General features: G+C 67.5%; 54 protein-coding genes and 1 tRNA gene (2 of these 55 cut by a window edge). 27 read left to right on the top strand and 28 right to left on the bottom strand.

Going from position 1 to position 55,434, the window contains the following annotated elements; all coding sequences use genetic code 11:
* The 6 genes from AC3A5Z_RS00815 to AC3A5Z_RS00790 form a co-directional block, all read right to left on the bottom strand.
* Positions 1–1,722 carry the 5' portion of a sensor histidine kinase gene (locus AC3A5Z_RS00815; RefSeq protein ID WP_487518605.1) on the bottom strand. Its footprint begins 450 nt before the window's first position, so 1,722 of the gene's 2,172 nt are visible here — the first part of the coding sequence; the start codon lies at positions 1,720–1,722; its stop codon lies beyond the left edge, outside the window.
* A gap of 79 nt (positions 1,723–1,801) precedes the next feature.
* On the bottom strand, positions 1,802–2,113 hold the full coding sequence (locus AC3A5Z_RS00810) for an Hpt domain-containing protein (protein WP_487517519.1): 312 nt from the start codon (positions 2,111–2,113) through the stop codon (positions 1,802–1,804).
* A complete protein-coding gene (locus AC3A5Z_RS00805) occupies positions 2,113–3,069 on the bottom strand; it encodes a response regulator (RefSeq protein ID WP_487517518.1) in 957 nt (318 codons plus the stop codon). The genes AC3A5Z_RS00810 and AC3A5Z_RS00805 overlap by 1 nt, the downstream gene beginning before the upstream one ends.
* A 116-nt stretch (positions 3,070–3,185) precedes the next feature.
* Positions 3,186–3,563 (bottom strand): response regulator, encoded by a 378-nt coding sequence (locus AC3A5Z_RS00800; protein WP_487517517.1) that lies wholly within the window; start codon positions 3,561–3,563, stop codon positions 3,186–3,188.
* A 33-nt stretch (positions 3,564–3,596) separates the two neighbouring features.
* Positions 3,597–7,151 (bottom strand): PAS domain S-box protein, encoded by a 3,555-nt coding sequence (locus tag AC3A5Z_RS00795; protein WP_487517516.1) that lies wholly within the window; start codon positions 7,149–7,151, stop codon positions 3,597–3,599.
* 160 nt (positions 7,152–7,311) lie between these two features.
* Complete coding sequence (locus tag AC3A5Z_RS00790) at positions 7,312–8,883, bottom strand: bifunctional metallophosphatase/5'-nucleotidase (protein ID WP_487517515.1); 1,572 nt, start codon at positions 8,881–8,883, stop codon at positions 7,312–7,314.
* Positions 8,884–9,037: 154 nt separating this feature from the next.
* Here AC3A5Z_RS00790 and AC3A5Z_RS00785 point away from each other — a divergent pair, with 154 nt between their 5' ends.
* Together AC3A5Z_RS00785 and AC3A5Z_RS00780 are read left to right on the top strand one after the other, a co-directional pair.
* Positions 9,038–9,376, top strand: a complete 339-nt coding sequence (locus tag AC3A5Z_RS00785) for a DUF952 domain-containing protein (RefSeq protein ID WP_487517514.1) — start codon at positions 9,038–9,040, stop codon at positions 9,374–9,376.
* Entirely contained in the window at positions 9,373–10,434 is a 1,062-nt protein-coding gene (locus tag AC3A5Z_RS00780) for a quinone-dependent dihydroorotate dehydrogenase (RefSeq protein ID WP_487517513.1), read from the top strand. The genes AC3A5Z_RS00785 and AC3A5Z_RS00780 overlap by 4 nt, the downstream gene beginning before the upstream one ends.
* A 3-nt stretch (positions 10,435–10,437) precedes the next feature.
* On the opposite strand, the gene AC3A5Z_RS00775 is transcribed toward AC3A5Z_RS00780, so the two are convergent.
* From AC3A5Z_RS00775 to AC3A5Z_RS00750, 6 genes are all read right to left on the bottom strand, one after another.
* Positions 10,438–10,674: an Lrp/AsnC ligand binding domain-containing protein gene (locus AC3A5Z_RS00775; protein ID WP_487517512.1), complete on the bottom strand. Its 237-nt coding sequence runs from the start codon at positions 10,672–10,674 to the stop codon at positions 10,438–10,440.
* 58 nt (positions 10,675–10,732) lie between these two features.
* Positions 10,733–12,283 carry an ATP-dependent DNA helicase gene (locus tag AC3A5Z_RS00770; RefSeq protein ID WP_487517511.1) on the bottom strand — a complete coding sequence of 517 codons (1,551 nt, stop codon included), beginning with the start codon at positions 12,281–12,283 and terminating at the stop codon, positions 10,733–10,735.
* A 50-nt stretch (positions 12,284–12,333) separates the two neighbouring features.
* Positions 12,334–12,513 carry a hypothetical protein gene (locus AC3A5Z_RS00765; protein ID WP_487517510.1) on the bottom strand — a complete coding sequence of 60 codons (180 nt, stop codon included), beginning with the start codon at positions 12,511–12,513 and terminating at the stop codon, positions 12,334–12,336.
* A 150-nt stretch (positions 12,514–12,663) separates the two neighbouring features.
* Positions 12,664–13,956 carry a crotonyl-CoA carboxylase/reductase gene (gene ccrA, locus AC3A5Z_RS00760; protein ID WP_487517509.1) on the bottom strand — a complete coding sequence of 431 codons (1,293 nt, stop codon included), beginning with the start codon at positions 13,954–13,956 and terminating at the stop codon, positions 12,664–12,666.
* Between the two features lie 113 nt (positions 13,957–14,069).
* Positions 14,070–15,461 carry a 1-acyl-sn-glycerol-3-phosphate acyltransferase gene (locus AC3A5Z_RS00755; protein WP_487517508.1) on the bottom strand — a complete coding sequence of 464 codons (1,392 nt, stop codon included), beginning with the start codon at positions 15,459–15,461 and terminating at the stop codon, positions 14,070–14,072.
* A 59-nt stretch (positions 15,462–15,520) separates the two neighbouring features.
* Positions 15,521–15,847, bottom strand: a complete 327-nt coding sequence (locus AC3A5Z_RS00750) for a hypothetical protein (RefSeq protein WP_487517507.1) — start codon at positions 15,845–15,847, stop codon at positions 15,521–15,523.
* Between the two features lie 203 nt (positions 15,848–16,050).
* On the opposite strand from AC3A5Z_RS00750, the gene AC3A5Z_RS00745 reads away from it, so the two are divergent.
* Positions 16,051–18,012, top strand: coding sequence for a methylmalonyl-CoA mutase family protein (locus tag AC3A5Z_RS00745; RefSeq protein ID WP_487517506.1), 1,962 nt, complete (start codon positions 16,051–16,053; stop codon positions 18,010–18,012).
* Positions 18,013–18,129: 117 nt separating this feature from the next.
* On the opposite strand, the gene lpdA is transcribed toward AC3A5Z_RS00745, so the two are convergent.
* The 8 genes from lpdA to mdh all read right to left on the bottom strand — a co-directional run bounded on the left by lpdA (position 18,130) and on the right by mdh (position 28,843).
* Positions 18,130–19,518, bottom strand: a complete 1,389-nt coding sequence (lpdA, locus tag AC3A5Z_RS00740; protein ID WP_487517505.1) for a dihydrolipoyl dehydrogenase — start codon at positions 19,516–19,518, stop codon at positions 18,130–18,132.
* Between the two features lie 112 nt (positions 19,519–19,630).
* Entirely contained in the window at positions 19,631–20,026 is a 396-nt protein-coding gene (locus AC3A5Z_RS00735; RefSeq protein WP_107664620.1) for an MAPEG family protein, read from the bottom strand.
* Positions 20,027–20,179: 153 nt separating this feature from the next.
* The gene (gene odhB / locus AC3A5Z_RS00730; RefSeq protein ID WP_487517504.1) at positions 20,180–21,700 is read right to left on the bottom strand and encodes a 2-oxoglutarate dehydrogenase complex dihydrolipoyllysine-residue succinyltransferase; all 1,521 of its coding nucleotides are present in this window, start codon (positions 21,698–21,700) and stop codon (positions 20,180–20,182) included.
* 3 nt (positions 21,701–21,703) lie between these two features.
* Entirely contained in the window at positions 21,704–24,667 is a 2,964-nt protein-coding gene (locus AC3A5Z_RS00725; RefSeq protein WP_487517503.1) for a 2-oxoglutarate dehydrogenase E1 component, read from the bottom strand.
* Positions 24,668–24,726: 59 nt separating this feature from the next.
* Entirely contained in the window at positions 24,727–25,611 is an 885-nt protein-coding gene (gene sucD / locus AC3A5Z_RS00720) for a succinate--CoA ligase subunit alpha (RefSeq protein WP_444667925.1), read from the bottom strand.
* A gap of 4 nt (positions 25,612–25,615) precedes the next feature.
* Complete coding sequence (gene sucC, locus AC3A5Z_RS00715; protein ID WP_487517502.1) at positions 25,616–26,809, bottom strand: ADP-forming succinate--CoA ligase subunit beta; 1,194 nt, start codon at positions 26,807–26,809, stop codon at positions 25,616–25,618.
* A gap of 182 nt (positions 26,810–26,991) precedes the next feature.
* Positions 26,992–27,879 carry a putative nucleotide-diphospho-sugar transferase gene (locus AC3A5Z_RS00710; RefSeq protein ID WP_487517501.1) on the bottom strand — a complete coding sequence of 296 codons (888 nt, stop codon included), beginning with the start codon at positions 27,877–27,879 and terminating at the stop codon, positions 26,992–26,994.
* Between the two features lies 1 nt (position 27,880).
* Positions 27,881–28,843 carry a malate dehydrogenase gene (gene mdh, locus AC3A5Z_RS00705; protein ID WP_136791064.1) on the bottom strand — a complete coding sequence of 321 codons (963 nt, stop codon included), beginning with the start codon at positions 28,841–28,843 and terminating at the stop codon, positions 27,881–27,883.
* 209 nt (positions 28,844–29,052) lie between these two features.
* On the opposite strand from mdh, the gene AC3A5Z_RS00700 reads away from it, so the two are divergent.
* The 13 genes from AC3A5Z_RS00700 (at position 29,053) to AC3A5Z_RS00640 (ending at position 38,556) form a co-directional block, all read left to right on the top strand.
* On the top strand, positions 29,053–29,802 hold the full coding sequence (locus AC3A5Z_RS00700; protein ID WP_487517500.1) for a sulfite exporter TauE/SafE family protein: 750 nt from the start codon (positions 29,053–29,055) through the stop codon (positions 29,800–29,802).
* 84 nt (positions 29,803–29,886) lie between these two features.
* Positions 29,887–30,744, top strand: a complete 858-nt coding sequence (locus tag AC3A5Z_RS00695) for a (3S)-malyl-CoA thioesterase (RefSeq protein ID WP_487517499.1) — start codon at positions 29,887–29,889, stop codon at positions 30,742–30,744.
* Positions 30,745–30,754: 10 nt separating this feature from the next.
* Entirely contained in the window at positions 30,755–31,309 is a 555-nt protein-coding gene (locus tag AC3A5Z_RS00690; protein WP_487517498.1) for an NnrU family protein, read from the top strand.
* On the top strand, positions 31,306–31,509 hold the full coding sequence (locus AC3A5Z_RS00685) for a DUF1737 domain-containing protein (protein ID WP_107664610.1): 204 nt from the start codon (positions 31,306–31,308) through the stop codon (positions 31,507–31,509). The genes AC3A5Z_RS00690 and AC3A5Z_RS00685 overlap by 4 nt, the downstream gene beginning before the upstream one ends.
* Positions 31,510–32,541, top strand: coding sequence for a MaoC family dehydratase (locus tag AC3A5Z_RS00680; RefSeq protein WP_487517497.1), 1,032 nt, complete (start codon positions 31,510–31,512; stop codon positions 32,539–32,541).
* A 215-nt stretch (positions 32,542–32,756) separates the two neighbouring features.
* Positions 32,757–33,137, top strand: coding sequence for a succinate dehydrogenase, cytochrome b556 subunit (gene sdhC / locus AC3A5Z_RS00675; protein ID WP_136791069.1), 381 nt, complete (start codon positions 32,757–32,759; stop codon positions 33,135–33,137).
* Between the two features lie 11 nt (positions 33,138–33,148).
* A complete protein-coding gene (locus AC3A5Z_RS00670; RefSeq protein ID WP_487517496.1) occupies positions 33,149–33,520 on the top strand; it encodes a succinate dehydrogenase, hydrophobic membrane anchor protein in 372 nt (123 codons plus the stop codon).
* Between the two features lie 10 nt (positions 33,521–33,530).
* Positions 33,531–35,333 carry a succinate dehydrogenase flavoprotein subunit gene (gene sdhA, locus AC3A5Z_RS00665; protein ID WP_487517495.1) on the top strand — a complete coding sequence of 601 codons (1,803 nt, stop codon included), beginning with the start codon at positions 33,531–33,533 and terminating at the stop codon, positions 35,331–35,333.
* Positions 35,333–35,647, top strand: coding sequence for a hypothetical protein (locus AC3A5Z_RS00660; protein ID WP_487517494.1), 315 nt, complete (start codon positions 35,333–35,335; stop codon positions 35,645–35,647). The genes sdhA and AC3A5Z_RS00660 overlap by 1 nt, the downstream gene beginning before the upstream one ends.
* Before the next feature lies 1 nt (position 35,648).
* Positions 35,649–35,942, top strand: coding sequence for a hypothetical protein (locus AC3A5Z_RS00655; RefSeq protein WP_487517493.1), 294 nt, complete (start codon positions 35,649–35,651; stop codon positions 35,940–35,942).
* Positions 35,943–35,945: 3 nt separating this feature from the next.
* Positions 35,946–36,722: a succinate dehydrogenase iron-sulfur subunit gene (locus tag AC3A5Z_RS00650; protein ID WP_487517491.1), complete on the top strand. Its 777-nt coding sequence runs from the start codon at positions 35,946–35,948 to the stop codon at positions 36,720–36,722.
* A gap of 123 nt (positions 36,723–36,845) precedes the next feature.
* Positions 36,846–37,754: a diacylglycerol/lipid kinase family protein gene (locus tag AC3A5Z_RS00645; RefSeq protein WP_487517490.1), complete on the top strand. Its 909-nt coding sequence runs from the start codon at positions 36,846–36,848 to the stop codon at positions 37,752–37,754.
* On the top strand, positions 37,747–38,556 hold the full coding sequence (locus AC3A5Z_RS00640) for an inositol monophosphatase family protein (RefSeq protein ID WP_487517489.1): 810 nt from the start codon (positions 37,747–37,749) through the stop codon (positions 38,554–38,556). Before AC3A5Z_RS00645 ends, AC3A5Z_RS00640 begins: the two co-directional genes overlap by 8 nt.
* A 3-nt stretch (positions 38,557–38,559) precedes the next feature.
* Here AC3A5Z_RS00640 and AC3A5Z_RS00635 read toward each other — a convergent pair whose 3' ends face one another.
* From AC3A5Z_RS00635 to AC3A5Z_RS00625, 3 genes are all read right to left on the bottom strand, one after another.
* A complete protein-coding gene (locus AC3A5Z_RS00635; RefSeq protein ID WP_487517488.1) occupies positions 38,560–38,922 on the bottom strand; it encodes a DUF1127 domain-containing protein in 363 nt (120 codons plus the stop codon).
* Between the two features lie 93 nt (positions 38,923–39,015).
* Entirely contained in the window at positions 39,016–39,666 is a 651-nt protein-coding gene (locus AC3A5Z_RS00630) for a GntR family transcriptional regulator (RefSeq protein ID WP_487518604.1), read from the bottom strand.
* A gap of 48 nt (positions 39,667–39,714) precedes the next feature.
* Positions 39,715–40,401 (bottom strand): M48 family metallopeptidase, encoded by a 687-nt coding sequence (locus AC3A5Z_RS00625; protein ID WP_487517487.1) that lies wholly within the window; start codon positions 40,399–40,401, stop codon positions 39,715–39,717.
* Positions 40,402–40,746: 345 nt separating this feature from the next.
* On the opposite strand from AC3A5Z_RS00625, the gene AC3A5Z_RS00620 reads away from it, so the two are divergent.
* From AC3A5Z_RS00620 to AC3A5Z_RS00610, 3 genes are all read left to right on the top strand, one after another.
* A complete protein-coding gene (locus tag AC3A5Z_RS00620; RefSeq protein ID WP_487517486.1) occupies positions 40,747–41,082 on the top strand; it encodes a TIGR02300 family protein in 336 nt (111 codons plus the stop codon).
* Positions 41,083–41,174: 92 nt separating this feature from the next.
* Positions 41,175–41,250 (top strand) — tRNA-Ala (locus AC3A5Z_RS00615).
* A gap of 160 nt (positions 41,251–41,410) precedes the next feature.
* Positions 41,411–41,665, top strand: a complete 255-nt coding sequence (locus AC3A5Z_RS00610; protein WP_487517485.1) for a YMGG-like glycine zipper-containing protein — start codon at positions 41,411–41,413, stop codon at positions 41,663–41,665.
* Positions 41,666–41,731: 66 nt separating this feature from the next.
* On the opposite strand, the gene ade is transcribed toward AC3A5Z_RS00610, so the two are convergent.
* Positions 41,732–43,429: an adenine deaminase gene (gene ade / locus AC3A5Z_RS00605; protein ID WP_487517484.1), complete on the bottom strand. Its 1,698-nt coding sequence runs from the start codon at positions 43,427–43,429 to the stop codon at positions 41,732–41,734.
* A gap of 133 nt (positions 43,430–43,562) precedes the next feature.
* Here ade and AC3A5Z_RS00600 point away from each other — a divergent pair, with 133 nt between their 5' ends.
* Positions 43,563–44,486, top strand: a complete 924-nt coding sequence (locus tag AC3A5Z_RS00600; protein WP_487517483.1) for a DMT family transporter — start codon at positions 43,563–43,565, stop codon at positions 44,484–44,486.
* On the opposite strand, the gene AC3A5Z_RS00595 is transcribed toward AC3A5Z_RS00600, so the two are convergent.
* The 4 genes from AC3A5Z_RS00595 to AC3A5Z_RS00580 form a co-directional block, all read right to left on the bottom strand.
* Positions 44,487–45,095, bottom strand: a complete 609-nt coding sequence (locus AC3A5Z_RS00595) for a nucleoside/nucleotide kinase family protein (protein WP_107663857.1) — start codon at positions 45,093–45,095, stop codon at positions 44,487–44,489.
* Positions 45,092–45,874, bottom strand: coding sequence for an ATP-binding cassette domain-containing protein (locus AC3A5Z_RS00590; RefSeq protein ID WP_136791083.1), 783 nt, complete (start codon positions 45,872–45,874; stop codon positions 45,092–45,094). Before AC3A5Z_RS00590 ends, AC3A5Z_RS00595 begins: the two co-directional genes overlap by 4 nt.
* Entirely contained in the window at positions 45,871–46,944 is a 1,074-nt protein-coding gene (locus AC3A5Z_RS00585; protein ID WP_444667911.1) for an ABC transporter permease, read from the bottom strand. Before AC3A5Z_RS00585 ends, AC3A5Z_RS00590 begins: the two co-directional genes overlap by 4 nt.
* A gap of 125 nt (positions 46,945–47,069) precedes the next feature.
* The gene (locus AC3A5Z_RS00580) at positions 47,070–48,083 is read right to left on the bottom strand and encodes a sugar ABC transporter substrate-binding protein (protein ID WP_444668554.1); all 1,014 of its coding nucleotides are present in this window, start codon (positions 48,081–48,083) and stop codon (positions 47,070–47,072) included.
* Between the two features lie 221 nt (positions 48,084–48,304).
* Between AC3A5Z_RS00580 and AC3A5Z_RS00575 the strand changes: the two genes are divergently transcribed.
* From AC3A5Z_RS00575 to AC3A5Z_RS00545, 7 genes are all read left to right on the top strand, one after another.
* The gene (locus tag AC3A5Z_RS00575) at positions 48,305–48,793 is read left to right on the top strand and encodes an RbsD/FucU family protein (RefSeq protein WP_487517482.1); all 489 of its coding nucleotides are present in this window, start codon (positions 48,305–48,307) and stop codon (positions 48,791–48,793) included.
* A gap of 32 nt (positions 48,794–48,825) precedes the next feature.
* Complete coding sequence (locus AC3A5Z_RS00570) at positions 48,826–50,052, top strand: ROK family transcriptional regulator (protein ID WP_487517481.1); 1,227 nt, start codon at positions 48,826–48,828, stop codon at positions 50,050–50,052.
* 167 nt (positions 50,053–50,219) lie between these two features.
* On the top strand, positions 50,220–53,060 hold the full coding sequence (locus AC3A5Z_RS00565; protein WP_487517480.1) for a monovalent cation/H+ antiporter subunit A: 2,841 nt from the start codon (positions 50,220–50,222) through the stop codon (positions 53,058–53,060).
* Positions 53,060–53,398 carry a Na+/H+ antiporter subunit C gene (locus AC3A5Z_RS00560; protein ID WP_487517479.1) on the top strand — a complete coding sequence of 113 codons (339 nt, stop codon included), beginning with the start codon at positions 53,060–53,062 and terminating at the stop codon, positions 53,396–53,398. Before AC3A5Z_RS00565 ends, AC3A5Z_RS00560 begins: the two co-directional genes overlap by 1 nt.
* The gene (locus AC3A5Z_RS00555; RefSeq protein WP_487517478.1) at positions 53,395–54,900 is read left to right on the top strand and encodes a monovalent cation/H+ antiporter subunit D; all 1,506 of its coding nucleotides are present in this window, start codon (positions 53,395–53,397) and stop codon (positions 54,898–54,900) included. Before AC3A5Z_RS00560 ends, AC3A5Z_RS00555 begins: the two co-directional genes overlap by 4 nt.
* A complete protein-coding gene (locus tag AC3A5Z_RS00550; protein ID WP_487517477.1) occupies positions 54,897–55,388 on the top strand; it encodes a Na+/H+ antiporter subunit E in 492 nt (163 codons plus the stop codon). The genes AC3A5Z_RS00555 and AC3A5Z_RS00550 overlap by 4 nt, the downstream gene beginning before the upstream one ends.
* Positions 55,385–55,434, top strand: the start of a protein-coding gene (locus tag AC3A5Z_RS00545) for a K+/H+ antiporter subunit F (RefSeq protein ID WP_487517476.1). It continues 220 nt past the right edge of the window; the window shows 50 of its 270 coding nt (coding positions 1–50); the start codon lies at positions 55,385–55,387; its stop codon lies off the right edge, out of view. The genes AC3A5Z_RS00550 and AC3A5Z_RS00545 overlap by 4 nt, the downstream gene beginning before the upstream one ends.

Here is a 55,434-nt window from a genome sequence, read left to right as displayed (position 1 = left end):
GTCGGGGCGGAAGTCGACATGCTCCAGCTCCATCTTGCCCGCCTCGATCTTCGACATGTCGAGCACGTCGTTCAGGATGGTCAGCAGCACCTCTCCCGAGCGGCGGATCGTGGTCACCATGCGCTTGTGCTCGGCGTCGGTCACCGCCCGGTCGAGCACCTCGGCCATGCCCAGTACCCCGTTCAGCGGCGTGCGGATCTCGTGGCTCATGTTGGCGAGGAACTGCGACTTGATCCGGCTGACCGCCTCGGCCCGTTCGGCGGCGCGGCGCAGCTCGCATTCGGCGGCGACCTGCTCGGTGATGTCGGCGACCGCCAGCACCACGACGGCGGCGCGGTTGGGATGGCTGATCGGCGCGGTGTTCACCGAGACCACCCGCACCGCCCCGTCCGCCCGCCGCAGGGCGAAGCGGCGGTTCCGCTCGGGCGCCGCCGACAGCGTCAAGTGCCGCAGCGCGGGAAAGGCATGCTCCACCGGGCTGTCCCCCTCGGCCGCGAATTGCGGATCGTCGTAGCAGAGCCGCCCGAGCGCGCTTTGCGGAACGCCGAAGATGCTCTCGGCCTCGCGGTTGGCATAGACGAAGCGCCCCGCGTCATCGAGGGCGACGATGCCCGAGATGCTGGTGTCCATCAGCTTGCTCAGATAGTCGCGCTCGGCCATCAGCTGATCGCTGAGAAAACGCCGCTCGGTGGCGTCGTTCATCACCAGAACCCAGCCCATCGCCGAGCGCGAGCGGTCCAGCGGCTTTTCGATCGGCAAGAGCCGCAGGTCGAAGTGGCGGCTGCCGATGCTGATCGACGCTGCCGCCTGTCGCGCGTGCCCGGCGATGACCTGCCGCACCACCTCGCCGATATGCGCCGCCGCCCTGAGATCGCCGCCGAGCCCCGGCAGCCTGCGGTGGAACAGCCGCTGCGCCTCGGGGTTCAGGCCCGCGAGACAGCCCTCGGTGTCGAAGACGATGATCGGATCGACTGTGTTGTAGAACAAGAGGTCATTGGCGACGGTGGTGATGTCCATCAGCCGGTTGTTGAAGATCATCCAGGTGAAGGTCAGCAGCACGAAGGAAAAAAGATAGGGGGTCGGGTCGAAGCCGAAGACGGTGACGCCGAAGGCCAGGTAGGCCACGTTGCCCAGCATCGGCACCGTCGTGATTGCCAGAAGCCCGAGGTAGAACGGGCGGTAGCGCGGATTGGCCCGCGCCACCCCCAGCACTGACACGAGGATGCCGCCGATGAGGAACAGGTAGAGATAGAGCGCCACCACCACGAACATCGGCCCGCGCTCGTAGACGATGGAGGGGCGCCCGTCGACGATCGCCAGCTCGGTCGCGGTGTAGAACAGGCGGTGCAGCGGGTTGGTCGCCAGCATCACCGCCACCACCACCGCCCCGCCGATCAGCAGCGTGATCTTCCACGAGGCATTCGACGAGCGCCGCACGAAGGAATAGTCGAGCAGGAAGAAGGCCCAGGCCGTCGGCAGCAGCATGATCGCCGGCCACATCACCTCGCCCCAGAACAGCTTGCAGCCCTCGGTGACCGAGACGAGCTCCATCGTCGCGGCGCCGAGCCAGCCCAGCATCGCCACATGGGCGATCATGAACCAGCACTTGCCGAAGAACTGCGCCTGCCGGTGCACCCAGTAGGTCTCGATGGCCAGCGCCGTCCAGATCAGCAACGCCAGCAGCGCCGCCATGTCCAGCGAGCCGGGCAGGACGCAGTGCATCAGCGCCACGACACGCACCGGATCGGCGCTGCGCCGGCGAGGGGGCAGCAGGACGGGAGGACGAAGGGCATGGGCCGGCTCACTTTACCCCGAGCGGGGCCACCGTGGCGCGCATCGCCAGCATCATCTGGCGCACCTGCGGCTCCACCGCGCGCCAGTCGCGCGAGCGTTGTCGGTGCAGCCGCGTGGCCACCTCGCTCGACACCCGGCCGAGCGCGGCATAGCCGAGCGTCGAGGCGACACCGGCGGTCATATGGGCGATCCGGCCGATCTCGCGCAGCGCCTCGGCATCGCGCGGGCCCTCGCAATGCGTCTCGACCAGCGCCAGACGCTCTGCCGTCACCTGACGGAAACGCAACCGCACGGGTTCGAGCGCATCTTCCGGCGCCATCACACCACCACTTCGCCGTGGCTCTGGCGCTGCGCGGCGTTGCGCAGCGCCTGACGCGCCCGGCCCAGAAGTTCGGTCGGTGCGGTGCGGCTGAAGAAGCCGATGGTCATCGGATCGCCGACCTGCAGGATCGGACGGGGCACGCCGAGCTGCATGTAGATCCGCGCCCGGTCCGCCAGCCGCACGGCGATGTCCTGCGCCAGCACATGCGCCTGCAACGGAGCATGGCGCGCCGTGATGCAGACGAACTCGCCGCGCCCGGCATGGGCGATCAGGAAATCCTGATCCTTGAGCAACCCGGTGATGATCGAGGCGACATGGGTCAGGACGTCGGAATAGCTGATCGCGTCGGATACGGCGAAGATGTCCTCGGCATTGCCGATGCGGAAGGCGATGGCAGCATGGCCGTGCAGCTTGGACCGGCCCAGCGCGGTCACGTAATTCTCCAACGCCTGATACTCCACCACCCCGGGCACGTCCTTCACCGCGAAGGGATCGCCGAAGCGGATCGGCTGTGCCGGCAGGCCGAGCTGCACGTTCACCCGCCCGGCAAGCACGTCGCGCCGACGCCGCTCGTCGACCAGCCGCGCGGTCATGCCGATGCGGGCGCGCAGCTCCAGATCGTCGAGCGGCTTGGTGAAATAGTCGCTCGCCCCGGCCGCGAAGGCCTGTTCGATGACCGAGGCGGCATGTGCGTTGCTGATCATCAGGATCGGCACGCTGGCATAATCCGGCATCTGCCGGATGCGGCGGCAGAGCTGCACGCCGTCCACCGTCGGAAGGTCGATGTCGAGCAGGATGCAGTCGAAGGCATCCTCGCCCTGCAGGACCTGCAGCGCCTCGGCCGCCGTGCCGGCGCCCTGCACGTCGTCATAGCCGATACGACCCAGAACATGCTGCAGAAGCATGAGAAACACCGGATCATCGTCGACTGCCAGAATCCGCATGACCGCCATCGAACCTCCAGTGTCCCGACCGTGACTGCACTCAACCTGAGGCTGAGAATGGCCCTTCGATGATGGCGAAACTTTGTCTCAAATTGACAATTATTGAAGCAGAGATGACAGCGGCCCTAGCGCGCGGTCAGCCGGTTGATCGCCTGCAACAGCGCGGTCGTGCCCAGCGGCTTCTCCATCGTCTCGTCGGCAAGACCGATGCCTGCGAGCACGTCGACAGAGGCGGTGATCAGCAGCATCGGTGTGTCGCTGTTCGGCGTGCGGCTGGCCTTCAGCGAGCGGATCACCCGCTCGCCGGTCAGATGCGGCATCTGCTGGTCGAGGATCAGCAGGTCGAACCGCTCGCTCACCGCCCGCTCCAGCGCCGAACGCCCGTCATTCACCACGACCAGATCGAGATCGGACCGAGCGGCGAGCATCGAGACGACGATCAGCCGGTTGATCTCGTCATCCTCGGCTAGGAGGATGCGAAACGGGCGCGGTGGGTTCGGCATCGCTGTCTCCTCTCGGACGCGGATGAGGCAGGGTCAGGCTCGGGCGAGCAGGGTCGAGATCGCATGCAACAGTTCCTGCCTGCGGAAGGGCTTGGCCAGATGCGTGTCGAAGCCGCCGACGATGTAATCGGCCACCTGATGCGCCATGGCATTCGCCGTCACCGCCACCGCCGGAACCGGCGCTGCGCCTTTCAGCGCCTCGCGCTCGCGGATCTGCTTCAGCGCGGTCAGCCCGTCCATCACCGGCATGGAGATATCGAGCAGCAGCAGGTCGAAGCCCCCCTCCTCCCAGGCGGTGACTGCCTGATGCCCGTCTTCGACCAGCGTGATGCGGGCGCCGGTATCGGCCAGCATCTCCTTCAGCACCAGCCGGTTGGTGGCGCTGTCATCGGCGATCAACAGGCGCCGACCGGCAAAGCTCGGCTCCGCCCCGGGTGGTGGCGCGAGGATGGCGGGGGAGCTGTGCAGCGCATCCGGCAGGGGCAGGCTGACCCGCACCGTCGTGCCCTGCCCCAGGGCGCTGCTCACCGAGATCTCGCCGCCCATCAGCGTCACCAGCTGCCGCACGATCGCCATGCCGAGCCCGGTGCCGCCGAAGCGCCGCGTCACGCTGCCATCGGCCTGATCGAAGCTGTCGAACACCCGCGCCGCCTGATCCTCGGTCATGCCGATGCCACTGTCCGAGACCTCGACCGCCAGGGGCTTTCCGGGGCGGCAGGTCAGGCGCATCGTCACCCGGCCCGCATCGGTGAACTTCACCGCATTGCTCATCAGGTTGTGCAGGATCTGCAGGATGCGGTGCGGGTCGCCCAGCCGCCCCGCCTCGCCGCCGAGCCCGATCAGCACCTCGAACTGCAGGCCCTTCTCCTCGGCCTTCATCGCATAGACCGCCTCGATCTGCCGGGCGAGATCCGCGGGGGTGAAGGGGACCTGCTCCAGATCGAACTTGCCGGCCTCGATCTTCGACATGTCCAGAATGTTGTTCAGGATGCTCAGCAGCGTCTCGCCGGAATTGCGGATGGTGTTGATCATCAGTTTCTGTCTCGGCTCGGTCAGACTGCCCTCGAGCAGCTCGGCCATGCCCAGCACGCCGTTCAGCGGGGTGCGGATCTCGTGGCTCATGTTGGCAAGGAACAGCGATTTCGACCGGCTCGCCTCTTCGGCGCGCGACAGCGCCTCGCGGATCTGCTCGAGGGTCGCCAGCTGGTCGGTGATGTCGGTGAAGGAGCAGAGCACCTGCCGCTCGTTGTCCTCGTGCATGGGCACGGCATTCACCGACAGGATGCGCGTCCGCCCGTCCGGCAGCGCGATCGCATGGCGGAACGAGCGCACCGGCTCGCCCGTCCGCATCGCCAGATAGAAGGGCGAGTTGTTCTCGGTCAGCGGCGTGCCGTCGAGATGGGTGGCCCGCCACTCCGGCGCCCCGTGGGCGCGGCCGATCAGCTCCGACCGGGGCAGCCCGAGGATGCGTTCAGCCTCGGAATTGGCGAAGACCAGATCGCCCCGCGCGTTCATCACCGTGATCGCGGCGATGCTGTTCTCCATCGCGTTGAAGAAGAAGTTGCGCGCGGCGATCACCCGCTGTTCCAGATCCTTGCGCTCGCTGATGTCGATATGCACCCCGGCGATGGCCTCGGCAGTCTGGTCATGGGCCCAGCGCGTCGTGCGACCCCGGCTCAGCACCCAGACCCAATGCCCGTCGCGATGACGGAACCGCGCCTCCGCCGTGGCCAGCCCGCCGCTTTCCAGCGCGATCCGCTTGGCCGTGCGCAGCGCGGGCAGGTCGTCGGGATGGACCAGATCCAGGAACTGCGCTTCGGTCATCACCTCCAGCGCCTCGCGGCGATGGCCGAGCATCTCGCACAGCCGACCGTCGATGGTGAAGCTGTCGCCCTGCGCCGACCATTCCCATGTCCCGACCTCGGCCCCCTCGACGATCCGCGCCAGCCGCTGCTGCGCCGCCTCCAGATCGGCAAGCGCCTGCTTCTGCTCGGTGATCACCGTCTCGACCGAGACATAGCCCAGCATCTGATCCTCGGAACCACGCAGCGGATGGATGTTGAGGTCGATCCAGTAGGGCCGCCCGACCTTGTCGCGGTTCAGGATCTGGGTCCGGCAGACCTCCCCGCGCGAGATCGTCTCGCTGATCATCGCCACTGTCGCGGCATCGGTCGCCTCGCTGCGGGTCAGATCGGCCAACGGCAGGCCACGGATCTCCTCAAGCCGGTAGCCGGTATGCGCCTCGAAGGCCGGGTTCACCCAGACCACGCATTGCCGGGTATCGACCACGGCGACGAGATTGGTCATCAGCTCGACGATCTTGCCCAGCAGCCGCAACTGCTCCTTCTGCTCCTCGTCCGCCGTCACGTCCCGCACGAGGAAGACGAAGCCCGGCCGGTCGCCAAGGGTCTCCGGCACCCGGCGGGCGCCGGACACCTCGTGCCAGGCCCCGCCCCAGCGATAGCGCAGCGTCTCGGCGCGGCCGGTCCGCTCGATCAGCTGCATCGCCTCGGCAAAGGTCGCGGCGATCTCGGGCGGCAGCGCCTCGTCGAAGGAGCGGCCGAGGCAATCGCTGTCGTGCAGCTCGGCGGCGGAGCCCGCGTCGGAATAGATGCGGGTGTAGCGGCCCTGATGATCGGCCTCGATCAGCAGGTCGGGCAGTGCGTTCAGCGTCGCCTCGAACCGGTTGGCGGTGGCGCGGGCCGTGCCTTCGCGCTGCAGCCGGTCGGTGATGTTGATCCCGACCCCGCGATAGCCGGCAAAGCGCCCCTCCTCGTCGAAGACCGGGCGGCCGCTGACGCTGATCACATGCTCAGTGCCGCGCCGGTCGCGCATCGAATGCACGAAACCCTCGACCGGTTCGCGCCCCTCCATCTTGCGGAACAGCCCCCGCCACTCGGCACTGTAGGGATCGCAGCCGAGATCGGTGGCGATGGCTTCCAGCGGCTTGCCACTGAAGGAGAAGCCGTCGAAGAGAATGCGGCCCACCGGCGAGGCCGCCACGGGCACGTCGCGCAGATCGGCGTCCAGCTCCCAAAGCCACTCGTCACTGACCGCGGAGAAATCCTCCAGCCGGCGCTGGGCGGCGTCGCGCTCCTGCTGCACGCGGCGCAGATCTGCGTTGAGTGCCGCGCGTTCGACCTCCAGCGATTGAACGGCGAGTTCGGCGGCAAGCCGCGTCAGGCTGCTGGCGATGGCATCGGCCACCGCCTGAAGATCGAGTCCGGCAGAAGCCGCCAGCCCGCCCAGCGCCAGCACGCCGATCAGCCGCCCCTCCGCGATCAGCGGCAGCAACAGATCGTTGCCGTCACGGCAAAGCGAGCCCGCCTCCAGCGTGCGGCGGTGCCGCTCCAACGCCGAGCTGCTCACCGGCACGCGCGCCGTTTCGGGCCAACCGAAGGCCAGACACAGCTGCGCCGCGCCATCCAGCGCGCAGATCAGCACCCGTTCCGCGCCGCATTCCTCGCCCAAGAGCGCCAGCGCGGCCTCGATCCGGGTCGGCAGCTCGTCCACAGGCGCGCGCAGCAGCCCGGAGACGAGCGCAGCGCCCGGCTCGAACCTCGTTTCCCGCCATCCCAGATGCTTCATCTTCCCGACCCGTGGGAGCCGCCGGGCCACGCGCCCCGCTCCTTCAAATTCTCGGATTGACCGATTACGCGCCAACCGGGGCGAGACTAGGGCAAGGAGGCCCTCCGATGAAAATTTTGCGAAACCCGGACGCGCCCCGGAAGGGCGCGCCCGGCACGGCTCATTTCCGGGTGATGCGCCCGTCGGTGACCGGCGTGTAGGTGCCGGCATCGGCCATGTAATCGGCGGTCACATTGGCCAGATCCGGCCCGAAGTCATAGGCATTGGCCGCCCCCACGAGGCTGGCAAAGCCATCACCGCCCTGCCGCACATAGTTGTTCGACACCGTGCCATAGGTCTTGTCCGGATCGATCGGCACGAAGCTGTCGCCCTCGGCCACCATCACCTCGGAAATCCGCGAGCCCGCCGGCTGCGCCGGATCGAAGGTGTATTTCAGCCCGGCCACCTGCAGGAACCGCCCGGCGCCCTCCTCGAGCTGGCTCACGCCGTTCTCCAGTGCGCCGATCATCTCGGCCCCGGTCACCTGGAAGGTCGAGAGCGTGTTCTGGAACGGCAGCACCGTCAGCACCTCGCCCATCGTCACCGGGCCCGCGTCGATCGAGGCGCGCAGCCCGCCGCCGTTGGTGAAGGCGATCTGCACCCCCTGCCCCTTCACCCGGTCGAGCATGGCATCGGCCACCAGATTGCCCATCGGGCATTCCTGCGAGCGGCAGGTCTCGCGGCTGCCGTCGATGGCCTCGGTGGTCTCGGCCACCAGCGTGCTGCGGATCTCCTCCAGCGGCACGGCCAGTTCCTTGATCCGGTCCAGCGTCGGCTGGTCCTCGGCCACCGAGGCGTCGAGCAGCCTCGGCTCGCCCGTGGCCTCGATCACCTCGCCCGCGTCGTCGAAGGTCACGTCCAGCATGCCGAGATACTTGCCATAGGCGTAGGACGAGACGATCGGCGTCTTGCCTGCCATGGTCGGATAGGCGCCCTCCGCCCCTTCGGCGCTGTTGGACAGCAGCGTGTGGCTGTGCCCCCCGACGATCACATCGACCCCGGTGGTCTCAGCCGCGATCCTCTGGTCCACCCCGTAGCCCGAATGCGACAGCAGGATGATCTTGTCGATCCCCTGTCCGGTGAGGGCATCGACCTCGGCCTGCACCGCCTGAACCGGATCGGTGAAGACGATGTTCTTGCCGGGGCTGGCCAGCTCGGGGTTGTCGACCGGGGTGAGGCCGATCAGGCCGATCTGCTCGCCGCCCTTCTCGATCACGGTCGACTTGGCGATCTTGTCCTTCAGCAGCGGCTCCGAGGTCAGATCGGCATTGGCCATCAGGAGCGGCGCGTCGAGCAGGTCGGCGAATTCGGCCAGAACCTCGGGCCCGTTGTCGAACTCGTGGTTACCCACCGCCATCGCGTCATAGCCGAGGCCGTTCATGAACTCGGCAGCCATCTTGCCCTTGTAATAGGTGTAGAACAGCGTGCCCTGAAACTGGTCCCCGCCGTCGAGCAGCAGCGTCGTCTCCTTGGCCGCCCGCGCCTCGGCCACCGCCGTCACCAGCCGCGCCGTGCCGCCGAAACACTCTCCCGCCGCGTTGTCCTCCACCGAGCAGGTCGAATCGGAGCCGGAGACAGGCTCGAACCGGTCATGGAAATCGTTGGTGTGCAGGATCGTCAGCGAGAAATCGGCCGAGGCTGCGCCCGCCGACATCGCCAGAATCGCTGCCGAAGCCAAAAGTCTGGATTTCATGGAAAGTGCTCCTGCTCTGAACGTGATGGGCCAGAGAGTGCGGTGCGATCCGGCCTTCTGTCAAAGCCCAAGGCGGCAGTTTCCGCTGCGGCAACCGCCTTGCCACCGAAACGGGCCCATTGACCGGCGCCGAGACAGGGTGCATGAGGCTGATATGCTGATCTTCAAGATTTTTCGCCGATCCGAATGGGATGCCTTCCGCGACGCCGGAGTGACGGCAGGCGCCCCCGTCGATCTGGCGGATGGCTACATCCACACCTCCACCGCCGCTCAGGTGGCCGAGACCGCGGCAAAGCATTTCGGCAGCGAGAGCGATCTGGTTCTGGTGGCGCTGAACCCGGAAAATCTGGGTCCGGCGCTGAAGTGGGAACCGTCCCGCGGCGGGCAGCTCTTCCCGCATCTCTATCGTCCTTTGACGCTGGCCGACGTGGTCTGGGACAAGTCCCTGCCGCTGGGGGCCACCGGCCACATCTTTCCCGAGGGTCTTTGGTGAACATCGTCGAACGCGCGGGACTCGCGGCGCTGCACCGGCTTGACCCGGAGCAGGCGCACAGCCTGTCCCTTTCCGCCCTGCGCGCCGGGCTGGTGCCCCTGCCCGGCAGCGTGGCCACGCCCCGTCTGGCCACCAGCCTCGCCGGCATCCGGCTCGGCAACCCCGTGGGTCTTGCTGCGGGCTATGACAAGAACGCCATCGCCATCGACCCGCTGATGCGCGCGGGCTTCGGCTTTCTCGAGGTGGGGGCCGCTACGCCGCGCCCGCAGTTGGGCAACGCCAAGCCGCGGCTCTTCCGCCTGACCGAGGATCGCGCCGCGATCAACCGCTTCGGCTTCAACAACGACGGCGCCGCCACCATCTGCGCCCGTCTGGCGATGCGGCCCTCGGGCCCGGTGCCGATCGGCATCAACCTCGGCGCCAACAAAGACAGTGCCGACCGCGCCGCCGACTTCGCCGCCGTGCTGGCCGCCTGCGGGCCGCATGTCGATTTCGCCACCGTCAACGTCTCCTCGCCCAACACCGAGCGGCTGCGCGACCTGCAGGGGCGCTCGGCGCTGACGGCGCTGCTGGCCACGGTGATGGAGGTGCATGACCGGCTGGCGCGGCCGATCCCGATCTTCCTGAAGATCGCGCCCGACCTGACCGACGACGACCTGGCCGAGATCGTCGAGGTGGTCACCGCCTCGCGCATCGCCGGCATCGTCGCCACCAACACCACCCTGTCGCGCGACGGCCTGCGCAGCGCGCATCGTGCCGAGACCGGCGGTCTCTCGGGCGCGCCGCTCTTCGAACGCTCCACCCGGGTGCTGGCGCGGCTGTCGCAGTTGACAGCTGGCAACCTGCCGCTGGTCGGTGTCGGCGGGATCGGCACGGCAGAACAGGCCTATGCCAAGATCCGCGCCGGGGCCTCGGCGGTGCAGCTCTATACCGCGATGGTCTACGAGGGCATCACCCTCGCCGCCCGCATTGCGCGCGAACTCGACGGGCTTCTGGCGCGCGACGGCTTCGCCTCGGTCTCCGAGGCGGTGGGCAGCGGGCGGGGCGAGTGGCTCTGAGCCTCAGAAGGCCTTGAAGGTCATCGTGGTCAGCGTCCGCACGATGCCCGGAATGTCGAAGAGCGCGTCCGACAGGAAGCGCCCGACATCCTGATCGGCGGGCACATAGACCTTGGCGATCAGATCGTATTCGCCCGAGGTCGAATACAGTTCCGACACCACCTCGCGGTCATAGATCGCATCGGCGACCTCATAGGTCTTGCCGGGGGTGCAGCGGAACTGGACGAAGACGCAGCGCATGGGTTTGCTCCTTGAAACACCGGGCGACTCTAGCCCGGCCCCGCGGCCAAGTCACGCCTCAGCCGGAAGCCGCATCCGCTTCGGGCTCGGCCTCGGGCTTCAGCTTCAGCCGCGGCGCGACCTTCGGCAGGTCCTCCACCCCCAGCGCGGTCTGCGGCAGTGCCAGCCGGTTGCGCACCACCCACAAAAGCCGCTTTTCGGCGCGGGTGATCGCCACATAGGCCAGCCGCTTCCACAGCGGCACCCCCGCCTCCATCCGTCCGGCCTGCGAGGCGGCCCAGAGATCGGGGGCGAAGACCTGCACCGTCTCCCATTGCGAGCCCTGCGCCTTGTGGATCGTCACCGCCGCCCCATGCAGGAAAGCCGCGCCCATCCGCGCGGCGGAGGGAATGAACGGCTCCTCCTCGCCCGGCTTCTCGATCTTGATGATCGAGGCGGCCGAGACCTGCGGATCCTCGGCCCCCACCACATGCAGGCGCGCGAAGCCGTCGCGGTTGCCCGGCCCGAGGTAGATCACCTGCGCGCCCTTGATCAGCCCCCGCGCCTCGAGATCGATGCGCTTCTTGCGGTGCTTCAATGGCAGCTCGATCCCGTCGCAGATCAGGGGCTCGCCCGGGATCAGCGCGGTCTCCGGCGCGCCCTGCGCAGCGCGGAAGGCGGTGATCAGCCGGATGCGGGTCGCATTGCGCCAGACCAGCACCGGCGAGCGCGCCATCAGGTCGGCATCGACCCGCTGCGCCATCTGCACCCGGTCGTCGCGCCCCGCGGCCTTCTCGACCATCCGCTCGAAGCTCTCGAAGCCCAGATCGGGATCGGCCAGCGCGTGGGCCAGATCGAGGATCGGGTTGTCTTCGGCCTGACGGTGGATGCGGCTCAGGATCAGCTTGCGCGTCTCGCCCAGCCCGTCGAACACCATCTGGCCGCTCTGCCCCACCGGCGCCAGCTGCGCCGGATCGCCGAACAGCACCAGCGTCGGGAATATCTCGCGCAGGTCGTCGAGCTGGCGTTCGTCGAGCATCGAGGATTCGTCGACGAAGCCCACGTCCAGCGGCTCTTCCCGCCGCTTCCAGCCCTTGATGAAATCCGAGCCGCGCAAGCCAGCCGCCGCCAGCGCACCGGGGATCGAGGGCACCTGATCGTAGAAGGCCTTCGCCCGGTCCAGCGCCACTTCCGTCAGCCCCTCCACCTCGGGCCGCTTGCCGTTGCCGGCCAGCCATTCGGCGATGCGCTCATATTGCGGATCGTAGACCGGGGTGTAGAGGATGCGGTGGATCGTCGTCGCCGGCACGCCGCGCAGGCGCAGCACGCTCGCCGCCTTGTTGGTTGGCGCAAGGATCGCCAGCGTCCGCCGCTCCTTGCGCTTCTTGCCCTCGTAATCGCCCGAGACGATATCCAGCCCGGCCTCCTGCAAGGCCTTGTAGAGGCTGGCCAGCAGCATGGTCTTGCCCGACCCCGCCTTGCCGATCACCGCGAGGACGGAGGATTTCCCCTCCACCGCCGGGACCACCGTGCCCTTGGACAGATCGATCCCCATGCCCCGCAGCTGATCGGCCACGCGGTCATAGGCTTCGGCCTGATCGTCTGAGAAAACAAGGGCGGAGGGCTGCATGGCGGCGACCATAGCCAAGGGCGACGGAATAGGCCAGCGGCCCGATTCGCTCAGCCGTCGGTGCCAGAGCGCGGCGCCGCGGCCTCGTTCCCGCCCTCCAGCCGTTCGGCAATCTCGGCCCGCGCGGTCTGCAACGCCGCATCGACCTGAGCGGCCAATGCCGGAAGCGCGTTGCGCTGGGCATAGGTGCGCAGATCGCACAAAACGTCGAAGATCCAGTCGTGTTGCATGGCACCCTCGCAGGCCGCAAGAACGTGAAGGCCCGAGGCCCAGCGTCATCAGAAGGTGACGTTAGGCGCATCAGGTCAACAGTTCGTCACTAAGACCCACCCTGCCAAGCAAGAACCCGCCACGAGGCCGCAGCCCGTGGCGGGAGGGGATCAGCCGCGCCGGCTGGCCTCGAGCGTATCCTCGAAGGTGCGCAGCCCGGTCACCGGCGCCTGCACCAGCACCGCCATGTTGCCCGGCTTGTGCTGGTTGCGCCGCATCTTCATATGCGCGCCCGGAATCTCGTCCCAGGGGAAGACCTCCGACATGCAGGGATCGAGCCGCCGCTCCAGCATCAGCTTGTTCGCCGCCGCCGCCTGTTTCAGGTTGGCGAAATGCGACCCCTGCACCCGCTTCTGGTGCATCCACAGATAGCGCACGTCGAAGGTGAGGTTGTAGCCGGTGGTCCCGGCGCAGATCACCACCATCCCGCCGCGCTTCACCACGAAGACCGAGACCGGGAAGGTCGCCTCGCCGGGGTGTTCGAACACCATGTCGACGTTGTTGCCCTTGCCGGTGATCGCCCAGATCGCCGCGCCGAACTTGCGCGCCTCCTTGAACCAGGCGGCATATTCCGGCGTGTTCACCGTGGGCATCTGGCCCCAGCAGTTGAAGTCCTTGCGGTTGATGACGCCCTTGGCGCCCAGCCCCATGACGAAGTCGCGCTTGTCCTCTTCCGAGATCACGCCGATCGCATTGGCCCCGGCCGCGTTGATCAGCTGGATCGCGTAGGACCCGAGCCCGCCCGAGGCACCCCAGACCAGCACATTGTCACCCGGCTTCAGGATATGCGGGCGATGGCCGAAGAGCATGCGATAGGCGGTGGCCAGCGTCAGCGTGTAGCAGGCGCTTTCCTCCCAGGTCAGGTGCTTCGGGCGCGGCATCAATTGCTGCGCCTGCACCCGGGTGAACTGCGCGAAGGAGCCATCCGGAGTCTCGTAGCCCCAGATCCGCTGGGTGGGTGAGAACATCGGGTCGCCGCCGTTGCACTCCTCGTCGTCGCCGTCGTCCTGGTTGCAGTGGATCACCACCTCGTCGCCGACCTTCCAGCGCTTCACCTTGTCGCCCACCGCCCAGACGATGCCCGAGGCATCCGATCCGGCGATGTGATAGGGCTCCTTGTGGCCATCGAAGGGGCTGATCGGAATGCCGAGCGCGGCCCAGATGCCGTTGTAATTCACCCCCGCGGCCATGACGAGCACCAGCACCTCATGGCTGTCGATGGCCGGCGTGTCGACCACCTCGACCTGCATCGCGGTCTCTGGCTCGCCGTGCCGCTCGCGCCGGATCGCCCAAGCGTACATGCGCGCCGGGACATGGCCGAGCGGGGGCATCTCGCCCACCGCATAGAGGTCTTTCTTCGGGGCGTCGTAAGCGACGATATCAGTCTGCACGTCGAGGGCCATGGTGCCTCCTTGAGTCAGGCGTGATTGCCGCGACGCAGAATCGTCCGGCGCTGACCGATGAGATACGTTTGGCCGCGTAAGATTGCAATACTTATGCGTCAAATTTTGTAATTTTATGTCCGCCGCGTTGCAGCAACTTCCTCCCCTGCAACTTCCAGTCGCTGCAGCACAGCGCCGGCGTAGAACAGCAGCAGATCCACCTTTTCGGCGGGCGGATGCAGCCCGAACGGCCCCTCGACCACGATTCCCCGCGCCTCCAGCGCCCGCAACCCCTCGGCCATCGCCGCGGGCACGCCCTGCGGCGGCAGCTTCATCACCGCCCCCATGCGCCTGAGCTGCGAGGCCATGCCCTCCAGCTTCGCAGGCAGATCACCGCGCAGCACCGGCCCCTGCGCCAGCGCCGCCGCGACCAGCGGCACCGACAGGATCGGCAGCGTCAGCACCACCTCCGACATCAGCCGCGCCCCCAGCGCCTCGGTCGTGGGGTCTGCCGTCTCCTCGACGAAGCGGCGCAGCGAGACCGGCGCGCCGAAGGCCACCGCTGCCGAGCCGAAGCCCGGGAAGCGCCGCCGCACCACCCGCCAGGTCATCCGCGCGATGAAAGCCGCGATGCTGGCCGGAGAGGCGCGGAATTTCCGCTCGCCCGACCGCGCCGCCTCGACCAGCAGCCGGTCCTCCAGCACCCGGTCATAGGCGATGCCCACGGGCACGAAGATCACGTCCCGCCCGGTCGGATCGAAATCGGTCACGATGTAGTTCAAGAGCCCCATCCGCGGCGCGCCGACCCGCCCATCCAGCGACAGCCCGCCCTCGGGGAACAGCGCCTGCGTCACGCCTTCGGCCGTCACCATCTGCACATAGCGCGCCAACACGCGGCGATAGAGCATGTTGCGCGAGCTGCGGCGGATGAAATAGGCCCCCATCGCCCGGAACAGCCGGCTCAGCGGCCAGACCCGCGCCCATTCCCCCACCGCATAGGACAAGGCCGAGCGCCCGGCGACGAGCCATGTCACCAGCACGTAATCCATGTTGCTGCGATGGTTCATCACGAAGATCACCGTCGCCTGCCGGTCGATATGCGCCAGCTGCCCGTCGATCCGCCCGATCCTGACCCGGTAGAGCGCCCGGCTGATCCGCCGCGCCGCCCGCGTGGCAAAGCCGAAATAGACCGAGGCCGAAAAGGCGGGCACGATCTCCCGCGCATAGGTCCGCGCCGTCTCGAAGGCGACGCTCTCGGGCACGCCGTTCTGATGCGCGTAATCCACCACGCCCTGCATCACCTTGGGGTCATGCACCAGCCGCACGATCATGTCCTGCCGCCGCATCAGCCGGAACGGCTGGATCGGCCGCTCCAGCCGCAGGTTGAGCCGCGCCACCAGCCGCTCCATCCGCCGCCGCAGGAACCAGCGCACCGACGGCGCCAGCACCCGGTCAAGCGCAGCGATCCCGGCGAATCCAAGCACCAGAACCAGAAGCCAGACCGGAAGTTCTACGGTGCGCGTCATGCCACGAGATTAGGCAATGCACCTCGCAAGGTAAATCCCGCGCCGCTGCTGCGGCGGCGTCAGTTGAAGGTGAAGGTGCCGATTTCGCACACGTTCACCCCGGCCTCGACCACCTCTTCGCCATCGTTGAACACCGCGCGGAAGTCGAACTTGCAGTAGCCCGTGGCGTCGTCGAAGTTCACCACCACCGACTGACCGTCCTCCAGCACATCCGCGCCGAGGATATCCTCCTCCCAGGATTGCGAGCCTTTGTTGGAGCCGTAGAACTCCACCATCGTGAAGCCGGTGTTGTTGACGATCCGCACCCGCCGGTCGGCGGCGGCAGCGGGATCGGTGGTAAGCGCGCTGGCGACGGCTAGCGACAGGGCAAGCGAACGGTAGAGCATGGAAAACCTCCGGCACGGGTGAACGGCGCGGCAACGGACCGCGCCCACCCTCACGCTCGCGTGATCCGCCCGAGGCCGCAAGTGGCCAACTTGTCGCCACGACAGGCCGCCGATGCCGCGATGCAGCGAATTGACAGGGACATTATCTTTCCATTAAGCCGTAACTGTCGCAATTAAGTTGCAGGCCGAGTCAGGAGAGTCCGATGACCAACGCCAAGGAAAGCCCGTGGCTGTTCCGCACCTATGCCGGGCACTCCACCGCCACCGCCTCCAATGCGCTCTACCGCACCAACCTCGCCAAGGGGCAGACAGGGCTTTCCGTCGCCTTCGACCTGCCGACCCAGACCGGCTATGACAGCGATCATGAACTGGCGCGCGGCGAGGTCGGCAAGGTCGGCGTGCCGGTGGCGCATCTGGGCGACATGCGCGCGCTGTTCGCGGACATCCCGCTCGACCGGATGAACACCTCGATGACGATCAACGCCACCGCGCCCTGGCTCCTGGCGCTCTATATCGCCGTGGCCGAGGAACAGGGCGCCGAGGTCGCGGCGCTGCAGGGCACGGTGCAGAACGACATCATCAAGGAATATCTTTCGCGCGGCACCTATATCTGCCCGCCGAAGGCCTCGCTGCGGATGATCACCGATGTCGCCGCCTACACCCGGACGCATCTGCCGAAATGGAACCCGATGAACGTCTGCTCCTACCACCTGCAGGAGGCCGGCGCGACGCCGGAACAGGAGCTGGCCTTCGCCCTCGCCACCGCTTGCGCCGTGCTCGACGATCTCAAGGCCAAGGTGCCCCCCGCCGACTTCCCCAACATGGTCGGTCGCATCTCCTTCTTCGTCAACGCCGGCATCCGCTTCGTGACCGAGATGTGCAAGATGCGCGCCTTCGTCGATCTCTGGGACGAGATCTGCCGCGACCGCTACGGCGTCACCGAGGAAAAATACCGCCGCTTCCGCTACGGCGTGCAGGTGAACTCACTGGGTCTCACCGAGCAGCAGCCGGAAAACAACGTCTACCGCATCCTGATCGAGATGCTGGCCGTGACCCTGTCGAAGAGGGCCCGCGCCCGCGCCGTCCAGCTTCCGGCCTGGAACGAGGCGCTCGGCCTGCCCCGGCCCTGGGATCAGCAATGGTCGCTGCGGATGCAGCAGATCCTCGCCTACGAGTCCGACCTGCTGGAATACGACGACCTCTTCGACGGCAACCCCGCCATCGATCGCAAGGTCGAGGCGCTGAAACAGGGCGCCCGGACCGAGCTCGCGCAGATCGACGCGATGGGCGGCGCGGTCGCCGCCATCGATTACATGAAGGGCCGTCTGGTCGAGGCCAATGCCGAGCGCATCGCCCGCGTCGAATCGGGCGAGACCACCGTCGTCGGCGTCAACCGCTGGACCGAGGCCGCCCCCTCGCCGCTCACTGCCGGCGATGGCGCGATCATGCTGGCCGACCCCGATGCCGAGGCCGACCAGATCGCCCGCCTCGACCAATGGCGCGCCAGCCGCGACCCCGCCGCCGTGGCCGCGGCCCTCGCCGCGCTGCGCCGCGATGCCGCCAGCGGCGCCAACATCATGCCCGCCTCGATCGCGGCGGCGAAGGCGGGCGTCACCACCGGCGAATGGGGCAGAACGATCCGCCGCGCCTTCGGCGAATACCGCGCCCCCACCGGCGTCTCGAAGAACCGCTCCAACCGCACCGAGGGGCTGGAGCCGATCCGCGCAGCGGTGCAGCAGGTCTCGGCCCGGCTCGGCCGCCCGCTCAGCTTCCTCGTCGGCAAACCCGGGCTCGATGGCCATTCCAACGGCGCCGAGCAGATCGCTGCCCGCGCCCGCGACTGCGGCATGGAGATCCATTACGAGGGCATCCGCCTCACCCCGGCCGAGATCGTCGCGGCGGCGATCGAACAGCAGGCCCATGTCATCGGCCTGTCGATCCTCTCGGGCTCGCATATGTCGCTGGTGGCCGAAGTGCTGGAGCGGATGCGCCGCGAGGGGATCGAGGCGCCGCTGGTGATCGGCGGCATCATCCCCGAAGAGGACGCCGCCCGCCTGCGCGCCCTCGGCGTGGCGGCAGTCTACACGCCGAAGGATTTCGAGTTGAACCGCATCATGCTCGACATCGTCGGCCTCGTCGATCCCGAGGCGGTCGCCGCCGCCTGAGGGCGTCTTCTTGGCAGAGATGCTCCCGCGCGGAGCGCGCCTGAGCAGCCCGCCGGCGGCGGGCTGCGAGGCAAAAGCAGCGGCGGCCGGTCGCCAGACCGGACGCCTCCGCCTGGTTCAGGCGTGGATCGCGCCGTCGCCGCAGGCCAGCGCCGCCTCGCGCACCGCCTCGGAATAGGTCGGATGCGCATGGCAGGTCAGCGCCAGATCCTGCGCCGAGGCGCCGAATTCCATCGCCACGCAGACCTCGTGGATCAGATCGCCCGCCCCCGGCCCGATGATGTGGCAGCCGAGGATGCGGTCCGTCTCCTTGTCGGCGAGGATCTTCACGAAGCCCTCGGCCTGGAACACCGCCTTGGCGCGGGCATTGCCCATGAAGGGGAACTTGCCAACCTTGTAGGCCCGGCCCTGCTCCTTCAGCATCTCCTCGGTCACGCCGACGCTCGCCACTTCCGGCGTGGTATAGACCACGCCCGGGATGACGCCGTAGTTCACATGGCCGTGCTTGCCGGCCAGCACCTCGGCCACCGCCATGCCCTCGTCCTCGGCCTTGTGAGCCAGCATCGGCCCCGGCACGCAGTCGCCGATGGCATAGACCCCTGGAGCCGAGGTCTGGAAATGCCCATCGATCTTTACCATGCCGCGCGGCAGCATCTCGACGCCCAGCGTCTCCAGCCCCAGCCCCTCGGTGAAGGGCCGGCGCCCGGTCGCCACCAGCACCGCATCGGCCACGATGCTTGCCGCCGACCCGTCCTTCTTCAGCTTGTAGCCGACCTTGGCCTTGCCGCCCTCGACCGTCACCGCCTCGACCGCAGCGCCCATCACGAAGCTCAGCCCCTGTTTCGCGAGGATCTTGTGGAAGCTTTTCACCACCTCGCTATCCATCCCCGGCAGGATCGCGTCGAGATATTCGACCACGGTCACCTTCGTGCCGAGCCGGGCATAGACCGAGCCCATCTCCAGCCCGATCACCCCGGCGCCGATCACCACCATGGTCTTGGGGATCGCCTCCAGCGCCAGCGCGCCGGTCGAGGTGACGACCGTCTTCTCGTCCACCGTCACGCCGGGCAGCGAGGCCGGCTCGGAGCCGGTGGCGATGACGATCGACTTCGCCTCGTGGACCTCGTCGCCGACCTTCACCTTCCCCGCCTCGGGGATCGAGCCGAAGCCCTTCAGCCAGGTGATCTTGTTCTTCTTGAACAGGAACTCGATCCCCTTGGTGTTGCCGTTCACCACATCCTGCTTGTAGGCCTGCATCTTGGCCCAATCGACCGTGGGCGCGGCGCCCATCAGGCCCATCTTTTCGAAATTCTCATGCACCTCGTGCAGGTGATGCGTGGCGTTCAGCAGCGCCTTCGAGGGGATGCAGCCGACATTGAGACAGGTGCCCCCCAGCGTCTCGCGCGCCTCGACCACGGCGGTCTTCAGACCGAGCTGGGCGCAGCGGATGGCGCAGACATAGCCGCCGGGCCCGGCGCCGATCACGATCACATCGAAAATTGCCATTCTTGTTCTCCGGTTGTCGCGCCACGATCCTGCCGGTCTCTGGCGGGGCGGCGGGGGGCTGTCTGCCCCCCGTGCCCCCCGAGGATATTTGGGCAAGGTGAGGGCGCAGGACTCAGATCAGTGCGGCGAGGATCATCGCCACGGTTGCAGTGAAGCCGACCATCCAGATCACCGAGCGCCAGGGGCGCCAGCCGAAGGCATAGGCCGGAATGTAGAGCAGGCGGGCAGCGAGGAAGATCCAGCCGCAGGCGGCGGTGACGCCGCTCGACTGCCCGCCGAGCGTGACCACCACGACGGCCAGCGTGAACAGGATCAACGCTTCCCAGGTGTTGTTCATGGTGCGCTGCAGCCGCCCCGTCAGGGTCGACAGCGGCGCATCCGGCGGCTTGTCGCGCGGGCTGGTGGTGTAATTCGCCCCGAGCTCCATGTTCGCCAGCACCGAGAAGGGCAGGAAGGTCGCGGCCTGCAGCAGTCCGGCGAGGGCGAGGGCAGTGAGTTCGGGCGTCATGCGCAGGCTCCGGGGCGGGAGAAGGGCGCGCCGCCGCGCCCTCCGGTCACGTCGGGTGATGGTTTCCCCCACCCCACGTCACAGTTCATCGTCTCGCAGGGTGGGGTTCCACCCCACCGATCCGCCGTAGGGTGGGGTTCCACCCCACCCGGGTCACAGATCCATCAACAGACGCCGCGGGTCTTCCAGCGCTTCCTTCACCCGGACGAGGAAGGTCACGGCGCCCTTGCCGTCGACGATGCGGTGATCGTAGCTCAGCGCCAGATACATCATCGGCCGGATGACGATCTGCCCGCCGACCACCACCGGGCGGTCCTGGATCTTGTGCATGCCGAGGATGCCCGACTGCGGCGGGTTCAGGATCGGCGAGGACATCAAGGAACCGTAGACGCCGCCGTTCGAGATGGTGAAGCTGCCGCCCTGCATCTCGGCCATGCTGAGCTTGCCGTCGCGGGCGCGCAGGCCGAGCTCGCCGATCTTCTTCTCGATGGCCGAGAAGCTCATCTGGTCGGCGTCGCGCACCACCGGCACCACGAGACCCGAGGGCGTGCCGACGGCGACGCCCATGTGGACGTAGTTCTTGTAGACCACGTCGGTGCCGTCGATCTCGGCGTTCACCTCGGGCACTTCCTTCAGCGCATGGGTGCAGGCCTTCACGAAGAAGGACATGAAGCCGAGCTTCACACCATGCTTCTTCTCGAACATGTCCTTGTATTCGTTGCGCAGCCCCATGACCGCCGACATGTCCACCTCGTTGTAGGTGGTCAGCATGGCGGCGGTGTTCTGCGCCTCCTTCAGGCGGCGGGCGATGGTCTGGCGCAGGCGGGTCATCTTCACCCGCTCCTCGCGCGCCGCGTCATCGGCGGGCACCGGCTGGCGCGGCATCGACGCAGGCGCAGCCGCCGGGGCCGGAGCCGCTGCCGGGGCGGAGACCGCCTTGGCCACGTCTTCCTTCATCACCCGGCCGTCGCGGCCGGTGCCGGTGACGGCATCGCGGCTGATCCCGGCCTCGGCCATCGCCTTCTTGGCGGCGGGCGCATCCTCGACGTCCTTCGACGCAGCGGCTGCCGGAGCGGCCTCAGGCGCCGGTTCGGCCTTGGCGGCGGGCGCCGGAGCGGCGGCCGCGCCATCGGTGGAGATCAGCGCCAGACGCGCGCCGGCGGCGACCGTGGTGCCCTCGGGCACGAGGATCTCGGCCAGCACGCCTGCGGCGGGGGCCGGAACCTCGACCGAGACCTTGTCGGTCTCCAGCTCGCACAGCATCTCGTCCTGCGCCACGGTCTCGCCCGGCTTCTTGAACCAGGTCGATACGGTGGCCTCGGACACCGATTCTCCCAGCGCTGGCACCATCACGTCGATCATCTTGCTCTCTCCCGCGCCGGCCTTGGCCTCGGCGACTTTCTGCACCTTGTCCGACGGGCCTGCCGCAGAGGCATCCGCCGCACCAATTTGCGCCAGAAGGGCAGCGACGCCGACGGTCGTTCCCTCCGGTGCCACGATTTCATCGAGCCGCCCCGCCACGGGGGCATGGACCTCGACCGTCACCTTGTCGGTTTCCAGCTCGCAGAGCATGTCATCCACAGCGACGATGTCACCCGGTTTCTTGAACCAGGTGGCGACCGTCGCCTCGGAGACGCTTTCGCCCAGCGAGGGAACCCGGACTTCCGTTGCCATGCCTCAGCCCCCGATCGTCAGGGCATCGTTCACCAGCGCGTCCTGCTCGGCCTTGTGACGGCTGGCGAGACCCGTGGCGGGCGAGGCGGAAGCGGCGCGACCGGCATAGGTCGCGCGGTGATGCGTGGCGCCGATCCGGGTCAGCACCCATTCGAGGTTCGGCTCGACGAAGCTCCAGCCGCCCTGGTTCTTGGGCTCTTCCTGGCACCAGACGATGTCGGCGCCCTTGAAGCGGTCCAGCTCCTTCACGAGGCTCAGCGCCGGGAAGGGATAGAACTGCTCCAGCCGCAGCAGATAGACGTCGTCGAGCCCGCGCTTGTCGCGCTCGGCCAGCAGGTCGTAGTAGACCTTGCCCGAACAGATCACCACGCGCTTGATCTCGGCATCCGGCTTCAGCACGGTTTCCGAATGACCCTTCTGCGCGTCGTCCCAGAGGACGCGGTGGAAGCTCGACCCCGTGGTGAAATCCTCGGCATTCGAGACGCAGAGCGGATGCCGCAGCAGCGACTTCGGCGTCATCAGGATCAGCGGCTTGCGGAAGTTGCGGTGGATCTGCCGGCGCAGGATGTGGAAGTAGTTCGCCGGGGTCGAGCAGTTCGCCACGATCCAGTTGTCATTGGCCGACATCTGCAGGAAGCGTTCCAGACGGGCGGAGGAATGCTCCGGCCCCTGCCCTTCGTAGCCATGCGGCAGAAGCACCACGAGACCCGACATCCGCAGCCATTTCGACTCGCCCGAGTTCACGAACTGGTCGAACATGATCTGCGCGCCGTTGGCGAAATCGCCGAACTGCGCTTCCCAGAGCACCAGCGCGTTGGGCTCGGCCAACGAATAGCCGTATTCAAAGCCGAGCACCGCATATTCCGAGAGCATCGAGTCGATGACCTCGTAGCGCGACTGTCCGGCGCGGATGTTGTTCAGCGGGTAGTAGCGTTCTTCGGTCGACTGGTCGATGAAGGCCGAATGCCGCTGGCTGAAGGTGCCGCGGGTGCAATCCTGCCCCGACAGACGCACCGGATAGCCCTCGGTCACCATGCCGCCGAAGGCCAGGGCCTCGGCGGTGGCCCAGTCGAAGCCCTTGCCGGTCTCGAACATCTTGGCCTTGCCGTCGAGCTGGCGCTGCACGGTCTTGTGCAGGTCGAAGCCCTCCGGGGCGCGGGTCAGCGCCTTGCCGATCTCGGCCATGGTTTCCGGCGCGATGGCGGTCTGGCCGGCCTGATACTCGTCCTTGTTGCGGTCGAGATGCTTCCAGCGGCCATCGAGCCAGTCGGCCTTGTTCGGCTTGTAATCCTTGCCGGCCTCGAACTCCTCGTTCAGCCGGGCCTGGAAAGCCGCCTTCATGTCCTCAATCTCACCCTCAGGGATCAGCCCGTCCTTCACGAGCCGCTCGGTATAGAGCTGCAGCGTCGTCTTGTGCTTCTTGATCGAGGTGTACATCGCCGGGTTGGTGAACATCGGCTCGTCGCCTTCGTTGTGACCGAAGCGGCGGTAGCAGAAGATGTCCAGCACCACGTCCTTGTGGAACTTCTGGCGGAACTCGGTCGCGACCTTGGCGGCATGCACCACGGCCTCCGGGTCGTCGCCGTTGACGTGGAAGATCGGCGCTTCCACCATCAGCGCGATATCCGTCGGATAGGGCGAGGAGCGCGAGAAGGACGGCGAGGTGGTGAAGCCGATCTGGTTGTTCACCACGATATGGATCGTGCCGCCGGTGCGGTGCCCGACGAGGCCCGAGAGACCGAAGCACTCGGCCACGACGCCCTGCCCGGCAAAGGCCGCATCGCCGTGCAAGAGGATCGGCAGCACCTGATGGCGGGTCTTGTCGCCCAGTTGCTCCTGCTTGGCGCGCACCTTGCCCAGCACGACCGGGTTCACGGCCTCGAGGTGCGAGGGGTTGGCAGTCAGCGACAGGTGGACCTCGTTGCCGTCGAAGGTGCGGTCGGACGAGGCGCCGAGGTGGTATTTCACGTCGCCGGAGCCGTCGACGTCATCGGGCTTGTAGCTGCCGCCCTGGAATTCGTTGAAGATCGCGCGGTAGGGCTTCATCATCACATTGGCCAGCACCGACAGGCGGCCGCGGTGCGGCATGCCGATGACGATGTCCTTCACGCCCAGCGCGCCGCCGCGCTTGATGATCTGCTCCATCGCCGGGATCAGGCTCTCGCCGCCGTCCAGACCGAAGCGCTTGGTCCCCATGTATTTCACATGCAGGAATTTCTCGTAGCCCTCGGCCTCGACCATCTTGTTGAGGATGGCGCGGCGGCCCTCGCGGGTGAACTGGATCTCCTTGCCGAAACCCTCGATCCGCTCTTTCAGCCAGGCGGCCTGCTCGGGGTCGGAGATGTGCATGTATTGCAGCGCGAAGGTGCCGCAATAGGTGCGCTTCACGATGTCGATAATCTGTCGCATGGACGCGACCTGCAGGCCCAGCACATTATCGATGAAGATCGGCCGGTCCATGTCGGCCTCGGTGAACCCGTAGGACTTGGGGTCGAGCTCCGGGTGGTTCGAGGTGTTGCGCATCTTGAGCGGATCGAGATCGGCAGCCAGATGGCCGCGGATCCGGTAGGCACGGATGATCATCAGCGCCCGGATCGAATCCAGCACGGCGCGCTGCACCTGCGCGTCGCTCAGGCTGACGCCCTTCTCCTGCGCCTTGGCGGCGATCTTCGCCCCCGCCGCCTTGGCGTCCTTGGCCGGTGCCGCCGGCCATTCGCCGGTCATCGCCGCCGTCAGATCATCGGCCGGCATCGGCGGCCAGTCGGCGCGTGCCCAGCTCGGGCCCTGCGCCTGGCGCTTGGCGTCCAGCTCGCTGTCGCCGAGGCTGCGGAACAGCTCTGCCCAGCCCGCATCGACCGAGGCCGGGTCGGCGGCGTAGCGCGCCTGCAGCTGGTCGATGTATTCGGCGTTCTGTCCCTGCAGGAAGGACGAGGCGTGGAACTGGTCGTTGGGAGAATGTTCCGTCATGGCGGCACCTGACTGGTTGCGAGCCCGCGCCACGATGGGTGGCGCGGGTTAGGATTGGATTACTTGCCGATGGCTTTCATGACGGCTTCGCCGAGATGCGCCGGGCTGTCGGCCACGATGATCCCGGCGCTCTTCATCGCCTCGATCTTCGATTCCGCATCGCCCTTGCCGCCAGCCACGATGGCCCCGGCATGGCCCATGCGACGGCCCTTCGGCGCGGTGCGGCCCGCGATGAAGCCTGCGGTCGGCTTCCAGCGGCCGCGCTTCTTCTCGTCGGCCAGGAACTGCGCGGCTTCCTCTTCGGCCGAGCCGCCGATCTCGCCGATCATGATGATCGAGGTGGTTTCCGGATCGGCGAGGAACATCTCGAGCACGTCGATATGCTCGGTCCCCTTGATCGGGTCGCCGCCAATACCCACGGCCGAAGACTGGCCGAGCCCGAGATCCGTCGTCTGTTTCACGGCCTCATAGGTAAGCGTGCCCGAGCGCGAAACAACACCCACCGAGCCGCGCTTGTGGATATGGCCCGGCATGATGCCGATCTTGCAGGCGTCGGGCGTGATGACGCCGGGGCAGTTCGGCCCGATCAGCCGCGACTTCGAGCCTTCGAGCGCGCGCTTCACCCGCATCATGTCCAAGACCGGGATGCCTTCGGTGATGCAGACGATCAGCTCCATCTCGGCGTCGATCGCCTCGAGGATCGAGTCGGCGGCGAAGGGCGGCGGCACGTAGATCACCGAGGCATTGGCCCCGGTCACATGGCGCGCCTCGTGCACCGAGTTGAAGACCGGCAGGTCGAGATGGGTCGAGCCACCCTTGCCCGGGGTCACGCCGCCGACCATCTTGGTCCCGTAGGCGATGGCCTGCTCCGAGTGGAAGGTGCCCTGGCTGCCGGTGATGCCCTGGCAGATGACGAGAGTGTTTTCGTTTACGAGGACGGCCATCGGATTATCCCTTCACCGCTTTGACAATTTTCTGCGCGGCATCCGAGAGGTTGTCCCCGACGATGACGTTCAGACCGGAGTTGCGGATGATTTCCTTGCCCAGCTCCACGTTGGTGCCTTCCAGACGCACGACCAGCGGCACCTGCAGACCGACCTCGCGCACCGCGGCGAGAACGCCTTCGGCGATGATGTCGCAGCGCATGATCCCGCCGAAGATGTTGACGAGGATGCCCTTCACGTTCGGGTCCGAGGTGATGATCTTGAAGGCTTCCGTCACCTTCTCCTTCGTCGCCCCGCCGCCCACGTCGAGGAAGTTCGCCGGCTCGGCACCGTAGAGCTTGATGATGTCCATCGTGGCCATAGCCAGACCCGCGCCGTTCACCATGCAACCGATCTCGCCGTCGAGCGCGATGTAGTTCAGGTCGAACTTCGAGGCGGCGAGCTCCTTGGGGTCTTCCTCGGTCTCGTCACGCAGCGCGATGATGTCCTGATGGCGGTAGAGCGCATTGCCGTCGAACGACACCTTGGCGTCCAGCACCTTGATCTCGCCCGCCGGGGTGACGATCAGCGGGTTGATCTCCAGCATCTCCATGTCCTTCTCGACGAAGGCCTTGTAGAGCAGCTTGATCAGCCCGACGCATTGCTTGACCTGCCCGCCTTCCAGCCCGAGGGCGAAGGCGACGCGGCGGCCGTGGAAATCGGACAGGCCCGAGGCCGGATCGACGGAGAAGCTGAGGATCTTGTCGGGCGTATGGGCCGCGACTTCCTCGATGTCCATGCCGCCCTCGGTCGAGACGACGAAGGAGATGCGGCTGGTCTGGCGGTCCACCAGCAGCGCGAGGTAGAGCTCGCGCGCGATGTCCGAACCGTCCTCGATGTAGATGCGGTTCACCTGCTTGCCGGCCGGGCCGGTCTGGTGGGTGACCAGCGTGCGGCCCAGCATCTGCTTGGCCAGCTCGGCCGCCTCGCCGACCGACTTGGCCAGACGCACGCCGCCCTTCTCGCCGGCTTCGGGCTCCTTGAAGCTGCCCTTGCCGCGGCCGCCCGCGTGGATCTGCGCCTTCACGACCCAGAGCGGGCCGTCGAGTTCGCCCGCGGCGGTCTTCGCTTCCTCGGCTTTCAGCACGACCCGGCCGTCAGACACCGGCGCGCCGTAGCTGCGCAGAAGCGCCTTGGCCTGGTATTCATGGATGTTCATGGACTGTCCCATCGCTGATGATTTGGGGCGTAATGGCATGGAAAGAGGCAGGTTCAAAACGGCTTTTTCGTCTCAGGCGCCTTTTGGCCGAGAAATCCGACTTTTGTGATCACACGCCCGAAAACTGTGATCACAAGCGCATGGCCTGTTGAAACGCAAGGAAATCCGCCGCGACTCAGCCCTCAGATCGGGCGGCGCAGCCAGTCGCGCAGCCGCACCCGCCACGGGCTCGGCAGCTTGAGGTTCCGCCCCGCTTCGGGCGTTGGCTGCAGCCAGTCGGGCAGCACGCTGGCCATCTTCGACGCCCCGCCTGCCGCCAGCAGCGCCCGGAAATAGGGCAGCGTCTGGTCGGTGCAGAGCAGCTGGTTCAACTGCACGATCTGCGGCTCGGTCAGCATGTCGCCCACCCCCAGCGGGGTCGTGGGGTCGCCCACCGGGTTCTGGTGCAGAAGCGGCTGATGCAGGATGCGCGGCGCGGTGAAGGCGGGCCCCAGCCGCATGAAGGGGCCGAAGAACATCACGTTGTATTCGGGCGGCAGCACATGCATCCGCAGGTCGGAGCGGTAGAGCAGAGCGCGCAGCGAGGGCTGGTCGAACTTCTGCTGCCGCTCGTGCACCCAGGTCTGCCAGTCGGTGATGAAGCGCGTCGTGCGCACATTGCGGCGCAGCGCGATCAGCCCGCCGTTCATCACCGGAAAGGCCACAGGCACAGGCGCCTCGGGCAGTTGCGCCACGCTGCGGTCGTCGTTGCGGCGCTGTTCGGCGGTCAGGGCGATATCGAACTGTTCGAGCACGTCGAACATGTCCTCCACCGGCGCCACCACCATCGTGTCGGCATCCATGTAGAGCGTGCGCTCGAAGCGGCTGCGCAGCAGCGCCTCCATCTTGGGGCGGCGCGAGACCCGCTCCAGTCGGTGGACCCGGTTGAACACCGGATCCTCCAGGTCTTCATCGCAGAAGAGGTCGATCTCGGCCTCGGGATGGACCCGGCGCAGCGCCCGTGCAGAGCGCCGCGCCAGCGTCACGAAGTCGCGTCCCGTGGCGGCGTAGACGAACCCCCGGTCGGTCATCTCAGGCCAGCGAGGCGTCGATGCCCTTGCAGGCGGCGACGAGGCCCTTCACCGCATCGACCGACTTGTCGAACATCGCCTGCTCGTCGGCGTTCAGCTTGATGTCGACGATCCGCTCGATCCCGCCGGCGCCGATGATGGTCGGCACGCCGACATACATCCCGTTCAGCCCCAGCGCGCCATCGACATAGGCGGCGCAGGGCAGAAGGCGCTTCTGGTCCTTGAGGAAGGCTTCCGCCATCTCGATGGCCGAGGTCGCGGGCGCATAGAAGGCCGAGCCGGTCTTCAGCAGACCGACGATCTCGGCCCCGCCGTCACGGGTGCGCTGCACGATGCCGTCCAGCTTCTCCTGCGTGGTCCAGCCCATCTCGACCAGATCCGGCAGCGGCACGCCGCCGACGGTGGAGTAGCGCACCAGCGGCACCATCGTGTCGCCATGGCCGCCCAGCACGAAGGCCGTCACGTCGCGCATCGAGACGTTGAACTCGACCGACAGGAAGTGCCGGAAGCGCGCCGAGTCGAGCACGCCCGCCATGCCGACGACCATGTGGTGCGGCAGGCCGGAGAATTCGCGCAGCGCCCAGACCATCGCGTCGAGCGGGTTGGTGATGCAGATCACGAAGGCGTTCGGCGCATGGGCGGCGATGCCCTCGCCAACCGATTTCATGACCTTGAGGTTGATCCCCAGAAGGTCGTCGCGGCTCATGCCCGGCTTGCGCGGCACGCCGGCGGTGACGATGCAGACATCGGCGCCCGCGATCTCCTCGTAGGAGTTGGCGCCCTTCATCACGGCATCGAAGCCCTCGGACGGACCCGACTGGGCGATGTCCAGCGCCTTGCCCTGCGGGGTGCCTTCGGCGATGTCGAACAGGATCACGTCGCCGAGTTCCTTGATCGCGGCGAGATGGGCGAGCGTGCCGCCGATCTGCCCTGCACCGATCAGCGCAATCTTGGGTCTGGCCATGGGAATACTCCGGGTCATTGCATGGGAAATGTCGCGGGATGGGTAGACCTTCGCAGTCTGCCACGCAAGCGCCACAAGCCGACAACCCGCGCGAGACCTGTTTCTTTCTGGATGTTTGCGCTAAAGCGGCGCCGGTGCCGGGATGGCACGGGCTCCGCGGTATCCGATTGCATACCGCGGAGGCGCCCAAGTGATTCGGGAAGGGTCGGATGGAAGGCGTGGAGTTCTGGGCACTGGCGGTCGTCGCCTCGATGTTCGTCGGGCTGAGCAAGGGCGGCCTGCCCGTCGTCGGCATCCTCAGCGTGCCGCTCCTGTCGCTGGTGATCTCGCCGGTGACGGCGGCGGGGCTGCTGCTGCCGATCTACGTCGTCTCCGACCTCTTCGGCCTCTACGCCTACCGCCGCGCCTTCTCGCCCCGGGTGCTGGCGATCCTGATCCCCGGCGCCACGATCGGCGTCGGCTTCGGCTGGGCGACCGCCCATGTCGTGCCCGAGACGGTGGTCGGCGGGCTGATCGGGCTCATCGGCGCGAGTTTCGCCGCCAACATGCTGCTGCGCCGTTCCACGCCGCCGCAGCGCGAGGCCAAGGTGGCGCCCGGCCTGTTCTGGGGCGCGCTCACCGGCTTCACCAGCTTCGTCAGCCACGCAGGCGCCCCGCCCTATCAGGTCTATGTCCTGCCGCTGAAGCTCGACAAGATGGTCTTCGCCGGCACCTCGACGATCCTCTTCGCCTATATCAACGCGATCAAGCTGGTCCCCTACTACGCGCTCGGCCAGCTCTCGCTCGACAATCTGGGCATCGCCGCCGCCCTCTGCATCCCCGCGTCGCTCGCCGTCCTGGCCGGGGTCCGGCTGGTGCGGATCGTGCCGACCGCCCTCTTCTTCCGGGTCGTGGTCTGGGCGCTGCTCGCCATCTCGCTGCGGCTGATCTGGCAGGCCGGAGCGACAGTGCTCGGCTGAGTTTCTGCGCTGCGGCAAATCGGGGCTTGCCGAATGTGCCGCGAATGTGGTCCCAAGTGAAAGAAAATTGCTTGGGAGAGAATCATGGCGCAGGCTGCCCACCCCTTCCGTTCGGTGCTCTACATCCCCGGCTCCAAGGAGCGGGCGCTGGAGAAGGCCCGTGGCCTGCCGACCGACGCCATCATCTTCGACCTCGAGGATGCCGTCTCGCCCGACGAGAAGGACCACGCCCGCAGCCTTCTGGCCCAGACGCTGGACACTGCCGATTACGGTCACCGCTTCCGCATCGTCCGGCTGAACGGGCTCGACAGCCCCTGGGGGGCCGCCGACATCGCCGCCTTCGCGGGCGCCAAGGCGGATGCGATCCTGATCCCCAAGGTCTCCTCCCCCGCCGATGTCGAGGCGGTGGCGGCAGAGATTCCCGACCTGCCGCTCTGGGCGATGATGGAAACGCCGCTCGCGATGCTGAACGCCGCCGCCATCGCTGCGCATCCGCGGCTCACCGGCATGGTGATGGGCACCAACGATCTGGCCAAGGAGCTCGGCGCCCGCTTCCGCCCCGACCGGCTGGCGATGCAGGCCGGGCTCGGGCTCTGCCTCTTGGCGGCGCGGGCGCATGGGCTGACCATCGTCGATGGCGTCTACAACGCCTTCAAGGATGACCACGGCCTGCGGCTCGAATGCGAACAGGGCCGCGACATGGGCTTCGACGGCAAGACCCTGATCCACCCGGCCCAGCTCGAGATCGCAAATGCCGCCTTCTCCCCCTCCGAGTCCGAGATCTCGCTGGCGCTGCGCCAGATAGCCGCATTCGAGGAGGCGGAAAAACAAGGGCTTGGCGTGGCGGTCGTGGATGGAAAGATCGTCGAGAACCTGCATATCGTGACCGCGCGGCAGACTCTGGCCAAAGCCGAGGCGATTGCCGCGTTTTCCGCAAGCTGAGAGGCTAGCCATGTTGCTGTTGATCCTCGGTGTCGCCCTCTGGGTCGCCGTCCACCTGTTCAAACGCGTCGCCCCCGAAGCGCGCCGCCCGCTGGGCGAGAAGTTCAAGGGCGTCGCGGCCATCCTGCTGGTCGTCTCCGTCGTGCTGATGGTCATCGGCTACCGCGGCTGGGAAAGCCCGGTGCTCTATGCCACCGGACCCGGCTTCTGGCATTTCAACAACCTGCTGATGGTGATCGCGCTGATCGTCTTCGGCGCGGGCATGGCCAAGGGCTGGCTCTGGACCAAGATCCGCCACCCGCAGCTCTACGGTTTCACCCTCTGGGCCGTCGCGCACCTGCTGGTGAACGGCGATCTCGCCTCGCTGATCCTCTTCGGCGGCCTCGGCATCTGGGCTCTGGTCGAGGTGGCGCTGATCAACCGGCAGGACACATGGGTTCGGCCCGCCTCGGGCGGTATAAAGCGGGATGGCGCCCTCGTCGCCATTTCGCTGGTGATGTATGGGTTGATCGCAGGCATTCACATCCTGCTTGGCCACAACCCCTTCCTCGGAACCACCGCATGAAACTCTACCGCTTCCTGACCGAAGACGACACCTCCGCCTTCTGCCACAAGGTCACTGCCGCGCTGAACAAGGGCTGGCACCTGCATGGCGACCCGACCTACGCCTATGACGCCGCCAAGGGTGTCATGCGCTGCGGTCAGGCGGTGGTGAAGGACGCGGCAGGCACCTACACGCCGGACACCAAACTCGGAGACCACTGAATGAAGACAGGCGCGGGACGGTTCTTTGAAGACTACAGGCTGGGTGAAACCATTGCCCACGCCGTCCCGCGCACCGTCTCCGGCGGCGAGCGCGCGCTCTACCACGCGCTCTACCCGGCCCGGCACGCGCTTTCTTCCTCCGACGAATTCGCCCGCGCCTGCGGCCTGCCCGCCGCGCCGATCGACGATCTTGCGGCCTTCCATCTGGTCTTCGGCAAGACCGTCCCCGACATCAGCCTGAACGCCGTCGCCAACCTCGGCTATGCCGAGGGCCGCTGGCACCTGCCGGTCTGGCCCGGCGACACGCTGCGCTCCGAAAGCACGGTGATCGGGCTGAAAGAGAACTCCAACGGCACCTCCGGCGTGGTCTATGTCCGCACCCGTGGGCTGAACCAGCGTGACGAGCTGGTGCTGGACTATGTCCGCTGGGTCATGGTGCGCAAATCCCGGCTCGACGCCCCGGCGCCCGAGCCGGTGATCCCGACGCTGGCGCAGACCGTCGCGCCCGACACGCTGCCGATCCCGGCGGGGCTCGACTTCAGCCGTTACGAATTCGCTCTGGCGGGCGAGCCGCACCGCTGGGGCGACTATGCCGTGGGCGAGCAGATCGACCATGTCGATGGCGTCACCATCGAGGAAGCCGAGCACATGCTGGCGACCCGGCTCTGGCAGAACACCGCGAAGGTGCATTTCGACGCCACCCACCGCGCCGACGGCAAGCGGCTGATCTACGGCGGCCATGTCATCAGCCTCGCCCGGGCGCTCAGCTTCAACGGGCTGGCGAATGCGCAGATGATCGTCGCGCTGAACGCGGGCGCCCATGCCAATCCCTGCTTCGCCGGCGACACGGTCCGCGCCTGGTCCGAGGTGCTCGACAAGGCCGAGACACCGGCCCCCGGCGTCGGCGCGATCCGGCTGCGTCTGGTCGCGGTCCGGCATGGCGCCGAGCCCTTCGCGCTCCGGGCCGAAGACGGCAAATACCGCCCCGGCGTGCTGCTCGACCTCGACTATTGGGCGCTGATGCCCCGCTGAGTCCCCTACCCGGCGCAGGCCAAGCTGCTTGCGCAAACATGTGATCACAGGCGGAAATATTGTGATCACGTTTCCGAATTTTTTGTGGCGCCTACCGGCTTTTGCCGCATATGCACGGGAAGCACCCCGTGACTTGGGCGAAAAACACGTTATGACGCAGGCAAGACAGCCGTCCGCCGGTCGATCCGCGGGCACGCTAGCGAAAGGGAACGATCATGGCTGAGACGAAACGGGCACGGCCCCTTTCCCCCCATATTCAGATTTACCGCCCCCAGCTCACTTCGACGACCTCGATCCTCACCCGGATCACCGGCAACGGGCTGATCGTCGGCACGATGCTGGTCGTCTGGTGGCTCCTGGCCGCGGCGCTCAGCCCCGAGGCCTTCGAGACCGCCGACTGGGTGCTGACCTCGTGGTTCGGCGATCTGGTGCTGACCCTCTCGGTTTGGGCGCTCTGGTACCACTACCTCGCCGGCCTGCGTCACCTCTACTGGGATACCGGCAACGGGCTGGAGATCGAGACCGCCGAAAAGCTCGGCTGGGCCTGCATCATCGGATCGGTCGTGCTGACCATCCTCACGATCATCGTCATCTGAGGGGAAGCGCCATGCGTTACATCACCGCCCGCAAACGCGCCGAAGGCATGGGTGCCGCCCATCACGGCACCGACCGGCACTGGTACATGATGGTCAGCGCCGTCGGCCTCGCCGTTCTGGTCCCGATCTTCATCTACATCTTCGGCACCGCCGTCGGTCAGGGCCGCGACGCCGTGCTCGAGATCTTCTCGCACCCGTTCAACGCAATCCTCTCGGGCCTCGTGCTGTTCTTCGGCATGCGCCACTTCGCCGAGGGCTCCACCGTGATGATCGAGGATTACTGGCAGGGCGTCACCCGCCGCCTGCTGGTGATCTGCGCACAATCTTTCGCCTATGGCGTCGCCGCGATCGGGCTCTTCGCCCTCGCGAAGATCGCACTCTGAGGGACGAACAATGGCAGCTTATGAATACGAGACGCATGACTATGACGTCGTCGTGGTCGGTGCCGGCGGCGCCGGTCTGCGCGCGACGCTGGGCATGGCCGAACAGGGTCTGCGCACCGCCTGCGTGACCAAGGTCTTCCCGACCCGCAGCCACACCGTCGCGGCGCAGGGCGGCATCGCCGCCTCGCTGTCCAACATGGGGCCGGACAGCTGGCAGTGGCACATGTATGACACGGTGAAGGGCTCCGACTGGCTCGGCGACACCGACGCCATGGAATATCTCGCCCGCGAGGCGCCCAAGGCGGTCTACGAGCTCGAACATTACGGCGTGCCCTTCTCGCGCACCGAACAGGGCAAGATCTACCAGCGGCCCTTCGGCGGCCACACCACCGAATTCGGCGAAGGCCCGCCCGTGCAGCGCACCTGCGCCGCCGCCGACCGCACCGGCCACGCCATCCTGCACACGCTTTACGGCCAGAGCCTCAAGCACAACGCCGAGTTCTTCATCGAATACTTCGCCCTCGACCTGATCATGCAGGACGGGCGCTGCACCGGCGTCGTGGCCTGGAAGCTCGACGACGGCACGATCCACGTCTTCAACGCCAAGATGACCGTGCTCGCCACCGGCGGCTACGGCCGCGCCTATTTCTCGGCGACCTCGGCCCATACCTGCACCGGCGACGGCAACGGCATGGTGGCCCGCGCCGGGCTGCCCCTGCAGGACATGGAGTTCGTGCAGTTCCACCCGACCGGCATCTACGGCTCGGGCTGCCTGATCACCGAGGGCGCGCGCGGCGAAGGTGGGTATCTCACCAACTCCAACGGCGAGCGCTTCATGGAACGCTACGCCCCGACCTACAAGGATCTGGCCAGCCGTGACGTCGTCTCGCGCTGCATGACCATGGAGATCCGCGAAGGCCGTGGCGTGGGCGAGCATGGCGACCACATCCACCTGCACCTGAACCACCTGCCGCCGGAAACGCTGGCGCTGCGCCTGCCCGGCATCTCGGAATCGGCCCGCATCTTCGCCGGCGTCGACCTGCACAAGGAGCCGATCCCGGTTCTGCCGACGGTGCATTACAACATGGGCGGCATCCCGACGAACTACTTCGGCGAGGTGCTGAACCCGACGCCGGGCAACCCCGATGCGGTCTTCCCCGGCCTGATGGCCGTGGGCGAGGCCGGCTGCGCCTCGGTGCATGGCGCGAACCGCCTCGGCTCCAACTCGCTGATCGACCTCGTGGTCTTCGGCCGCGCCGCCGCGATCCGCGCCGGCGAGATCGTCAGCCCGCACGAGTTCCAGCCGGCGGTGCCGAAGGGCCAGATCGACCAGATCCTCGGCCGCTTCGACGCCATGCGCCACGCCAACGGCGCGATCCCGACGCCGGAGCTGCGGCTCGAGATGCAGAAGACCATGCAGGCCGACGCCGCCGTCTTCCGCACCGACAAGACGCTGGCCGAAGGCGTCGAGAAGATGACCGCCATCGCCGGCAAGATGGCCGACTTGAAAGTGACCGACCGCAGCCTCATCTGGAACTCGGACCTGATGGAGACGCTGGAGCTGGGCAACCTGATGCCGAACGCGCTGACCACGATCGTCGCCGCCGAAGCCCGCAAGGAAAGCCGCGGCGCCCATGCGCATGAGGATTACCCGAACCGCGACGACGAGAACTGGCGCGTGCACAGCCTCGCCTGGGTCGACGGGACCAAGGTCACGCTGGGCAACCGCCCGGTGCACCTCGACCCGCTGACCACCCATGCCGAGGGCGGGATCGATCTGAAGAAGATCGCGCCGAAAGCCCGGGTCTACTGATGCGCGGCGCGGCCCTGATCCTCGCGCTGACCGTCGCGGCCTGCAGCCCGCAGGCCGTGGCCGATGACGTGGCGCGCCGGGCCGCGCGGACGGTCGTCCTGCCGGTGGTGCAGCAATACATGCCCGGCCCCGCCGCCGAGGGTGTCACGCTCTGCATCATCGACAACGCCAGCGCTGCCGAGATCTCCTCGCTCGCCCGCGATGTCGGCACCCGTGCCGGCACGCTCACCGTGCAGACCGTTCTGACCGTGGCGCAGCGCCCGGCAACGCAGCAATGCGTCCTGAACAGCGGCCTGCCGCTGCTGCGGGGCTGAGATGCGGCTCGCGGCTTCCGTCCTGCTGCTCCTGCTGGCCGCCTGCGGCCCGGTCACGATGCAGCAGGCCGAGCGTCAGTGCTACGAGCGCGCCCGCCTTGCCCAGCAACCGCGCGGCGAGGTCGGCGTCGGTGCCAACAGCAATGGCGGCGGCGGCGCCCGGCTGAGGCTCGAGGTTTCTTCCGACTTCCTCATGGGTCGCGACCCTTCCGCAGTCTTCGACTCCTGCGTCTTCCAGAAAACCGGCCTGCCCCCCACGCAGCCGTTCTATTCCCGCACAGACTTGAAGGGATAACCCATGGTCCAGCTCACGCTCCCGAAGAACTCCAAGGTCCGCACCGGCAAGACCTGGCCGAAGCCCGACGGCACCAATGTCCGCAAGTTCCAGATCTACCGCTGGAGCCCGGATGACGACGAGAACCCGCGGGTCGACACCTATTTCGTCGACATGGACAAGTGCGGCCCGATGGTTCTCGACGCGCTCATCAAGATCAAGAACGAGATCGACCCGACGCTGACCTTCCGCCGCTCCTGCCGCGAGGGCATCTGCGGCTCCTGCGCCATGAACATCGACGGCATCAACACGCTGGCCTGCATCTACGGGCTGGACGAGGTGAAGGGCGATGTGAAGATCTATCCGCTGCCGCACCTGCCGGTGATCAAGGATCTCATCCCCGACCTCACCCTGTTCTACGCCCAGCATGCCTCGATCATGCCGTGGCTCGAAACCAAGACGGTGAAGCCGGCGAAGGAATGGCGTCAGGCGATCGAGGACCGCGAAAAGCTCGACGGTCTCTACGAATGCGTGATGTGCGCTTGCTGCTCCACCTCCTGCCCGAGCTACTGGTGGAACGGCGACCGCTACCTCGGCCCGGCCGCGCTGCTGCATGCCTACCGCTGGATCATCGACAGCCGCGACGAGGCGACGCCCGAGCGGCTGGATGCGCTGGAAGACCCGTTCAAGCTCTACCGCTGCCACACGATCATGAACTGCGCCAAGACCTGCCCGAAGGGTCTGAACCCGGCGAAGGCGATTGCCGAGATCAAGAAGATGATGGTCGAACGGGTCATCTGACCGGCCCGACCCCCGGCAAAGGCGTGCCCCCGTGGCGCGCCTTTTTCGTTGCGGAACACCTGCCGCATCCAGCCGTTACCCTCAGCCCCGGCACTCCAGCCCGGATCGAGGAGACGGCCCGACATGACCATTCTTCCCCGCCGCGGCGGTCTTGCCACCCTGCTGCACAACCCCGGCGCGGGCGAAGGCGACCACCAGCGTAACGCGCTGGAACGCCTGCTGCAGGCACAGGGCTTCACCGTCACCGCCACCTCGACCAAGGCGCCGAACGTGGCCGAGGTTCTGGCCCTGCCCGCCGATCTCTATGTTCTGGCGGGCGGCGACGGCAGCGTCGGCAAGATGCTGCGCCGCCTGCCCGACCGCTCCGCCCCGGTGGCGATCATCCCGCTCGGCACCGCCAACAACACCGCCACCTCGCTCGGCCTCATCGGCGAGCCCGAGGCGCTGATGGCCAACCTGCGCGACGCCGCCGTGCGGCCTTTCGATATCGGCTGCACCGCCGGCCCCTTCGGCCGCAGCGATGTGGTGGAAGCCGTGGGCCTCGGCGCGCTCGCCTCGACCATGGCGCTGGAGCCGGTCGGCACCAAGGAAGAAAACATGGCCAACGGCCGCCGCGCCTTCTCCGCGGCGCTCGACACGACGGAGCCGCGCGAGTTGCGCCTGATCCTCGACGGCACCGCGCATTGCGACGCCTGGCTGGCGGTGGAGGTGCTGAACCACGGCCACGCCGGCCCGCGCCTGCCGCTGTTGCCCAAGGTGGATCTCGGCGACGGAATGCTCGACGTGCTGGCCCTGACCGAGGCGCATCGCAAGCCGATGCAGGCCTGGCTCAAGTCCGACATGAAACGCCGCCCGCCCGGTCTCGTGCTGCGCGCGCGCCGGGTGCGCTTCGACTGGGACGGCGCGCTGCCGCTGCGCATCGACGACAAGCTGCAGGCGCCGCCCGCCGACCCCTCGCCTATCACCATCACCGCGCGGTCGCGGACCTTCGACATTCTCGTGCCGCGCGACAGCGGAGGACATCATGGCTGACCAACAGGATCTGGCAGAGATCGAACGCATCGCGGTGGAGCTGGCGAATGTCGCCGGCGCCGAGATCACCCTGGCCCTGGGCCGGATTCTCGACGTGCGCTACAAGGAAGAGCTCGACCCCGACCAGCCCTACCGCGACCCGGTCTCAGAGGTGGACGACCGCGTGGAAAAGCTGATCCGCGCCCGTCTGGCCGAGATCTTCCCGAGCCACGGCATCATCGGCGAGGAAATGGACGAGGAACTGCCGCAGGACAGCGACTACGTCTGGGCCATCGACCCGGTCGATGGCACCGCCAATTTCGTCAACGGCTTCCCGCTGTTCTCCGCCTCGATCGGCGTGCTGCACAGGGGCGTGCCGGTGGTCGGCGCGCTCTGGTGCGCCACCAGCCATGCCCTGCGCCCCGGCGTCTATCACGGACGGCAGGGCGGTACGCTAATGTTCGAGAATGTCGAGGTGGAGCCGCGCCGCAACCCGCTGGTGCGCCGTCGTCTGGTGGGCATGCCGCAACCCGTGCAGGGCTGGGGCCTGTGGGAGACGCGCAAGACCGGCTCCGCCGCCATCGAATGCGCCTTCGTGGCGGCGGGCCTGCTGGAAGCCGCCCGCTTCAACACCCCGAACATCTGGGACGTGGCGGGCGGCATCGCCCTGGCCCAGATCGCCGGGGCGCGGGTGCTGGAACAGGGCGAGGCGTGGGCCGAGTTCACCAGCTTCGGCGCGCCGTCCGACCTCGCCCGCTGGAAACGCCCGCTGATCCTCGGCCATGCCGAGCCCGCGCTCCTGCTGGAGCATCTGGGCCAGTAGGTCTCACTGCGCCGACTGCCGCGCCATCTCCTCGTAGGTGTGGGCGTTCGGGCAGAAATGCACATCCTCCGGCCCCAGATGCTCGGCATCGGCCAGGGCACGCTTGCAGGCCTTCAGCGCCCCGCAATGGGCGCAGACCTCCAGCAGCTCGAGGTAATCCGAATAGGCATGCTGCACGTCGTTCGGCTCCAGCCCGAAGACTTGCGCCATCTGCAGCAGCCGCTCGCCGACGTTTTCCGGCATGCGGGCGAACTGCTCCATCTGCCAGCGCGTCAGGCCGAGATCCTCCAGATCCCGGTCGGACATCGCCTTCACCTCTTGCAGCCTGTGCCAATGATCGAAGATGGCGCGAACGCGTTCCAGCATGATGAGTCCCTCGGAGTGAAATGATGCCTTCACCCCCTCACCTAGCGAAACCTAAGTCTGAAAGAGATGATCCTGATCAACAAATCCGGGCCATCACCCGGCAAGATGTCGCAGCCCCTGTGTCACGTCGGTCCGCACCGCCAGCCGCAGCCCCGGCTCGTCCCCCGCCCGCAGCGCGGCCAGGATGATGCGGTGATGCTGCGGCGGCTCGTTGCGCCTGAGCCGCCCGTAGAGCGCGCGCATCGTCGGCCCCAGCTGCAGCCAGACCGTCTCGGCCATCGCCAGCATCGCCGGGGCCTGCGCCCGGAGATAGAGCGTGCGGTGGAACTCCAGATTGGTGCGGATGTAGCCCACCGCATCGCCCTTCGCGACCGCCTCGGCATTGGCGCCGTTGATCGCCGCCAGCCGGTCGATCAGCGCGAAATGCGCCCGCGGCAGCGCCCGCGCCGCCAGCTCCGGCTCCAGCAGCGCCCGGATCGCCGCCAGCTCCTCGATCCGCTCCGGCGTCAGCTCCGGCGTCGCCACCCGCCCCGAGGAGGAGAGCGAGAACGCCCCCTCCGCCACCAGCCGCCGCACCGCCTCGCGCGCCGGCGTCATCGACACGCCATAGCTCTTGGCCAACCCGCGCAAAGTCAGCGCCTGACCCGGCGCCAGCTCGCCATGCATCACCTGAGCGCGCAGATGGCGGTAGAGCCGCTCATGCGCGGCGGCAGTCGTGTCCGAAGGGCGGGTCTGGATCAGCATGGCACGAGCCAAGCACCAGCCTTGCCGCGCGGTCAATGGCAGAATCGGTCAGGCGCCGAAGCGGAAGCCGTGCAGCACCTGCCCATGGGTCTTCAGCCAGCGGCGCGGCGCGGCATAGCCTGGCAGCAGCCGCTGCACCACCGCCCAGAAGGCGGGCGAGTGGTTCATCTCGGCCAGATGCGCCACCTCATGCGCCACGACGTAGTCCAGCACCTCCGGCGGGGCGAGGATCAGCCGCCAGGAGAACATCAGCGACCCGTCCGCGGTGCAGGAGCCCCAGCGCGAGCGTGTGTCGCGCAGCGTCAGCCGCGCATAGGGCCGCCCCAGCGCCCCCGCATGCCGGTCGCAGGCCTCGGCCAGCCGGTCGCGCGCCCGCGCCTGCAGGAAGGTCGCCACCCGCACCGCCACCCGCGCCGGATCGCCCGGCACCAGGAGCGAATCGTCTTCGATCCGCGGCGAGCGCCCCTTGCCCTCGCGGATCGTCAGCCGTCTGCCCTCCACCGGCAAGAGCGTGCCGAGCCCCACCACCGCCGTCTGCGGCACCCCGGCCAGCGCCTGCCTCAGCCAGCCCTCCTGATCGCGCACGAAGGCCATCGCCTCGGATTCGCGCGCGCCCAACGGCAAGGACAGGGTGACCCGCCCGTCGAGCCGCGAGACGCGCAGCGAAAACCGCCGCGTCCGCGCCGAACGGCGCAGGGTGATCTCGACAGGGGGCGGGCCGGGCAGGACGGGCATGAAGTCTCCGGGGACGGGAGGCGCAGAATAGCCGCAACCCGGCGCGGCGAAAGCCCGAAACACCGCGAACGGCGATGCCCGGCCCGCGCCGAAGCCCCAAGCCCGAGTCTTCTGCGAAGACTCGGCACCACGATCTTTCTGCGAAAGATCCCCTCCCGCGTTTTCGCAGAAAACGCGCCCCCCGGAATTTTCGCAGAAAATTCGCCCTGCCCCGCCATGCGGCCGCAGCCGGCCCGGCCCCGCCATCACGAGCCCGCAAGCCTGCCGCGAAAGGCTTTGACACCCGCCCGCCCTTGTGGCAAGCGACTGCAATTCTGCACCAGCCAGCCTTGCAAGGGGATCACCATGCCCAAAGAAGAATGGGGCACGAAGCGCATTTGCCCGACGACCGGCAAACGCTTCTATGACCTGAACCGCAGCCCGATCGTCAGCCCCTACACCGGCGAGGTCGTGGACATCGAAAGCGCGCGCCGCAAGGCCGTCGCCGCGGTCATCGCCCGCGTCGCCCCGGAAAAGGACGACGACGTTCTGGTGGACGACCTGGAGACCGACGACGATCTGCTGGAAACCGGCGCGACCGAAGACGCGGATGTCGATGACGATCTGCTGGAAGACGATGCCGACGACAACGTGTCGCTCGACGATCTGGCCGATGTGGCCGGCGACGAGGAAGACGTCTGAGAACCTGTCGGGAGGGCGCTTTTTTCCTCTTGCGCCCTCTCTCGCAGTTCACTAGACAGCCCAAGCGAAGACGAAATGCTTCGCACTCCGGTGGGGTCATAGCTCAGTTGGGAGAGCGCTTGAATGGCATTCAAGAGGTCGGCGGTTCGATCCCGCCTGGCTCCACCAAAATTCTTCTGACACGGAAAAGCCGCCCCTCGGGGCGGCTTTCGTGTTTTCCGGGTCTTTCCCAAGGCTTTGGGCATCATCGCGCTGAAGCCGATGCCGCGACGGAACCGATGCGCCCCGGCAGGTGTTTTCAACCAGATCATCTGTTTGGAGACTTGTAATGAAAAAGATTCTTGTGGCCCTGCCCCTCGTCGCTCTGCTCGCCGGCTGTGAAACCTCGAACCAGACCCAGGCCGCAGGTGCCCTGACCGGCGCCGCGCTCGGTGCTGCCGTTTCCGGCTCGGACGACCGTCTGCAGGGCGCGGCGCTCGGCGCGGCTGCCGGTGCGGTCGCCGGCACGCTGATCGGCCCGAACGGCAACGGCACCTGCGCCTATCGCAACGCCCGCGGCCAGACCTTCAACGGCCCCTGCTGACGATCCCCACCGGCGACGCTCCCCGCCGGTTCTCCCCTGACGACCGACGGCCCCTGCCGCAGGTCGTCAGGGGATGACCTCGAAACGGTCCACATCGACCATGCCGTGATCCGTGATCTTCAGATGCGGAATCACCGGCAGCGCGAGGAAGGCCAGCTGGAGGAAGGGCTCCTCCAGCGTGACGCCCAGCGACCGCGCCGCCGCCCGCAGCCCCACCAGCGCATCGCGCACCACCTCGAAGGGCTCGAGGCTCATCAGCCCCGCCACCGGCAGCGCGAGTTCGGCCAGCACCCTGCCCCCCTCGACCACCACGAATCCGCCCTCGATCTCGCCCAGCCGGTTCGCGGCCAGCGCCATGTCGGCGTAATCTGCCCCCACCACGGCGATGTTGTGATGGTCGTGGCACACGGTCGAGGCGATCGCCCCCTTCTGGATCCCGAAGCCCTTCACGAATCCCGCGGCCTTGTTGCCGTTCTTGCCATGCCGCTCGATCACCGCGATCCGCATCAGGTCGCGCGAGACATCGGGCCGCTTGTCGCCATCCTCGGGGCTGATCTCGAAGCTCAGATGCTCGGTGATGATCTTGCCCGGCAGGATGCCGATCACCGGCGTCTCCACCCGGTTGCCGCTGCAGCGGAAATGATGCGGCTCCACCCGCCCCGCCTTCACCGAGTGCCGCGCCACCGGCGGGATCACCTCGCGTCGCGCGAAGGCCGCGTCATCCGCCACCACCCCGCCCGACAGCACCAGCGCGGCATTACAGTCCTCCAGCGTGTCGATCACCGCGATATCCGCCCGCTTGCCCGGCGCGATCAGCCCGCGGTCCTTCAGCCCGAAGGCCTCCGCCGCCGACAGGCTCGCCGCGCGGTAGACCGCCAGCGGCGGCGCGCCGAGGGCGATGGCGGTGCGGATCATGTAATCCAGATGGCCATGCTCGGCGATGTCCAGCGGGTTGCGGTCGTCGGTGCAGAAACACAGGTAAGGCGCCTGCCGCTCGGTCAGCAGCGGCGCCAGCGCGTGCAGGTCCTTCGAGACCGACCCCTCGCGGATCAGCACCCGCATCCCCTTCCTGAGCTTCTCCAGCCCCTCCTCCGCCGTCGTCGCCTCATGCTCGGTGCGGATGCCGGCGGCGATATAGCCGTTCAGGTCGCGCCCGCGCAGCAAGGGGGCATGGCCGTCGATATGCCGCCCGCGGAAGGCCTCCAGCTTGGCGAGGCAGCCTTCGTCCTTCATCAGCACGCCGGGAAAGTTCATGAACTCGGCCAGCCCGATCACCCGCGGATGATCCATCAGCGGCGCCAGATCCGCCGCCTCCAGCCGCGCCCCCGCCGTCTCCATATGGGTCGAGGGCACGCAGGAGGACAGCTGCACCCGGATGTCCATCACCGTGCGCGACGCGGCTGCGAGGAAATACTCGATCCCCTCCAGCCCGCAGACATTGGCGATCTCGTGCGGGTCGCAGATCGCCGTGGTCACGCCGCGCGGGCAGACGCAGCGGTCGAATTCGAAGGGCGTCACCAGCGAGCTTTCGATATGCAGATGCGTGTCGATGAACCCCGGCACGAGGATCTTCCCGGTGCAGTCGATCACCTCGCGCCCCTCGTAATGATCGAAGACGCCGACGATGGTCTCGCCACAGATCGCCACGTCGCCCTCGACCAGATCGCCGGTGATCAGGTCGAAGACCCGCCCGCCGCGCAGCACCAGATCGGCGGGGGCGACCCCGCGACCCTGATCGATCAGGTCGGACAAGTTCGGGCGCATCGGCAGTCTCCCTCTGGATGTGGCGACCACAGAACCGCAGCGCGCCGCCGCCGTCCAGTGGCCATTCGCCCTTGAACCTGCCGGAATATGATGATCCTTCTGCGTAACCTTACGCCCGGAGAAGGATTTTCCCATGCAGCCGCTGCGTGGCATCGGCCTCAAGGTCGCCTCGGTGCTGATCTTCATCGTGATGTCCTCGATGATCAAGGCGACGGCCGACACCATCCCCTCGGGCGAGGCCGTGTTCTTCCGTTCGCTGCTGGCCATGCCGGTGATCCTCGTCTGGCTGGCCTCGCGGCGCGAGCTGGCGACGGGGTTGCGCGCCCGCAATCCCTTGGGCCATGTCTGGCGCGGGCTGATGGGAACCTGCGCCATGGGCTGCGGCTTCGCCGGGCTCGGCTACCTGCCGCTGCCCGAGGTGACAGCCATCGGCTATGCCGCGCCGCTGCTCGTCGTCATCTTCGCCGCGATGTTCTTGGGCGAGCAGGTCCGCGCCTTCCGCATCTCGGCGGTGGTGCTCGGCCTCGTCGGCGTGCTCATCGTGCTCTCGCCCCGGCTCTCGGTCGCCACCGGCGGCATGCTCGACCATGCCGAGGCCTTCGGCGCGATGATCGTGCTGGCGGGCGCGGTCTTTTCCGCCCTCGCCCAGACCTTCGTGCGCAAGCTGGTCGAGACCGAGCAGATCTCGGCCATCGTCTTCTACTTCTCGCTCACCGGCACGCTGCTGGCGCTCTGCACCCTGCCCTTCGGCTGGGAAGTCCCCGACGCGCGCGAACTCGCGCTGCTGATCGGCGCGGGCCTGCTCGGCGGCTTCGCCCAGATCCTGCTGACCTCCAGCTACCGCTACGCCGATGCCTCGGTCATCGCGCCCTTCGAATATGCCTCGATGCTCTTCGCCCTGCTGATCGGTTATTTCGTCTTCGCCGAAGTCCCGACCTGGACAATGCTCGGCGGCGCGGCTCTGGTGGTGAGCGCGGGCATCATGATCATCCTGCGCGAGCGCCACCTCGGCATCCAGCGCGCCCGCCAGCGCAAGGCGATGACACCGCAAGGCTGATCACTGCCAGCGGATCACCGCATCCGCCGTGCGCGACCCGCGGATCACCCGCCTTGCATTCGGGATGTCGTTCGACATCGCCCAGTCCCGCGCCGCCTCGGGGCTGCGCCCGTGGTCGATCCAGCGCCGGATCAGCCGCCGCTCCAGCTCGGCCTCGGGCACGTCGAGGAACACCGTCATGTCGAACCAGGGCAGCAGGTCGCGCCACGGCTCCTCGTCGAGCAGCAGGTAATTGCCCTCGACCACCAGAAACCGGTCCTCGTCCGTCACCACATCCGCCGCGGCCCGCGCCAGCTCCATGCCGCGGTCGAAGACCGGGATGGCGATCTCGCCGCCCTCGCGCAGCCGCTCCATCAGCACCAGAAAGCCCTGCACGTCGAAGGTCTCGGGCGAGCCCTTCACATGCCTGAGCCCGCGCTTCACCAGCACCGCGTCATCGTAATGGAACCCGTCCATCGGCACCACCCGCGCGCCCTCGCCCAGCGCGGCGACCACCGCCGCGGCCAGCGTGGATTTCCCGGCGCCTGGAGGCCCGGCAAGGGCGGTGATGAACCGCCCCTGCCCCTCGGCCCGGTGCCGGATCGCCTCGGCAAGATCGTCTGGTGTCATGCGAACTCGTTCATATCCTCGGGCACCTTGGCGCCGGTCATGTAGGCCACCGCATCCGACATCGAATGGCGCTTCGGGTCAATGATGCAAAGCCGCTTGCCCAGCCGATGCACATGCACCCGGTCGGCCACCTCGAAGACATGCGGCATGTTGTGGCTGATCAGCACGATCGGGATGCCCCGCGACCGCACGTCGAGGATCAGCTCCAGCACCCGGCGGCTTTCCTTCACTCCCAGCGCCGCCGTCGGCTCGTCGAGGATGATGACCTTCGACCCGAAAGCCGCCGCCCGCGCCACCGCCACGCCCTGCCGCTGCCCGCCCGACAGCGTCTCCACCGCCTGATTGATGTTCTGGATCGTCATCAGCCCCAGCTCGTTCAGCTTGGCCCGGGCGAATTTCTCCATCGCCGGGCGGTCGAGCTGGCGCATCACCTTGCCCATGAAGCCCGGCTTGCGCAGCTCGCGCCCCATGAACATGTTGTCGGCGATCGACAGCGCGGGCGACATCGCCAGCGTCTGATAGACCGTCTCGATCCCCGCCGCCCGCGCATCGATGGGCGAGGTGAAGTTGATCTTCTTGCCGTCGAGGAAGATGTCGCCCTCGTCGGGCACCACCGCCCCCGACACCGCCTTGATCAGCGTCGATTTCCCCGCCCCGTTGTCGCCGATGACGGCAAGGATCTCGCCGGGATAGAGGTCGAAGTCGCAATGGTCGAGCGCGGTCACCTTGCCATAGCGCTTGACGAGGTTGCGGCCCTTCAGGATCGGTTCGCGGGTCATGCTGCAGCCTTTCTGATCCACTGGTCGACGCCGACGGCGAAGATGATGAGCACACCGATGAGGAAGAAGGTCCATTGCGGGTCGGTCCCGACCAGCCGCAGCCCCATCTCGAACACGCCGACGATCAGCGCGCCGAAGAACATGCCGACGATCGACCCCCGCCCGCCGAAGAGCGAGATCCCCCCGATCACCACCGCGGTGATCGACTGGATGTTGCCCAGCTGCCCGGTCGAGGCCGTGGGCGAGACCGAGCCGAAGCGGCCGATCATCACCCAGCCGGCGATGGCGCAGAAGAACCCGGCCAGCGCGTAGACCTGCACCAGAACCGCCCGGGTCTTCACCCCGGCCAGCGCCGCCGCCTCGGGGTCATCCCCCACCGCATAGACATGCCGCCCCCAGGCCGTCTGGCGCAAGACGTAGGCCATGATCGCCACCAGCACGATCAGCAGGAACACCGCGAACAGCACCCGCACCCCGCCCGGCTGGATCGACAGCCCCCAGAGCTGCAGCGCGGGCGCGCTCTCCTTCACATCGGCGCTGCGGATCGTCTCGTTCGCCGAATAGATGAAGTTCGAGGCCAGCAGCACCTGCCATGTCCCCAGCGTCACGATGAAGGGCGGCAGCTTCAGGAAGGCAATGAGGATGCCGTTGATCGCCCCCATCCCGGTCCCCAGCACCAGCCCGATCAGGATCGACAGCTCGGCGGGAATGCCATAGCGGAAGCTCATCTGCCCCATCAGCACCGAGGAGAACACCGCGATGGCCCCGACCGACAGGTCGATGCCCGCGGTCAGGATCACCACGGTCTGCGCGCAGCCGAGGATGCCGACGATGGCGATCTGCTGCAGGATGGTCGACAGCGTCGCCGCCTTGAAGAAATTGTCCGACAGAAGCCCGAAGACGATCAGCGCCGCCACCAGCACGATCATCGGCACTGCCGAAGGCGTCTGGTGCAGCCAGTGCTGGATGCGTTTCAGCGGGCTCTTGCTCTCTTGAAACTCTGCCACCTTTTCCGAGGCGCCCTTCAGCCCCTCCTCGAAACCCGTCGCCTGACGTGCATCGGCTGCCATTCCGGTGATCCTCCCGTATGCGCCGGGCTCCCGCTGCGGCGCTTGTGAAAAGGGCGGCATCGCGCGCCGCCCTCCGCTCGTCTGCTGTCAGGCGCCGCAACCGCTGCGGCGCCTCCGGTCCGGGATCAGCCCCAGCAGAGTTCGGTGCCCTTGGTGGTGTCGATCGACTCCACGCCGTCCACCGGCTTGTCGGTGATCAGCGCCACGCCGGTGTCGAAGAAGTCCTTGCCCTCGGTCGGCATGGGCTTCGTGCCATCCGCCGCGAACTTGGCGATGGCCTCGACGCCCAGCGACGCCATCTGCAGCGGATACTGCTGCGACGTCGCGCCGATCACGCCGTCCTTCACATCGGCCACGCCGGGGCAGCCGCCGTCCACCGACACGATCATCACGTCGCCCTCGCGGCCGATGGCCTTCAGCGCCTCGTAGGCGCCCGCCGCCGAGGGCTCGTTGATCGTGTAGACCAGGTTGATCTCCGGGTCCTTGGCCAGCAGCGCCTCCATCGCCTTCAGCCCGCCCTCCTCGTTGCCCGAGGTGACTTCGTTGCCGACGATGCGCTCGTCGGTCTCGTCGCCCCATTTGGCCACATCCACTGTGTCGATGCCGAAGCCGGTCAGGAAGCCCTGATCGCGCAGCACGTCCACCGAAGGCTGCGAGATCGACAGGTCGAGCATCGCGATCTTGGCATTGGCCGCCTCGTCGCCCATCGAGGCTTTCGCCCACTGGCCGATCAGCTCTCCCGCCTTGAAGTTGTCGGTGGCGAAGGTCGCATCCGCCGCGTCGATCGGGTCGAGCGGGGTGTCCAGCGCGATCACCAGAATGCCCGCGTCGCGCGCCTGCTGCACCGCATCGACGATCGCCTTGGTGTCCGAGGCGGTCAGAAGAATGCCCTTGGCGCCGTCGGCCACGCAGGCCTCGATGGCCGCGACCTGCGATTCATGGTCGCCGTCGATCTTGCCGGCATAGGTCTTCAGGTCGATGCCCAGCTCGGCGGCCTTGGCCGAGGCGCCTTCCTTCATCTTCACGAAGAAGGGGTTGGTGTCGGTCTTGGTGATCAGGCAGGCCGAGACGCTCTGCGCCATCGCCGGAGCCGCCATCATCGCAAGCGCGGCCGCCCCCATGAACAGGGTCGTTTTCATCTTGGTCACGTGAAGTCCTCCCAGGTGACGGGACGTTCGCCCGCCGTTTCGCACTCAAACTCCGCAAGCGTTCCTCCCGCTGCGATGCCGATACAGAAACTGATTCCCCGGCTTGCGTCAAGATAATTAAATCACTCTGATTTATTATTGACAGCCCGCCATGTCCTGCGCACTCTGCCTCACAGGAGCGCTGCCGGAGAGTCCCGCAGCGAAGGGAGGCGGTGGCCTGGCCGCGGCACAGCCGCGTCACCCGGCCCGGTGAAGGCGCGATGCTGATCGGTATTCCACCCATTCTGGGGCCGGACCTGTTGCGCAGCCTGCGCGCCATGGGGCACGGCGACGAGATCGCCCTCGTCGACGGCAACTACCCCGCCGAGGCCCATGCCCAGCGGTTGCTGCGCGCCGATGGCCACGGCATCCTCGCCCTCCTCGACGCCATCCTGCAGGTGCTGCCGCTCGATACCGCCTCACCCGCCGCCATCTTCCGCGCCGCGCTGAACAACGACCCGGCCCAGCGCGCCCCGATCCACGACCGGATCGAGGCCACCTGCCACAGCCGCCAGCCCGGCTTCGCCGTCACGCCGCTGTCGGGCGAGGCGCTCTACCCGCGCATCCGCGCCGCCCATAGCATCGTCGCCACCAGCGAACCCGCGCTCTTCGCCAACGTGATCCTGCGCAAGGGTGTTGTCCCGCCCCCCGAAGCGCATTAGCTGCCACAGTCCCGCCGATGGAGCCCAAGACCGTGCCGCAAGACCAGGAGACCGCCATGGACCGCCCGCCGCCCGAAGGCAGCGGCGTGCGCGGCTCGAACCAGAGCGGCATGCGGGCGCATAACGAAAAGCTCGTCCTGACCCTCTTGCGCCAGCACGGCGCCTTGGCGAAATCCGACATCGCCCGGATCACCGGGCTCTCGGCCCAGACCGTCTCCGTCATCATGCGCGCGCTCGAATCCGACGGGCTCCTGCAGCGCGGCGAGCCGATCCGCGGCCGCATCGGCCAGCCCTCGGTGCCGATGTCGCTGGCGGCGGAGGGCGCCTATTTCCTCGGGCTGAAGATCGGCCGCCGCTCGGTCGATCTGACCCTGATCGACTTCCTCGGGCAGGAGGTGACGGCCCGCCGCCGCACCTACCGCTACCCGACCCCCGACGCGGTGATGGGCTTCATGGCCGAGGCGCTGCCCGCCGTCCTCGCCGGCCTGCCCGCCAGCAAGCGCGCCCGGGTCGGCGGGCTCGGCGTCGCCATGCCCTTCCAGCTCTGGAGCTGGGTGCAATTCGTCGGCGCTCCGCAGGCCGAGATGGACGCCTGGCGCCACCGCGACATCCAGGCCGAACTGGCGGCGCTCTCCGGCATGCCGGTCTATGTCCAGAACGACGCCACCGCCGCCTGCGGCGCGGAACTCGTCTTCGGCACCGGCGACCGACCCAAGGATTTCCTCTACTTCTACTTCGCCTATTTCATCGGCGGCGGGCTGGTGCTGAACGGCCAGCTCTTCACCGGGCGCACCGGCAATGCGGCGGGCGTCGGCCCGATGCCCGTCCCCGGCCCCGACGGCCAGATGCGGCGCCTGCTCACCGTCGCCTCGATGTCCAGCCTCGCCGAGCGCATGAGGGAGGCAGGCGAGCCCTCCGACCACCTCTGGGAATCCCCCGACCACTGGCAGGTCAGCGAGCCCATCCTCTCCGACTGGCTCGACTCCGCCGCGGCCGGCCTCGCCAGCGCCACGCTCAGCGCCGCGGCGCTGGTGGAGATGGGCACCGTGATGATCGACGGCTGGATGCCGCAGCCCATCCGCGCCGAGATCGTCCGCCGCACCTCCGAGGCGCTGCACCGGCTGGACCTCGCCGGCATCGACCCGCCGCTGATCCGCGAGGGCACGATCGGCCCGCAGGCCCGCTCGCTGGGAGCCGCCGCGATCCCGCTGTCGCAGCGCTATCTCATCGACCAGAACGCGGCAGGCCGTGAGGGCTGAGCCCGCGAAGCCCCCGCAGCCGAAGTCAAAAAACGACATGCTCACGGAAATCCTATCCCGCTTGCCTTGACTTGCGGGGGCTGCATTGCCCAAAGTGCGCCACCTGCCACGCCAGGTCCCGTCGCGACCGCACACGGCCCCTCGGAACGAATGGAAATCTCCGCCGCATGTCCCTAGCCCTGATTGTTGCCTTGCCGTTTCTGGGTGCGTTCCTGCCCGGGCTGATGATCCGCTCCGGGCGCAACGCCTGTGCGCTCTCGGCAGGCGCGATGACCACTCTGGCGCTGGTGATGCTGGCCCTGCACGCCCCCGCCGTGCTGCGCGGCGAGGTGATCCACACCCGCATGGAATGGCTGCCCACGCTCGGGCTGAACGTGAATTTCTTCCTAGACGGGCTCGGCCTGCTCTTCGCCGGGATGATCCTCGGCATCGGCCTGCTCATCACCCTCTACGCCCGCTTCTACCTCGACCGGCGCGACCCGATGGGCCAGTTCTACAGCTATCTCATGCTGTTCCAGGGCGCGATGGTCGGCATCGTTCTGTCCGACAACATCCTGCTTCTGCTGGTGTTCTGGGAGCTGACCTCGCTCTCCTCCTTCCTTCTCATCGGCTACTGGAAGCACCTGCCCGAGGGCCGTCAGGGCGCGCGCATGGCGCTGACCGTCACCGGCATGGGCGGGCTCGCCATGATCGCCGGCATGCTGATCCTCGGCCAGATCGTCGGCAGCTACGACCTCAGCGTGATCCTGCAGAACAAGGACGCGATCCAGGCCTCCGACTGGTATCTGCCCGCGCTGATCCTGATCCTGCTCGGCGCCTTCACCAAATCGGCGCAGTTCCCGTTCCACTTCTGGCTGCCGCACGCCATGGCCGCCCCCACCCCGGTCTCGGCCTACCTGCACTCGGCCACCATGGTGAAGGCCGGGCTCTTCCTGATGGCCCGGCTCTGGCCGGTGCTGGCGGGCACGCCGGAATGGTTTTTCATCGTGGCGACGACCGGCCTCGTGACCATGGTGATCGCCGCCAAGATCGCGCTCTTCAAGGACGATCTGAAGGCGCTCCTCGCCTTCTCCACCGTGTCGCATCTGGGCCTCATCACCATGCTGCTGGGCTTCGGCACCAAGGCGGCAGCGACGGTCGCGGTGTTCCACATCATCAACCACGCCACTTTCAAGGCCGCGCTCTTCATGGTGGCGGGCATCGTCGACCACTCGACCCACACCCGCGACCTGAAGCTGCTGGGCGGGTTGCGCAAGGCCATGCCGATCACCTTCGCCATCAGCACCATCGCCGCGCTGTCGATGGCGGGCATCCCGCCGCTGAACGGCTTCCTCTCCAAGGAGATGATGCTGGAGGAAGCCTCGCATACCGTCTGGGCGGGCATCCCTTGGCTGCTGCCGGTCCTCGCCACCATCGGCGCGCTCTTCTCGGTCGCCTACAGCTTCCGCTTCCTCGGCCACACCTTCCTGGGCGAGCCGCGCGCCAAGCTCGACCACCCGCATGATCCCGGCCCCGGCCTCTGGGGCGCCCCGGCCTTCCTCACCCTGCTCGTGGTGCTGATCGGCCTCTTCCCGATGGCCACCGCCGCCTGGCTGGTCGATGCCGCCGCCACCGCCGTCACCGGCGAGGCCGTCGCGGTCAACATCTACCACTGGCACGGCTTCACGCCTGCGCTCTGGATGTCGGTCACGGCCATCCTCGGCGGTCTCGCCCTCGTCCTGCTGCATGGACCGCTGAACCGGCTCTGGCTCGCCACCCCGCGCCCCGAGGCCAAGCGCATCTTCGACGGCATCGTGGAGCCGATCGCCGCCCTGTCGCGCGGCTTCACCCGGGCGCTGCATGACGGCGCGCTCACCCGCTACCTCGCCATTGCCACCCTCGCCATCGTCGCCACCGGCGCCTTCGCCTTCTTCGGCGGCAGCCACAGCGTCGGCCAGCGCCCCGAAACCCCGGTGGAGATCGTGCCCTTCATCGGCTGGGTGCTGCTGATCACCGCCACCGCTGCCATCGTCAGCTTCCACCGCAACCGCCTCCTGGCGCTGGTGCTGGTGGGCATCATCGGGCTGATCGTCTCGGTGGGCTTTGCCTATCTCGCCGCCCCCGACCTCGCGCTGACCCAGATCTCGGTCGAGGTCGTGACCGTCATCCTGCTGCTCCTGGCGTTGAACTTCCTGCCCAAGACCACACCCTTCGAAAGCGGCCGCCTGCGCCGCACCCGCGACGGGGCGATCGCGGTCGCCGCCGGTCTCGGCTCCGCCGCGCTGATCTATGCGCTGATGCTGCGCGACTTCGCCTTCCCCAGCATCGCCGCCTACCACCTCGAGAACGCCAAGACCGAGGGCGGCGGCACCAACGTGGTGAACGTCATCCTGGTGGACTTCCGCGGCTACGACACCTTCGGCGAGATCACCGTGCTGGGCATCGCCGCCCTCGTGATCTTCGCCCTGACCGAAGCCATCCTGCGCGCCGGCCCGGCCAACGACCGGCTGCGCAACTGGGCGCAGGATCAGCGCGACGCGGGCGACCGCCATCCGCTGATGCTCGTCGTCGCCACCCGCATGGTGCTGCCGGTGGCGATCATGGTCGGCGTCTACATCTTCCTGCGCGGCCACAACCAGCCGGGCGGCGGCTTCATCGCCGGTCTCGTCGTCGCCATCGCGCTCGTCATGCAATACATGGCCTCGGGCTTCGCCTGGGCCGAGGCGCGGCAGCGCGTCGAATACCACGCGCTGATCGCCAGCGGCGTGCTGATCGCCGGGGCCGCCGGAGTCGGCGCCTGGTTCACCGGCACGCCCTTCCTCACCTCCGACTTCGGCTATGTCACCCTGCCGCCCCTCGCCCCGTTCGAACTGGCGACGGCGATGATCTTCGACACCGGCGTCTTCCTCACCGTGCTCGGCGCCGTCATGCTGGCGCTGGCCTCGATCTCGCGCATCGCGCTTCGTGCCGGAGAAAAAGTGAACACCGCCCCCTATGACACCGATCTTCCCGACGGGGAGGTCCGCTGATGGAGTTTCTGGTCGCCACCGCCGTCGGCACCCTGACCGCAGCCGGGGTCTATCTGATCCTGCGTCTGCGCACCTTCCCCGTCATCCTCGGGCTGGCGCTGCTCTCCTATGCGGTGAACGTCTTCATCTTCGCCAGCGGACGCCTCGCCATCGGCCTGCCGCCGGTGCTGTCCTACACCGCTCCCGGCTACACCGATCCCCTGACGCAGGCGCTGGTGCTGACCGCCATCGTCATCTCCTTCGGCATGACCGCCGTCATCGTGATGATGGCTCTGGGCGCCTTCCTCGAGACCGGCGACGACCGGATCGACATGGATGACGAGGGGGACAGCCGGTGAACCACTGGATCATTGCCCCCGTCGTCCTGCCCGCCCTGCTCGCCCCGCTGATCGTCCTGGGCATGCGGCACGACCTCGTGCTGCAGCGGGTCTTCGGCCTCGCCGGCACGGTGGCGCTGCTCGTGATCTCCGGCGGGCTGCTCTACACCGCTTCGGTCAACCCGCCCGAGGTCTATTTCCTCGGCAACTGGCCCGCCCCCTTCGGCATCGTGCTGGTGCTCGACCGGCTGGCGGCGATCATGCTGGCGCTCACCGCCTTCCTCGCGCTGATGGTGCAGCTCTACGCGGTCGGCACCGGCTGGGACGCGCGCGGCAAGCATTTCCACGCCCTGTTCCAGTTCCAGTTGATGGGCATCTGCGGCGCCTTCCTGACCGGGGACGCCTTCAACCTCTTCGTTTTCTTCGAAGTGCTGCTGATCGCCAGCTACGGGCTGATGATCCACGGCGGCGGGCGCGAGCGGATCCGTGCCGGGGTGCAATACGTGGCCTACAACCTCGTCGGCTCCACCCTCTTCCTCTTCGGCCTCGCGACGATCTACTCCGTCACCGGCACGCTGAACATGGCCGACCTCGCGGTGAGGGTCGCGGCTCTGCCCGAGGGCGATGCCGGGCTGATCCGCGTCGCCGGGGTGCTGCTCCTGATGGTCTTCGCCATCAAGGGCGCACTGGTGCCGCTGCATTTCTGGCTCCCCGCCACCTATGCCCATGCCCCCGGCCCGGTCGCCGCGCTCTTTGCGGTGATGACCAAGGTCGGCGCCTATGCCACGCTGCGGCTCTACGCATTGGTCTTCCCGCCCGACACGCCGGCCACCGGCGCGCTCTTCGGTGACCTGCTGCTGCCCGCTGCCCTGGTGACGCTGGTGATCGGCGCGCTCGGCGTGCTCGGCGCCGTCACCCTGCCGCGGCTCGTGGCCTTCGCCGTCATCGCCTCGATGGGCACGCTCTTCACCGCCCTCTCCGGCTTCTCGCCCGAGACGACGGCGGCGGCGCTCTACTACCTCATCCACTCCACCCTCGCGACCGGGGCGATGTTCCTCATCGCCGATCTGGTCACCGCCCGCCGCGGCGGCGACTCGCTCCGCATGCCCACCCCGCCCTTCGCCGGGCAGGGGCTCGCCGCCGCGCTGTTCTTCGCCGCGGCCATCGCGCTCGCGGGCATGCCGCCGCTCTCGGGCTTCCTCGGCAAGCTCCTGATCCTCGACGCGCTGCGCGACCGGATGATGCTGGTCTGGCCCGTCGTCCTCGTGACCTCGCTCATCATCATCGTCGGCTTCTCCCGCGCGGGCAGCCTCTTGTTCTGGAAATCCCACGCAAGCCCGTCCGAGGCCGAGCCTGCCGCCGCGCAGCCCCTCGCCCTCACCGCGATCTTCGCGCTGCTCGCCGGTCTGGTCGCGCTGACCGTCTTCGCCGGGCCGGTCACCGCCTACATGCAGGCCACCGCGATCGAGCTGCAGGACGGCGCCGCCTATATCACCGCCAACCGCCTGTCGGAGCTGCCGTGATGCGCCGCCTCTATCCCCACCCCTATCTCAGCGCCACGCTCTTCGTGGTCTGGCTGCTGCTGGTCAACGGCTACAGCCTCGGCAGCATGGTCTTCGCGGCGATCCTCGCCACGATCATCCCCTTCCTGACCTCGGTCTACTGGCCGAACCGCATGGTGGTGCGCAACCTGCCCGCCATCATCGGCTATATCCTCCTGGTGATCTGGGACATCATCGTGGCCAATATCGTCGTGGCCAAGATCGTGCTCTTCAAGCCCAACTCCGAGCTTCAGCCCGCCTGGATCGCCATCCCGATCGAGCTGCGCTCGCCCGAGGCGATCACGCTCCTCGCCGGCACCATCACCCTCACGCCGGGCACCGTCACCGCCGACATCTCGGCCTGCGGTCGCTCGCTTCTGGTCCACTGCCTGCACGCGCCCGATCCCGATGCGGTGCGTGACGACATCAAGACCCGCTACGAATCCCGTCTGAAGAGGATCTTCCAATGATCGACTTCGCGCTGATGTTCGCCTTCTCCTGCTTCGGGGTGGCGCT

This window comes from Cereibacter sp. Soil_C_27, assembly GCF_057657095.1.
Note: the sequence above shows the minus strand (reverse complement) of the source record. Positions and strands in the feature narration are given on the sequence as shown.

What these genes read in the sequence shown, in the direction of transcription:
- AC3A5Z_RS00810 (WP_487517519.1), bottom strand. Translation starts at nt 2,113, where the DNA reads ATGGCGCCGGAAGATGCGCTCGAACCCGTGCGGTTGCGTTTCCGTCAG.
- AC3A5Z_RS00805 (WP_487517518.1), bottom strand. Translation starts at nt 3,069, where the DNA reads ATGGCGGTCATGCGGATTCTGGCAGTCGACGATGATCCGGTGTTTCTC.
- AC3A5Z_RS00800 (WP_487517517.1), bottom strand. Translation starts at nt 3,563, where the DNA reads ATGCCGAACCCACCGCGCCCGTTTCGCATCCTCCTAGCCGAGGATGAC.
- AC3A5Z_RS00795 (WP_487517516.1), bottom strand. Translation starts at nt 7,151, where the DNA reads ATGAAGCATCTGGGATGGCGGGAAACGAGGTTCGAGCCGGGCGCTGCG.
- AC3A5Z_RS00790 (WP_487517515.1), bottom strand. Translation starts at nt 8,883, where the DNA reads ATGAAATCCAGACTTTTGGCTTCGGCAGCGATTCTGGCGATGTCGGCG.
- AC3A5Z_RS00785 (WP_487517514.1), top strand. Translation starts at nt 9,038, where the DNA reads ATGCTGATCTTCAAGATTTTTCGCCGATCCGAATGGGATGCCTTCCGC.
- AC3A5Z_RS00775 (WP_487517512.1), bottom strand. Translation starts at nt 10,674, where the DNA reads ATGCGCTGCGTCTTCGTCCAGTTCCGCTGCACCCCCGGCAAGACCTAT.
- AC3A5Z_RS00770 (WP_487517511.1), bottom strand. Translation starts at nt 12,283, where the DNA reads ATGCAGCCCTCCGCCCTTGTTTTCTCAGACGATCAGGCCGAAGCCTAT.
- AC3A5Z_RS00765 (WP_487517510.1), bottom strand. Translation starts at nt 12,513, where the DNA reads ATGCAACACGACTGGATCTTCGACGTTTTGTGCGATCTGCGCACCTAT.
- ccrA (WP_487517509.1), bottom strand. Translation starts at nt 13,956, where the DNA reads ATGGCCCTCGACGTGCAGACTGATATCGTCGCTTACGACGCCCCGAAG.
- AC3A5Z_RS00755 (WP_487517508.1), bottom strand. Translation starts at nt 15,461, where the DNA reads ATGACGCGCACCGTAGAACTTCCGGTCTGGCTTCTGGTTCTGGTGCTT.
- AC3A5Z_RS00750 (WP_487517507.1), bottom strand. Translation starts at nt 15,847, where the DNA reads ATGCTCTACCGTTCGCTTGCCCTGTCGCTAGCCGTCGCCAGCGCGCTT.
- AC3A5Z_RS00745 (WP_487517506.1), top strand. Translation starts at nt 16,051, where the DNA reads ATGACCAACGCCAAGGAAAGCCCGTGGCTGTTCCGCACCTATGCCGGG.
- lpdA (WP_487517505.1), bottom strand. Translation starts at nt 19,518, where the DNA reads ATGGCAATTTTCGATGTGATCGTGATCGGCGCCGGGCCCGGCGGCTAT.
- AC3A5Z_RS00735 (WP_107664620.1), bottom strand. Translation starts at nt 20,026, where the DNA reads ATGACGCCCGAACTCACTGCCCTCGCCCTCGCCGGACTGCTGCAGGCC.
- odhB (WP_487517504.1), bottom strand. Translation starts at nt 21,700, where the DNA reads ATGGCAACGGAAGTCCGGGTTCCCTCGCTGGGCGAAAGCGTCTCCGAG.
- AC3A5Z_RS00725 (WP_487517503.1), bottom strand. Translation starts at nt 24,667, where the DNA reads ATGACGGAACATTCTCCCAACGACCAGTTCCACGCCTCGTCCTTCCTG.
- sucD (WP_444667925.1), bottom strand. Translation starts at nt 25,611, where the DNA reads ATGGCCGTCCTCGTAAACGAAAACACTCTCGTCATCTGCCAGGGCATC.
- sucC (WP_487517502.1), bottom strand. Translation starts at nt 26,809, where the DNA reads ATGAACATCCATGAATACCAGGCCAAGGCGCTTCTGCGCAGCTACGGC.
- AC3A5Z_RS00710 (WP_487517501.1), bottom strand. Translation starts at nt 27,879, where the DNA reads ATGACCGACCGGGGGTTCGTCTACGCCGCCACGGGACGCGACTTCGTG.
- mdh (WP_136791064.1), bottom strand. Translation starts at nt 28,843, where the DNA reads ATGGCCAGACCCAAGATTGCGCTGATCGGTGCAGGGCAGATCGGCGGC.
- AC3A5Z_RS00700 (WP_487517500.1), top strand. Translation starts at nt 29,053, where the DNA reads ATGGAAGGCGTGGAGTTCTGGGCACTGGCGGTCGTCGCCTCGATGTTC.
- AC3A5Z_RS00695 (WP_487517499.1), top strand. Translation starts at nt 29,887, where the DNA reads ATGGCGCAGGCTGCCCACCCCTTCCGTTCGGTGCTCTACATCCCCGGC.
- AC3A5Z_RS00690 (WP_487517498.1), top strand. Translation starts at nt 30,755, where the DNA reads ATGTTGCTGTTGATCCTCGGTGTCGCCCTCTGGGTCGCCGTCCACCTG.
- AC3A5Z_RS00685 (WP_107664610.1), top strand. Translation starts at nt 31,306, where the DNA reads ATGAAACTCTACCGCTTCCTGACCGAAGACGACACCTCCGCCTTCTGC.
- AC3A5Z_RS00680 (WP_487517497.1), top strand. Translation starts at nt 31,510, where the DNA reads ATGAAGACAGGCGCGGGACGGTTCTTTGAAGACTACAGGCTGGGTGAA.
- sdhC (WP_136791069.1), top strand. Translation starts at nt 32,757, where the DNA reads ATGGCTGAGACGAAACGGGCACGGCCCCTTTCCCCCCATATTCAGATT.
- AC3A5Z_RS00670 (WP_487517496.1), top strand. Translation starts at nt 33,149, where the DNA reads ATGCGTTACATCACCGCCCGCAAACGCGCCGAAGGCATGGGTGCCGCC.
- sdhA (WP_487517495.1), top strand. Translation starts at nt 33,531, where the DNA reads ATGGCAGCTTATGAATACGAGACGCATGACTATGACGTCGTCGTGGTC.
- AC3A5Z_RS00660 (WP_487517494.1), top strand. Translation starts at nt 35,333, where the DNA reads ATGCGCGGCGCGGCCCTGATCCTCGCGCTGACCGTCGCGGCCTGCAGC.
- AC3A5Z_RS00655 (WP_487517493.1), top strand. Translation starts at nt 35,649, where the DNA reads ATGCGGCTCGCGGCTTCCGTCCTGCTGCTCCTGCTGGCCGCCTGCGGC.
- AC3A5Z_RS00650 (WP_487517491.1), top strand. Translation starts at nt 35,946, where the DNA reads ATGGTCCAGCTCACGCTCCCGAAGAACTCCAAGGTCCGCACCGGCAAG.
- AC3A5Z_RS00645 (WP_487517490.1), top strand. Translation starts at nt 36,846, where the DNA reads ATGACCATTCTTCCCCGCCGCGGCGGTCTTGCCACCCTGCTGCACAAC.
- AC3A5Z_RS00640 (WP_487517489.1), top strand. Translation starts at nt 37,747, where the DNA reads ATGGCTGACCAACAGGATCTGGCAGAGATCGAACGCATCGCGGTGGAG.
- AC3A5Z_RS00635 (WP_487517488.1), bottom strand. Translation starts at nt 38,922, where the DNA reads ATGCTGGAACGCGTTCGCGCCATCTTCGATCATTGGCACAGGCTGCAA.
- AC3A5Z_RS00630 (WP_487518604.1), bottom strand. Translation starts at nt 39,666, where the DNA reads ATGCTGATCCAGACCCGCCCTTCGGACACGACTGCCGCCGCGCATGAG.
- AC3A5Z_RS00625 (WP_487517487.1), bottom strand. Translation starts at nt 40,401, where the DNA reads ATGCCCGTCCTGCCCGGCCCGCCCCCTGTCGAGATCACCCTGCGCCGT.
- AC3A5Z_RS00620 (WP_487517486.1), top strand. Translation starts at nt 40,747, where the DNA reads ATGCCCAAAGAAGAATGGGGCACGAAGCGCATTTGCCCGACGACCGGC.
- AC3A5Z_RS00610 (WP_487517485.1), top strand. Translation starts at nt 41,411, where the DNA reads ATGAAAAAGATTCTTGTGGCCCTGCCCCTCGTCGCTCTGCTCGCCGGC.
- ade (WP_487517484.1), bottom strand. Translation starts at nt 43,429, where the DNA reads ATGCGCCCGAACTTGTCCGACCTGATCGATCAGGGTCGCGGGGTCGCC.
- AC3A5Z_RS00600 (WP_487517483.1), top strand. Translation starts at nt 43,563, where the DNA reads ATGCAGCCGCTGCGTGGCATCGGCCTCAAGGTCGCCTCGGTGCTGATC.
- AC3A5Z_RS00595 (WP_107663857.1), bottom strand. Translation starts at nt 45,095, where the DNA reads ATGACACCAGACGATCTTGCCGAGGCGATCCGGCACCGGGCCGAGGGG.
- AC3A5Z_RS00590 (WP_136791083.1), bottom strand. Translation starts at nt 45,874, where the DNA reads ATGACCCGCGAACCGATCCTGAAGGGCCGCAACCTCGTCAAGCGCTAT.
- AC3A5Z_RS00585 (WP_444667911.1), bottom strand. Translation starts at nt 46,944, where the DNA reads ATGGCAGCCGATGCACGTCAGGCGACGGGTTTCGAGGAGGGGCTGAAG.
- AC3A5Z_RS00580 (WP_444668554.1), bottom strand. Translation starts at nt 48,083, where the DNA reads ATGAAAACGACCCTGTTCATGGGGGCGGCCGCGCTTGCGATGATGGCG.
- AC3A5Z_RS00565 (WP_487517480.1), top strand. Translation starts at nt 50,220, where the DNA reads ATGTCCCTAGCCCTGATTGTTGCCTTGCCGTTTCTGGGTGCGTTCCTG.
- AC3A5Z_RS00560 (WP_487517479.1), top strand. Translation starts at nt 53,060, where the DNA reads ATGGAGTTTCTGGTCGCCACCGCCGTCGGCACCCTGACCGCAGCCGGG.